Annotated in this window: 51 protein-coding genes, 1 tRNA gene, 5 pseudogenes and 2 riboswitches (1 of these 59 running past the window's edge); of the genes and pseudogenes, 27 read left to right on the plus strand and 30 right to left on the minus strand. The window is 41.6% G+C overall.

Features of this window, described 5'->3' with window-relative positions; translation table 11 throughout:
• Positions 1–318 precede the first annotated feature (318 nt).
• On the plus strand, positions 319–879 hold the full coding sequence (locus HWQ41_RS33590; protein ID WP_292772523.1) for a DUF4126 domain-containing protein: 561 nt from the start codon (positions 319–321) through the stop codon (positions 877–879).
• A 94-nt stretch (positions 880–973) separates the two neighbouring features.
• On the opposite strand, the gene hemH is transcribed toward HWQ41_RS33590, so the two are convergent.
• On the minus strand, positions 974–2140 hold the full coding sequence (hemH, locus tag HWQ41_RS33595) for a ferrochelatase (protein ID WP_292772525.1): 1167 nt from the start codon (positions 2138–2140) through the stop codon (positions 974–976).
• Between the two features lie 93 nt (positions 2141–2233).
• On the opposite strand from hemH, the gene HWQ41_RS33600 reads away from it, so the two are divergent.
• From HWQ41_RS33600 to HWQ41_RS33615, 4 genes are all read left to right on the plus strand, one after another.
• On the plus strand, positions 2234–2857 hold the full coding sequence (locus HWQ41_RS33600; protein ID WP_292772528.1) for a class I SAM-dependent methyltransferase: 624 nt from the start codon (positions 2234–2236) through the stop codon (positions 2855–2857).
• A gap of 103 nt (positions 2858–2960) precedes the next feature.
• Positions 2961–3479 (plus strand): DUF29 family protein, encoded by a 519-nt coding sequence (locus HWQ41_RS33605; protein ID WP_292772530.1) that lies wholly within the window; start codon positions 2961–2963, stop codon positions 3477–3479.
• 4 nt (positions 3480–3483) lie between these two features.
• Entirely contained in the window at positions 3484–4005 is a 522-nt protein-coding gene (locus HWQ41_RS33610) for a DUF29 family protein (protein ID WP_292772532.1), read from the plus strand.
• A 4-nt stretch (positions 4006–4009) separates the two neighbouring features.
• Entirely contained in the window at positions 4010–4531 is a 522-nt protein-coding gene (locus HWQ41_RS33615) for a DUF29 family protein (RefSeq protein WP_292772534.1), read from the plus strand.
• 257 nt (positions 4532–4788) lie between these two features.
• Here the strand turns inward: HWQ41_RS33615 and HWQ41_RS33620 are convergent, their stop codons facing one another.
• Positions 4789–5622, minus strand: a complete 834-nt coding sequence (locus HWQ41_RS33620) for a hypothetical protein (protein ID WP_292772536.1) — start codon at positions 5620–5622, stop codon at positions 4789–4791.
• A gap of 656 nt (positions 5623–6278) precedes the next feature.
• Here HWQ41_RS33620 and HWQ41_RS33625 point away from each other — a divergent pair.
• Positions 6279–7109, plus strand: coding sequence for a dienelactone hydrolase family protein (locus HWQ41_RS33625; protein WP_292772651.1), 831 nt, complete (start codon positions 6279–6281; stop codon positions 7107–7109).
• Positions 7110–7176: 67 nt separating this feature from the next.
• On the opposite strand, the gene HWQ41_RS33630 is transcribed toward HWQ41_RS33625, so the two are convergent.
• A complete protein-coding gene (locus HWQ41_RS33630; protein WP_292772538.1) occupies positions 7177–10293 on the minus strand; it encodes an MFS transporter in 3117 nt (1038 codons plus the stop codon).
• Between the two features lie 491 nt (positions 10294–10784).
• On the opposite strand from HWQ41_RS33630, the pseudogene HWQ41_RS33635 reads away from it, so the two are divergent.
• Positions 10785–10970: pseudogene (locus HWQ41_RS33635) on the plus strand (chlorophyll a/b-binding protein).
• A gap of 59 nt (positions 10971–11029) precedes the next feature.
• The gene (locus tag HWQ41_RS33640) at positions 11030–11242 is read left to right on the plus strand and encodes a high light inducible protein (RefSeq protein WP_292772540.1); all 213 of its coding nucleotides are present in this window, start codon (positions 11030–11032) and stop codon (positions 11240–11242) included.
• A 437-nt stretch (positions 11243–11679) separates the two neighbouring features.
• Here HWQ41_RS33640 and HWQ41_RS33645 read toward each other — a convergent pair whose 3' ends face one another.
• From HWQ41_RS33645 to HWQ41_RS33660, 4 genes and pseudogenes are all read right to left on the minus strand, one after another.
• Entirely contained in the window at positions 11680–12300 is a 621-nt protein-coding gene (locus tag HWQ41_RS33645) for a universal stress protein (RefSeq protein ID WP_292772653.1), read from the minus strand.
• Positions 12301–12478: 178 nt separating this feature from the next.
• A riboswitch (cyclic di-AMP (ydaO/yuaA leader) is annotated at positions 12479–12654 on the minus strand.
• Between the two features lie 38 nt (positions 12655–12692).
• Positions 12693–13553 (minus strand): ABC transporter ATP-binding protein, encoded by an 861-nt coding sequence (locus tag HWQ41_RS33650; RefSeq protein ID WP_292772655.1) that lies wholly within the window; start codon positions 13551–13553, stop codon positions 12693–12695.
• A 292-nt stretch (positions 13554–13845) separates the two neighbouring features.
• Positions 13846–14004: pseudogene (locus HWQ41_RS33655) on the minus strand (twin-arginine translocation pathway signal protein); the annotation flags it as partial.
• 99 nt (positions 14005–14103) lie between these two features.
• Positions 14104–14416, minus strand: a pseudogene (locus HWQ41_RS33660) (hypothetical protein).
• A gap of 97 nt (positions 14417–14513) precedes the next feature.
• Positions 14514–14715, minus strand: a riboswitch (cyclic di-AMP (ydaO/yuaA leader).
• Positions 14716–15143: 428 nt separating this feature from the next.
• Here HWQ41_RS33660 and HWQ41_RS33665 point away from each other — a divergent pair.
• Entirely contained in the window at positions 15144–16334 is a 1191-nt protein-coding gene (locus HWQ41_RS33665; protein ID WP_292772542.1) for a HAMP domain-containing sensor histidine kinase, read from the plus strand.
• A 31-nt stretch (positions 16335–16365) separates the two neighbouring features.
• Here the strand turns inward: HWQ41_RS33665 and HWQ41_RS33670 are convergent, their stop codons facing one another.
• The 6 genes from HWQ41_RS33670 to HWQ41_RS33690 all read right to left on the minus strand — a co-directional run bounded on the left by HWQ41_RS33670 (position 16366) and on the right by HWQ41_RS33690 (position 20210).
• Complete coding sequence (locus HWQ41_RS33670; RefSeq protein ID WP_292772544.1) at positions 16366–16701, minus strand: XisI protein; 336 nt, start codon at positions 16699–16701, stop codon at positions 16366–16368.
• Entirely contained in the window at positions 16689–17105 is a 417-nt protein-coding gene (locus HWQ41_RS33675) for a XisH family protein (RefSeq protein ID WP_292772546.1), read from the minus strand. The genes HWQ41_RS33670 and HWQ41_RS33675 overlap by 13 nt, the downstream gene beginning before the upstream one ends.
• Positions 17106–17189: 84 nt before the next feature.
• A complete protein-coding gene (gene rnc, locus HWQ41_RS33680) occupies positions 17190–17885 on the minus strand; it encodes a ribonuclease III (protein WP_292772548.1) in 696 nt (231 codons plus the stop codon).
• A 96-nt stretch (positions 17886–17981) separates the two neighbouring features.
• Positions 17982–18116 carry an HNH endonuclease signature motif containing protein gene (locus HWQ41_RS34430; protein ID WP_366931737.1) on the minus strand — a complete coding sequence of 45 codons (135 nt, stop codon included), beginning with the start codon at positions 18114–18116 and terminating at the stop codon, positions 17982–17984.
• A 696-nt stretch (positions 18117–18812) separates the two neighbouring features.
• The gene (locus tag HWQ41_RS33685; RefSeq protein WP_292772550.1) at positions 18813–19421 is read right to left on the minus strand and encodes a hypothetical protein; all 609 of its coding nucleotides are present in this window, start codon (positions 19419–19421) and stop codon (positions 18813–18815) included.
• 207 nt (positions 19422–19628) lie between these two features.
• Positions 19629–20210 carry a Uma2 family endonuclease gene (locus HWQ41_RS33690; protein ID WP_292772552.1) on the minus strand — a complete coding sequence of 194 codons (582 nt, stop codon included), beginning with the start codon at positions 20208–20210 and terminating at the stop codon, positions 19629–19631.
• A gap of 103 nt (positions 20211–20313) precedes the next feature.
• On the opposite strand from HWQ41_RS33690, the gene bchD reads away from it, so the two are divergent.
• Entirely contained in the window at positions 20314–22344 is a 2031-nt protein-coding gene (gene bchD / locus HWQ41_RS33695) for a magnesium chelatase ATPase subunit D (RefSeq protein ID WP_292772554.1), read from the plus strand.
• 60 nt (positions 22345–22404) lie between these two features.
• Here the strand turns inward: bchD and HWQ41_RS33700 are convergent, their stop codons facing one another.
• Complete coding sequence (locus tag HWQ41_RS33700; protein ID WP_292772556.1) at positions 22405–23190, minus strand: RNA polymerase sigma factor SigF; 786 nt, start codon at positions 23188–23190, stop codon at positions 22405–22407.
• A 337-nt stretch (positions 23191–23527) separates the two neighbouring features.
• Here HWQ41_RS33700 and HWQ41_RS33705 point away from each other — a divergent pair, with 337 nt between their 5' ends.
• The 8 genes and pseudogenes from HWQ41_RS33705 to HWQ41_RS33740 all read left to right on the plus strand — a co-directional run bounded on the left by HWQ41_RS33705 (position 23528) and on the right by HWQ41_RS33740 (position 30416).
• Entirely contained in the window at positions 23528–24256 is a 729-nt protein-coding gene (locus HWQ41_RS33705) for a Bax inhibitor-1 family protein (protein ID WP_292772558.1), read from the plus strand.
• A gap of 131 nt (positions 24257–24387) precedes the next feature.
• Positions 24388–25543: pseudogene (locus tag HWQ41_RS33710) on the plus strand (PCRF domain-containing protein).
• A gap of 116 nt (positions 25544–25659) precedes the next feature.
• Positions 25660–26782 (plus strand): peptide chain release factor 2 gene (gene prfB / locus HWQ41_RS33715; RefSeq protein WP_292772560.1). Its coding sequence is split into 2 segments (ribosomal slippage): positions 25660–25731 and positions 25733–26782, totalling 1122 coding nucleotides; the frame shifts between segments, so codons are not numbered across the junction.
• 559 nt (positions 26783–27341) lie between these two features.
• Positions 27342–27497 (plus strand): DUF3285 domain-containing protein, encoded by a 156-nt coding sequence (locus HWQ41_RS33720; protein ID WP_104904774.1) that lies wholly within the window; start codon positions 27342–27344, stop codon positions 27495–27497.
• Between the two features lie 39 nt (positions 27498–27536).
• On the plus strand, positions 27537–28064 hold the full coding sequence (gene ybeY / locus HWQ41_RS33725; RefSeq protein ID WP_292772657.1) for an rRNA maturation RNase YbeY: 528 nt from the start codon (positions 27537–27539) through the stop codon (positions 28062–28064).
• Positions 28065–28217: 153 nt separating this feature from the next.
• Positions 28218–28673 (plus strand): diacylglycerol kinase family protein, encoded by a 456-nt coding sequence (locus HWQ41_RS33730; RefSeq protein ID WP_292772562.1) that lies wholly within the window; start codon positions 28218–28220, stop codon positions 28671–28673.
• A 372-nt stretch (positions 28674–29045) separates the two neighbouring features.
• Entirely contained in the window at positions 29046–29645 is a 600-nt protein-coding gene (locus HWQ41_RS33735) for an aminodeoxychorismate/anthranilate synthase component II (protein WP_292772564.1), read from the plus strand.
• 3 nt (positions 29646–29648) lie between these two features.
• A complete protein-coding gene (locus HWQ41_RS33740; protein WP_292772566.1) occupies positions 29649–30416 on the plus strand; it encodes an MBL fold metallo-hydrolase in 768 nt (255 codons plus the stop codon).
• A 61-nt stretch (positions 30417–30477) separates the two neighbouring features.
• Here HWQ41_RS33740 and HWQ41_RS33745 read toward each other — a convergent pair whose 3' ends face one another.
• The gene (locus HWQ41_RS33745) at positions 30478–31719 is read right to left on the minus strand and encodes a VCBS repeat-containing protein (protein WP_292772567.1); all 1242 of its coding nucleotides are present in this window, start codon (positions 31717–31719) and stop codon (positions 30478–30480) included.
• Between the two features lie 214 nt (positions 31720–31933).
• The gene (locus HWQ41_RS33750; protein WP_292772569.1) at positions 31934–32365 is read right to left on the minus strand and encodes an NUDIX domain-containing protein; all 432 of its coding nucleotides are present in this window, start codon (positions 32363–32365) and stop codon (positions 31934–31936) included.
• A 396-nt stretch (positions 32366–32761) separates the two neighbouring features.
• On the opposite strand from HWQ41_RS33750, the gene HWQ41_RS33755 reads away from it, so the two are divergent.
• Complete coding sequence (locus HWQ41_RS33755; protein ID WP_292772571.1) at positions 32762–34072, plus strand: aminopeptidase P N-terminal domain-containing protein; 1311 nt, start codon at positions 32762–32764, stop codon at positions 34070–34072.
• Positions 34073–34102: 30 nt separating this feature from the next.
• On the opposite strand, the gene HWQ41_RS33760 is transcribed toward HWQ41_RS33755, so the two are convergent.
• From HWQ41_RS33760 to HWQ41_RS33825, 14 genes and pseudogenes are all read right to left on the minus strand, one after another.
• Positions 34103–34714, minus strand: coding sequence for a hypothetical protein (locus tag HWQ41_RS33760; RefSeq protein ID WP_292772573.1), 612 nt, complete (start codon positions 34712–34714; stop codon positions 34103–34105).
• A gap of 264 nt (positions 34715–34978) precedes the next feature.
• Positions 34979–35524: a hypothetical protein gene (locus tag HWQ41_RS33765; RefSeq protein WP_292772575.1), complete on the minus strand. Its 546-nt coding sequence runs from the start codon at positions 35522–35524 to the stop codon at positions 34979–34981.
• A gap of 64 nt (positions 35525–35588) precedes the next feature.
• Positions 35589–36683, minus strand: a pseudogene (locus HWQ41_RS33770) (ADP-ribosylglycohydrolase family protein); the annotation flags it as partial.
• 15 nt (positions 36684–36698) lie between these two features.
• Positions 36699–36848, minus strand: coding sequence for a hypothetical protein (locus HWQ41_RS33775; protein ID WP_292772576.1), 150 nt, complete (start codon positions 36846–36848; stop codon positions 36699–36701).
• Positions 36849–36919: 71 nt separating this feature from the next.
• Positions 36920–39262 carry a site-2 protease family protein gene (locus tag HWQ41_RS33780; RefSeq protein WP_292772578.1) on the minus strand — a complete coding sequence of 781 codons (2343 nt, stop codon included), beginning with the start codon at positions 39260–39262 and terminating at the stop codon, positions 36920–36922.
• 131 nt (positions 39263–39393) lie between these two features.
• Positions 39394–41280, minus strand: coding sequence for an ATP-dependent zinc metalloprotease FtsH2 (ftsH2, locus tag HWQ41_RS33785; RefSeq protein ID WP_292772580.1), 1887 nt, complete (start codon positions 41278–41280; stop codon positions 39394–39396).
• A gap of 287 nt (positions 41281–41567) precedes the next feature.
• Entirely contained in the window at positions 41568–41726 is a 159-nt protein-coding gene (locus HWQ41_RS33790) for a hypothetical protein (RefSeq protein WP_292772582.1), read from the minus strand.
• A 10-nt stretch (positions 41727–41736) separates the two neighbouring features.
• Complete coding sequence (locus HWQ41_RS33795; RefSeq protein ID WP_292772584.1) at positions 41737–42231, minus strand: hypothetical protein; 495 nt, start codon at positions 42229–42231, stop codon at positions 41737–41739.
• 403 nt (positions 42232–42634) lie between these two features.
• Complete coding sequence (gene gltX / locus HWQ41_RS33800; protein ID WP_292772586.1) at positions 42635–44080, minus strand: glutamate--tRNA ligase; 1446 nt, start codon at positions 44078–44080, stop codon at positions 42635–42637.
• 228 nt (positions 44081–44308) lie between these two features.
• Positions 44309–44382 (minus strand) — tRNA-Asp (locus HWQ41_RS33805).
• Between the two features lie 101 nt (positions 44383–44483).
• Positions 44484–46010 (minus strand): serine/threonine-protein kinase, encoded by a 1527-nt coding sequence (locus HWQ41_RS33810; RefSeq protein WP_292772588.1) that lies wholly within the window; start codon positions 46008–46010, stop codon positions 44484–44486.
• Between the two features lie 101 nt (positions 46011–46111).
• On the minus strand, positions 46112–47734 hold the full coding sequence (locus tag HWQ41_RS33815) for a serine/threonine-protein kinase (RefSeq protein WP_292772590.1): 1623 nt from the start codon (positions 47732–47734) through the stop codon (positions 46112–46114).
• Between the two features lie 327 nt (positions 47735–48061).
• Positions 48062–49246 (minus strand): esterase-like activity of phytase family protein, encoded by a 1185-nt coding sequence (locus tag HWQ41_RS33820; protein ID WP_292772591.1) that lies wholly within the window; start codon positions 49244–49246, stop codon positions 48062–48064.
• 415 nt (positions 49247–49661) lie between these two features.
• Complete coding sequence (locus HWQ41_RS33825; RefSeq protein ID WP_292772593.1) at positions 49662–51122, minus strand: TM0106 family RecB-like putative nuclease; 1461 nt, start codon at positions 51120–51122, stop codon at positions 49662–49664.
• A 247-nt stretch (positions 51123–51369) separates the two neighbouring features.
• Between HWQ41_RS33825 and HWQ41_RS33830 the strand changes: the two genes are divergently transcribed.
• The 8 genes from HWQ41_RS33830 to HWQ41_RS33865 form a co-directional block, all read left to right on the plus strand.
• Positions 51370–52560: an aminotransferase class V-fold PLP-dependent enzyme gene (locus tag HWQ41_RS33830; protein ID WP_292772595.1), complete on the plus strand. Its 1191-nt coding sequence runs from the start codon at positions 51370–51372 to the stop codon at positions 52558–52560.
• A 326-nt stretch (positions 52561–52886) separates the two neighbouring features.
• The gene (locus HWQ41_RS33835; RefSeq protein WP_292772597.1) at positions 52887–53411 is read left to right on the plus strand and encodes an ATP-binding protein; all 525 of its coding nucleotides are present in this window, start codon (positions 52887–52889) and stop codon (positions 53409–53411) included.
• A gap of 14 nt (positions 53412–53425) precedes the next feature.
• Positions 53426–54508 (plus strand): glycosyl transferase, encoded by a 1083-nt coding sequence (locus tag HWQ41_RS33840; RefSeq protein WP_292772599.1) that lies wholly within the window; start codon positions 53426–53428, stop codon positions 54506–54508.
• Positions 54509–54565: 57 nt separating this feature from the next.
• Positions 54566–55054: a hypothetical protein gene (locus HWQ41_RS33845; RefSeq protein ID WP_292772601.1), complete on the plus strand. Its 489-nt coding sequence runs from the start codon at positions 54566–54568 to the stop codon at positions 55052–55054.
• Positions 55051–55275, plus strand: coding sequence for a hypothetical protein (locus HWQ41_RS33850; protein ID WP_292772603.1), 225 nt, complete (start codon positions 55051–55053; stop codon positions 55273–55275). The genes HWQ41_RS33845 and HWQ41_RS33850 overlap by 4 nt, the downstream gene beginning before the upstream one ends.
• Positions 55276–55500: 225 nt before the next feature.
• On the plus strand, positions 55501–55914 hold the full coding sequence (locus HWQ41_RS33855) for a secondary thiamine-phosphate synthase enzyme YjbQ (protein ID WP_292772605.1): 414 nt from the start codon (positions 55501–55503) through the stop codon (positions 55912–55914).
• Positions 55915–56210: 296 nt separating this feature from the next.
• The gene (locus tag HWQ41_RS33860) at positions 56211–56960 is read left to right on the plus strand and encodes a hypothetical protein (protein ID WP_292772607.1); all 750 of its coding nucleotides are present in this window, start codon (positions 56211–56213) and stop codon (positions 56958–56960) included.
• Between the two features lie 89 nt (positions 56961–57049).
• A protein-coding gene (locus HWQ41_RS33865; protein WP_292772609.1) for a Nif3-like dinuclear metal center hexameric protein crosses the window boundary here: on the plus strand, positions 57050–57671 show its 5' portion. It continues 188 nt past the right edge of the window; 622 of the gene's 810 nt are visible here — the first part of the coding sequence; its start codon is at positions 57050–57052; the stop codon falls past the right edge of the window.

The raw sequence follows: 57671 nt of genomic DNA on the forward strand, positions 1-57671 counted from the left end.
GCTATATATCAATACTGCGTAGGTTTTGCCTAAAAAATAAAAATGTGTAGGTTGGGTAACGCATTGCCTCAACCCAACCTACGAATATTCTTAACCGAGCAGTATTGGGACTCATATTTGATTTTTGAAATAGACGTAGGGTGCGTTACGCTTGCTAACGCACCCTACATATACTTAGATTTTTTCAAAAATCAAATCGGATTGCTATATTTAGTATCCCATTGCTGAAGACTGTCAGTTTGGTGCTGGAATTTTTGCCAGAACTGGGTAGTATAAATAACAAATATCTACTTATTTATTAGTGCTTCGAGTGCCTTGATGATTGAAATCCTAGCCACACTTTCAGCCTCTGCCGCAGCAGGAATGAGAATAGGGATACCTTTGCTAATTATTGGACTATTGCAGGGTAGTAACTTGTGGTCACAAGTTCCAATTTTATCTCACATTTCTCCACCAATATTATTAGGCTGCCTCACCAGTTGGTCATTAATTGAGTTATTCGGCTCAAAAAAGCTATGGGGGCAAAGATCGCTCCAACTAGTTCAGTTATTCATGTCTCCCATCGCGGGCGCAATTATGGGGTTAGCAGTAGCTAACGCAACAGCAACGCCAAACTGGTTGATTGCCTTAATTGGGGGTTTGTTAGCTTTGGTACTCCAGCTAGTCCAAGTTGGTTGGTTCTATCGATTACGTGGCTTACCATTGTGGGCAGTCTTTCTTCAAGATACCTTATGCGTTGCTCTAGTACTTTTTGCCTTTGGCGCTCCCTGGCAAGGAGGATTAATTGCTTTAATTCTGCTCTGGTTTGCAGTTCGTAGCGCGAAGCAGTGGTATGACTGGTATTGGCAGAAAAGTAAGAAGTTAGGAGTGAGAAGTTAGGAATGAAAATAGAAGTTAAGACTGAAGAGTTAGGGAGAAAAATTTAAAACTCCTAACTCCTAACTCCTAACTCCTAACTCCTAACTCTTTTCATTTACTGCAAAAGTCCAATCATATGTAGCAGACCGTGACCGGTAATCAGCTCGATGATTAAGGCAATGATCCCCAGCATGGCAATCCGACCATTCCATACTTCAGCGCTAGTAGTCAGACCCCATTCCCAACGCTCTTGGGGGTACATTTTCACCCTTTTTTTCATTTGGGCAGCTTGCGAAAGCTTGAAACTGGGGTTTTTCAGCGCATCAATCACTAGGTCTGCCAGTGCATTAATAAATACCGGATGGCTATTGGGAGCAGGAACGCGACGGAAGTTGTGAATTCCTGATTCTTCTGCTACTTCCCGATACTCAATATCAATTTCTTGTAGTGTCTCAATATGCTCTGAGACAAAACTAATAGGCACGACAACCAAATCTTTCACGCCTTCTGCACCTAGTTCTTTGAGGGCATCCTCAGTATAGGGTTGGAGCCATTCTACTGGGCCAACGCGACTTTGGTAAGCTAAGGTGTGGGCATTGGGCCGATTGAGGGTCTGCATAATCAAGGCAGTACATTCTTCAATTTCTTGCTGATAGGGGTCGCCAGCCTCTTCAACATAGCTTTTGGGAACGCCGTGAGCGCTGAAGAATATATGAACCTCATCTGGATTAGGAAACTGTTCAAGTTCTTGGGCTACGAGTTCCGCCATTGCTTGAAGGTAGCCTGGTTGTTTGTACCAAGAAGGAATGACGGTGTAATCAATGGGTTGAAGTTTTGGATCTTCTTGCCAAAGCTTTTCTAAAAGCCGGAAGCTAGAACCACTGGTACTGATCGAAAACTGGGGATATAGTGGTAAGATTACCAGGTGTTCTATATTATCTTGGGTGATCTGTGCGATCGCCTCTTCTGTATACGGATGCCAATAACGCATTCCCACGTAAATTTTAGCTTCTTGTCCCAAATAGCCCAACTGTTTTTTTAAAGCTTCCCCTTGCGCTTCTGTGATCTGCCGCAGTGGGGAACCACCACCGATTTGCTTATAATTTGCTTGAGATGTTCTGGTTCGCCGCGTGGCAATAAACCAGGCTAGGGGCTTTTGCAACCAGCGAAACGGTAGGCGAATAATTTCCGGATCGGAAAATAGGTTATACAAAAACGGCCCGACATCCTCTAGCTTATCGGGGCCACCGAGATTGAGTAATAAGACGCCTACACGACCCATAGCAGTTACTTTCCCCCAATCTTTTCAGATTTTTTACTAATGTTAACAATATATCTTTATTAAATATAAAGCTTAATAGCAAGGAAATATGCAATGGCAACAATTTTAAGGGATTGGAGTTACCGCTATCAGTGGCTGTATGATGGCATCTCTCGTTTAGCAGCCTTAAGTGTAGGTGGTGAAGCCCGTTTTCGGCAACTTGCTTTGCAAGACTTAACAATTGACTCAGATACTCAAGTCTTAGATTTGTGTTGTGGCAGTGGTCAAACAACGCAATTTTTGGTAAAATTTTCACAAAATGTAACAGGATTGGACGCTTCACCCAAGTCTTTGCAACGGGCGCGGCTAAATGTACCATTAGCTTCCTATGTGGAAGCTTTTGCCGAGGAGATGCCATTTGCAGATAATCTGTTTGATGTGGTGCATACCAGCGTCGCACTACACGAGATGCAGCCTCAGCAATTACGAAAAATTATTAATGAAGTTTATCGGGTGTTGAAGCCAGGAGGGGTATTTACGCTGGTGGATTTTCATGCTCCTACGAATCCGATATTTTGGCCTGGGGTATCACTGTTTTTGTTGTTGTTTGAGACGGAAACAGCTTGGCAATTGTTGAAAACTGATTTGGCTAAGTTGTTAACTGAGACTGGGTTTGAAGTGGGTGAGCCAACTTTATATGCTGGTGGTAGTCTGCAAGTGATACAGGCGAAGAAGTAAAAAATATTGCTTTATTAATGGCAGGTAAAATACTCTGCTATTAATAAAGTATAGATGATTATTATATTGAAATAAGCATGATGAAATTTTGAGGTTAATAGAAATGACACAGGAATTAATAGACCTCAGAACTTGTATCCAGGAGGGAAGATACGCAGATGCCTTGGCAATTGTAGATGAATTAGAGGGAATGAGTAAACAAGCTATTCTGCGGAATATCCAAGCTTATTTAAGGATTCTGCTGATTCATTTGATTAAGAACCAACTAGAGCAGCGATTAACAAATTCTTGGGTTGCTTCTATTCGTAATTCCCTTATAGAAATTAAGAAACTCAATCTCAAAGACAATAAAAAATCCTCTTATATCAATTTAACCGAATGGGATACCTATATTGAAGATGAAATAGAAGTAGCAGTGCGTGATGCCAGCGTGGAAGTTTTGAATGGAATGTACAATGAATTTCAATTGGCTGAAATGGTGGATAAAAACCAGATAATTCAGACTGCTTTGAAGTTTTTGGCACTAACCTATTCTTATTCAGCTAAGGAGTTACCCGCAGTTGTAGCTGAAAATTTAATTCAGTTATCCGGTGGAGAAGATTGGAAAGCAGGTAGGCGGTGAAAAAATGACGCAAGAACTAATAGACCTCAAAAACAGTATTTTGGAAGGACGTTATGCAGATGCCTTGGCAATTGTAGATGAATTAGAGGGAATGAGTAAAAAGGCTATTCTGCGTCAGATTAAATCGTTTTTAAGAATTTTACTGATTCATTTGATCAAGAATCAACTAGAACAGAGATTAACAAATTCTTGGGCTGCTTCTATTCGCAACGCTATCCGCGAAATTAAAGAAGTAAATCTTAAAGACAATGAAAAATCTTATTATGTCAATTTAAATGAATGGCAAAACTTCATAGAAGAGGAAGTTATTGAAGATGCGATCGCAGATGCCAGCGATGAAGTAATGAATGGAGCATATAATCAATTTCAACTGACTGAAATGGTAGATAGAAAGCAGATAATTCAGACTGCTTTGAAGTTTTTGGCACTAACTTATTCTTATTCAGCTAAGGAGTTACCCGCAGTTATAGCTGAAACTTTAACTCAGTTATCCGGTGGAGAAGATTGGAAAGCAGGTAGGCGGTGAAAAAATGACGCAAGAACTAATAGACCTCAAAAACAGTATTTTGGAAGGACGTTATGCAGATGCCTTGGCAATTGTAGATGAATTAGAAGGCATGAGTAAACAAGCTATTCTGCGTAGTATCCAAGCTTATTTAAGGATTCTGCTGATTCATTTGATTAAGAACCAAGTAGAACAGCGATTAACAAATTCTTGGGCGGCTTCTATTCGTAATTCAATCCGAGAAATTAAAAAACTGAATATCAAAGATAATAAAAAATCTTATTATATCAATTTGAATGAATGGGAAAACTTTATAGAAGAGGAAGTTATTGAAGATGCGATCGCAGATGCGAGTGAGGAAGTGATGAACGCCAAATTTACTCGCTCTCAATTGTCGGCGATGCTAGATAAAAAACAGATTTTAACTATAGCCACTAGTTTACTGGCTTTAACATATACTTATTCGCCAAAGGAATTACCAGCGATTATGGATGATTATCTCATTCAGTTAGCTGGTGGTGAAGATTGGATAAATCGGGAAAAATAAGGCGATCGCTCTTTGTTCGGCAATGATACCAAGTGTTAAATTAAGATTAGCACCGTCAACTCTTGAAGGAAATACAAATGACAATCAATGGGAGCATTTAAAATATAGCAATCCTATCTGAGTTGTGAAAATTAATTTGTTTAACGAACCGTAAAGGACACAAAGGGCGCGAAGTCGAGAAAGAAAAGATTTCATAAATGATTTAGGATTGCTATATCAAGTTTAATCAACGGGAGTGAGAGCATTAAAAAATCAAGTTATTCGTTTTGTTCTAGCTCTAGCTCTTGCAGTTGATTTTGTTGCTCTAGAGGACTTAAATCAAGTAACGCCCAACCATTGCTAGGAGTAAAAGCTATATTTATTAAAAAGTACCCTGCGTTCTGATTGTTCACGATTGTACTAGCAGCAATTTGTGAAATATTGTTATAACTATAAGCACTATTGCCAGAGGCATTTGTACCGAAAATTACCCACCCTCCATTTGGAGCGAACGCAACAGTGGTGATAGAATCGTTTTTTTGATATATAGTCTTTATTTCATTAACAACATCTTGTGGAAAATTGGTACTCCAATTAGCAGTATTACCACCGTTAGAGATAATTACCCACTCTCCATTAGGTGTAAAGGCAACAGTGTTGATAGTTGAGTTGTTTTGATTTAGAGTCCTGATTTCATTAGCAGCATCTTGTGGAAAATTGGTACTCAAATAATAACCATTACCGTCATTGATAATTACCCACTCTCCACTAGGCGTAAAGGCAATAGTGTTGATAGTTAAGCTTTGTTGATTTAGAGTGGAAAGGTCGTTAATAAACTCTTGTGGAAGACCAGTTGAAGTATTATAACCATTGCTACCATTGAGAATTACCCACCCTCCATTGGGAGCGAATGCAATAGTTCTAGGATTTATATCTTGATTAGCTAGAGTCTGAAGTTCGTTAGCTGCTTCGATGGGAATACCAATATAGTTACTATCAGCCAAAGCCCGTGAAGAACTAAAAATGATCGGAGATAAAATCCCTATTGATGCACCTACAACAAAGCTAGTGATAGCTTTGTTAAATTTCCCTGGTAAAAGAATATTAGACATAGTGAAAATTTCGATTTTGCTATTTTAAAAATACAATTTCACTTGAAGTTTGTCAATTACCTAAAATAAAATATTTAGACAGGTTAACGAGAGATTAAATAATTCGTAATGACGCTCGCGGACTCGCTACCGCTACGCTAACGTAATTCGTAATTAAGTTTTGTAACGGGTATTTAGACCTCAGGGGTATTTCATTTTCATCTAGCCCGCCTCAGAATGAATTATGAGTCTAATAGCGAAAGTCGTCTAAAGACGACTGAGAAAAGGTTAAAGTCCGTTAAAACTGACTTTAGTTATTATCCCGGAACTTCAGTTCTGGACGGTTTATGTCTAGAAGAAAATAGCCCTGTTTAAACCCCGCCACAAAACTTGCCACTTGTTAGTTGCAGGGGACTTCAAACCACGGAACTCGTTAACAAGTTGGTTACTTCAAGCATTCCCAGATTCTCTTTTATAATTTGATATCTAAAGAGGATGTTTGAAAAGTCTAATTTATTAGGACTTACGCAAAATTACACAGTGTAGGGGCAATTCATGAATTGCCCCTACCTGAAAATCACAGTTTCGGCTATTGTTTTGGTAAACCGTAGTATTCGCATTATCATTACTGTACGGTTAACCAACAATAAAACTTTCGCCAATTCGAGGTAGAGATGATGCAAGAAGTAACTCGCCGCAAATTTATTGCAACAGCCACCCTAGCGACGGGTTTTGCCCTCGCAGTACAACCCATTTCTGCTGGAGTCATCACCACCGATGCTAAGGGGTTGGTAGCTGGTGCGGTGAAAATTCCTGTTAAAGATGGCGAAATTCCTGCCTATAGAGCAGCACCTGCGACTGGTGAAAATTTCCCCATCGTCCTGGTGATCCAAGAAATATTTGGAGTACACGAGCATATTCAGGATATCACTCGGCGCTTTGCCCAGTTGGGGTATTTAGCGATCGCACCCGAATTATTCATCCGTCAAGGCGATGTCTCGAAATTAAGCAGCATGGACGAAATTCGCCCAATTGTCGCTAAAGTGCCAGATGCCCAAGTGCTATCCGATCTCGATGCTACGGTACACTGGGCGGTGAAATCAGCTAAAGGTAATGCCGATAAATTGGCGATTACAGGTTTCTGCTGGGGCGGGCGCATTACCTGGTTATACGCAGCACATAATCCCAAGGTGAAGGCTGGTGTGGCTTGGTACGGGCGACTTGTGGGCGATGCTACCGAACTTCAGCCCCAGAATCCCATCAATATTGCATCAAAACTGACAGTCCCTATTCTCGGACTCTACGGCGGCAAAGATACGGGTATTCCCCTCAATACAGTAGAGCAGATGCGCGATCGCCTCAAGGAAAGCAGCAGCAAATCTGAAATCATCGTCTATCCCGATGCACCCCACGCATTTTTTGCCGATTATCGTCCTTCCTACCGCGAGAAAGAAGCTAAGGAAGGTTGGAAACGTCTTTTGGTATGGTTTAAGGAGCATGGCGTGTAAATCTGCGGAACAAAAAAAAGCCTCCCATACCAGGAGGCTTAAAAGTTAGCGGAGAAAACTTGTTAAACTACGGCCTTGCAGCGAGCGCTCCTCCTAATGCAGAGAAAACCGCAGAGACGGATGCTGTAGCAAACAGCCACCACGCGGCTGTAGCTGCGGCTTTGCGGGTTTCTTCTGCTTGCCGCTGTGCCTGATGTTTCACCTCTTCTAGGCGGCGTTGGGCTTCGCGCTGTATGCGTTCTGCACGTTGCAATACTGTGTTGCGTGCCCGTTCAATTTGGTCGATGATCCCGTTGGCATCTTCTTCGGAGATGTCCTCACGAGAACTCATAATTGCCACTAGGGTATCACGATCAAAAGAAGATAGGCGATCGCGCAGGGCATCAAACCCGGACTGGGGATCTTCAAAAAATGTGCGAACATCGCGCTTGATACTATCATAGTTAAGTTCCGGGCGATCCAAGGAGTTGAGATAGTTACGGATGCGGCCGAAAACCCCGTCAATTGCATCTTGAATCCCTCGTTGGATGTTCCGCACTTGTTCTACAAATTGATCCCTTACGGATACCATATTATCGGCAATCCGCGCCGCTTCTTCATCGGAAATATCTTCCCGAATTTTCAGCAGGGCGATGATCGTAGAACGGTCAAAATGGGAAAGGCGATCGCTAAAAGTTTCTACTCCAACTCGCGGATCGTGCAACAATAATTGCAAGTCGCGCTTGATACCTTCTGGGTTGAGTTCTTCTTTGCCGGTTTGCCGCAGATACTCTTCCAGATAACCTTTGAATGTTTCCACTCTTTGCTGTGTGCGGCTAGCTAGGCGACGAGGCGCACGCACAAAGTTGCGAATCGAATTTTGCGTGGAATCAATGATTTCATTGACTTGTTCTTCACTCAAGTCTTGGCGTTGACTGAGCAACTTCACCAGTGTATCCCGGTCTACCTGCGATAACCGACGGCGCAGTGCTACGGCTCCCTCCTGGGGATTTTCAAACAATCTGGTCAAATCTCGCCCAATACCTTCGGGATTCAGTTCTTGTTTACCAGTATTCCGCAGATAATCTGCGATCGTGGTAGTAACGGAGTCGTATTGCTCTTTGGCTTTATCCACTACAGCTTGGGGTGTGTGGCGGATATTATGCCACGATTCCTCAGCAGCATTGATGATTTGATTAACTTGATCTTCACTCAAATCTTGCCGTTGACTCAACAGCTGTACCAAGGTATCGCGGTCAAAGCGAGACAACCGCGCCCGAATTGAGGTAATTCCAGCTTGGGGATCTTCCAGTAGCTTTTTGAACTCGGCGCGGATGGCATCAGGATTCAGTTCTGCTTTCCCGGTATTACGCAGATATGATTCTACATTCAGCCACAGGGTTTCTGCTTGATATTGTGCCTGTTCTGCTAGTCCTTTGGATTCTACCAAGACGCGATCGCGTTGTTTTTCCAACTCGTCGAGAATGCTGTCTACTTCATATAGCTGTACATCATTACGTTGCAGCAATATCTGCCGCATCTCCTGACGTTCCAGGTGCGCCAGTCGCAATGTCAGGGTTTCATCATCTACCTCTGAGTCTTGCAACAGTGGTTTGAAATTGCCCTCAATGCCTTCGGCTGTCAAATCTGCTTTCGGGGTAACGAGCAGATAACTTTCCACTGCACGTTGCAAGTCTTGTACTATCTCTCTTTCTTCGATAGCTGTCACTGTCACTAGCACATCTTTGCGGACAGCTTCTAGCTGATCTGCAATGCGGTGAATTTGGGCTTGGGTAAGTAATCCTCGCTGTTGCAGAATATTGATGAAATCGTTGCGGGATAGTCGGTCTAGTTCCCTGCGGACTATTCCAGGGTCAGCTGCTGGGTCGTAGATGACATCACGAAATTCCTGAGCAATTTGTTCTGGACTCAGTTGCCAAGCATAAGTGTTGTACAGGTAGTTTTCGACATCAGCCCGAATTGGGTTATAGGGTTGTGATGGTGTTGGTAGCCCTAGCTTATCTGCTTGTTCTGTGACTTTATCTTTGGCAGTGCTCAGGCTACGCAAGATTTTTTCCACATCCAAATCAGACAAGTCTGTGCGTCCCAAAACAATGCCGGTTAAGGCAGATAGTCCTTGCTGGAGTGTACTTTGAATTGGCCCACTACCTGCCTTTTGGTCAGATTCTTTGGAACCACGCTTTTCTGCTACTAACCGATCCAGTTTGGCGTTGAGTTCATCTGTCTTGTTTTGTCCTGCTGGGAGTGATTTCAGATAATCCATTAACTCGCCCAGACGGTCTTCTGTGGGTGGTTGCTGACTTACCACTTGCTGCCAAACTTTATACAACGTATCAGCAATGCGGCTAACGTCTTTTTTGGAAAGGTCGGTGCGACTGCTGACTAACTCGATAAACTTTTCGCGGTCGATGTTGCGGATATCTGAAGTCCCCGCGATCGCTTTTAATTGCGGGTCGTTGAGTAAATTTTCAAAGTCACTCCGAATTTTCGACACATCTAGCTCTGGAGGACGTATCTTTTCTAAGTAATCCTCTATGTTCTCCCGGATACTCACCGGGTCGATGGCGCTCCCTAGTTCCCGACCGATAGCGGCGGCGGCGGCTTCAGCCGTCGCTACAACTTGGTTATTGATAGCTTTTGCGCCCAGTGCGGCGGTGGCTGTCCCCATAATCGCCTGAAACCCGGAGGTTGCTGTATTGACGACTGAGCCAATTAAGGAACCTACGGTGGTAGAACTTACCCAAACGAGGAGCAAAAAGTAAGCACCCCAAATCACCAAGCCGAGAATCGCTCCCAATGTTGGATCTAAGATTACAAGGCTCAATTTTACCGCGAGGAAAGAGGCGATTAAAAGAGCGATCGTCACAGTGACTAATGTCCAAATCCCCACTGCTGTGCCGATTTTGCGAATGCTGCCGCCCAAACTTCCGACTTCCCCACTATCTGAATTCGAGTCAGATGAGTGCCCCAGGTAGGAAATACCGGCTGCAAGGGAGAGATTAGTTAGAACTAATTGGAAAGCAAAGGCTAGAATCACGCCGGAGATTAAAGCCACAAAAAAGCGCGGCCCGGAAGTGAGAACCGATGCCTGTGCTGGCGTGACGTTTGAGGTATCTACTGGAACCTGTGCCATCCACAATAGTGGTTTGTAGAGTCCCACGATCATTTCCGTACTTTGGAACATTCGTATTTCCTTCTTCTAAGTTTAAATTTAGGGAATTAAGAATTTCTTGAGAAACAACTCTTAGTATGTATTTATGTCTGTACCTATGGCAATACCTAACTCTATTTAGCTCAGAATCCGGGAATTTAGCTGTTTAAAGCATCTCTCCAAAGATTGAAAAGTGTATCCAGCGGAAGATATAGCTTTTATTCCCTATCGGTGGAAATCTTAATCAAATTGCCACCTACTATTAATTATGTACAGCTAATTTTTAATTTTTAATTGCTTATTTTTAGCGATTTATTCTGTTTAAATTATAGTTTTCACCCAAATACTTTACATTTATTTACATATCTCTTTTTGCTAACCCTCTCAAGGTGGATTTGTCTAGAACAATACGTTTCTGATAATCGTCCAGAAGAAGTGCCTATAGTTTGTGCCCACAGGCAGAAAGCAATCTCGTTATAAAAAGCTACATTAAAGTTAACAAACGAATCGTTGAGGACAAGAAAATGGCAACTCGTTCTTCCAAAGATTTGCCACTAATTGCAACAGAATACAATGGCAAAGCTCGCAATTAATTTCTGTTTGGCTCGACTCCTCAAGCCGAAATCTGGAACGGTCGTTTTGCAATGATTGCTTTCCTTGCGTATTTACTTTGGGATTTAGCTGGTTATAGTGTTCTACGTGACGTTTGACATCTGATTGGCTATTAGAAATTAAACACTTAAAATGCTACTGGATTTTGGAGAAAAAAATGGGAACTAAAGAAACTCGTTCTTCTACTGATTTACCACCTGTTGCACTTGAATACAACGGTGTAGATCGCAATGCATTTTTGTTTGGTTGGACTCCTCAAGCCGAAATTTGGAATGGTCGCTTGGCAGCTATTGGCTTTCTTGCCTATCTGCTTTGGGATTTGGCTGGTTATAGTGTTCTGCGTGACGTTTTACATCTGATTGGCTACTAGAAATTAAACACCTAAAAAGCTACTGGGTTTTGGAGGGAAAAATCGCAACTAGAGAAACTCGCTCTACTAACAATTTATCGTAAATCAAAGGGTTTAAGACCCCTAGCTCTACAGGTAGCGCGGAGTCGGAGCCACTCCGCCTCGGCGAAGTTTCAGTCGGGGTTTAAATCCCCGTCTGAAAATGTCTTTGATGCAAGAATTTTGAATTTTTAAAACTCCTAGCTAATCTCGGTTTTGGTAGGCGGAACCAAAATCGAGAACTTTTTCCTAGATAGGATCGCCAATAAATGTCATGATGCTGAGGATAGCTTCCCAGTTTTTTACACTCTACTTACCGAAGTTTAATTAGTTGCATAGTAGCGAAAAAAGCCACCTAATTTTAGGTGACTTATCTATGATTAAAATTTGATAAAAATTACTGAAATTCTGAACAGCGATTATTCATCAATACAACTAGGAATGCCCAAAACAGCACAGGGGAAATTAGAACCTAGAGCCTCAATCATCGGATGATTAACAGAGTTGCAACCCAGAAACAGAATATCGGCAGCTTCTGATTCAACAACTTTCTTAAGTTCTGTGGAAATGCAGCCAAACCGCAAATGAGATTTGAACGAACCCTGCCATTCTTCAGCTAAACTTCTGGCTTGCCAAAGAATTATATCTGCTTGTTGCAGAGGAGTTACCACTGTCTGCAATTTGGGTTGAGTTAATACCAGTGTGACAGACTTTGATACTTGACTGACTTGACATTCCAATGAAGTCTGTTGTTCTGGAAAGTTCAAGACGTTTAGGTGCTGACTGCTTTGATTGTCTTCTACCACATAAACGGCTTGAACTGTGACTTGTGCATTAGTGGCTAAACGCGTTTGATGGGCAATCCAAAAGGCAATATCTAGTGCCGTATGACTGTTAGGAGATGCGTCATAGGCAACAATTAAGTTAACTGCTTTTGAGCTTTGAGGTTTTTTAGAAAAAGGTTTTTTTGGTTCTGGCAGCAGTACCATTTGTTCAATTAAGTCATTTCGACCTGTGGCACTTTGCAGACGTGCTAACATTGGCTTGATTTGCACAGCTTTACTTCTCCCAATGAAATGAATTAACAATGAGAAGCAGGGGGACAAATTTTAGATTTTAGATTTTGGATTTTAGATTGAGTGACGATAAGCAAAATCTCAAATCTGAAATAAGTCAAGGAAACCCCAATAATAACTGTATTACAGCCAAAGTCTTGGGGGTTCCTTCCATTGCCTACGGAGTTAGCTGACGGGCTAAGACTGGAAGGTGTCTCTCTCTTAAGAGTGCTGAGTTAAAGATTAATAATTCCTAACTCCTGACTCTTAACTCCTCACTTTCAATGAGATACGCCCCACAAAATGGTTCCTCCGCTCCAAATTCAGCTTTCATGAATTTGAATTAGGCTACCCACTAAAAAAAATGATAATCTAATTTACTCGTCTTGGGTAAAATATCGATCAAGGAAATTTAGGGCGTGGTTGCGGAGTTCAAAATATTCTTTTGAGTTTCGCATGGCGGCGCGAGCCTCTTTCAGAGGAGCTTCGCTAACGCGTGGACGCTCAAAAGGAATTTTTAATATCTCCCCGATACTAGCAGCCGGGCCATTGGTCATCAATACGATGCGATCGGACATATAAATTGCTTCATCTACATCGTGGGTAATCATCATCACTGCTTGCCGATTATTTTCCCAAATATCTAATACCTGCCGCTGCAATTTGCCACGAGTTAGTGCATCTAGTGCCCCAAAAGGTTCATCCATCAGCAACATTTTGGGACGAATTGCTAAGGCTCTGGCAATACCTACTCGTTGTTTCATACCTCCAGAAATTTCATCGGGATATTTGTCAGCCGCCGCCGTCAAGTTTACCATTGCCAAGTGTTGATTTACAATGCTAATTTTCTCAGCCCTATTAGCATTTTTTAGCACTTCATCCACGGCTAAACGGATATTTTCTCGCACGGTTAACCAAGGTAACAGCGAATAGTTCTGAAATACCATCATCCTTTCGGCTCCTGGCTGACGAATTTCTTGTCCATCTAGCCTGACTGAGCCGGAAGTTGCTTTTTCTAAACCAGCTACTATCTTTAGTAGAGTTGATTTACCACAACCGGAGTGACCGATTACAGAAATATATTCATCTTCACCAATCGTCAGATTAACCCCATCTAAAACGACAAAATTATCTTTATCAGGTGTCGGATAAGACTTGACTAAATTTTCAATTTCTAAAAATCCAGGGCGGGGCAGAACTTCTGTCTGGGTATTAATAGGTAATGAGGTATATTCCATCATCAAAGGCTCCGAAAATAATTTATTCAATCAATTTTGGATTTTAGGTCGCACCTTTAGTGCGCTTCCAGCGCAACTTGGATTTTAGATTGACTCTGACCAAAAAGATGCTGGGTTGCTGAGGATTTTAGATTTATTCCACCCAACAGGGGCAGGGCATAAACCAAAGAACCACAATCCAAAATCTCAAATCTAAAATCTAAAATTGGCAGGGATTTAAGACATGAAAAACTTAGTGGGAGCGTTAGCCCTGATGGCAAAACTATTCAGATAGCCCACAGGATCACTGGGGGTCTTGGGATCTAATTACTGGTTGAACAGCTAAGGCTTCTTCAGTCAATCCTTTAGCTGATCTATCTCCCGAAATAGCACAGGAGGACAGCGCTATTCCCGTTGTGGTTGCTTCTATTCCTTTGATAAAGTCTCGTCGAGTCCAGTTATTATCACCCATTCTTGTAGCTCCATTGGTGATTAATTTGGTTGTGAGATAGGCTAACGCCAAGGCGCAAATTTCAAGAGCGTCTTAGGGTCTTGATGCGAAAAAATTTAATCAGTTAGAAGCTGTAGGGCGGCGAGTTACTAATTCTTGGATTTTGCCCACGCCGTAATCTAGGATTAACCCAGTTAAGCCAATTATCAACACAGCTAAAAAGACTGAACTCAGGTTTAAGCGACTCCATGCTATCCCCTTCTGGTGGGGTGGGCATCAATTCATGGTTGGCAAGTGCAACAATCCACCACAGCACAATTATTTCCAAGAACCCTAATACAGGTAGAATGAAGACATCTCTAAGGATGGCAGGTTTTGCCTTTTGCCAAGCGGCTTGTGCTGCGATCGCAGCCAAATTTAGTTGAAATATCATTTACGACCTCAACAGATTTAAGTGCAGGTACAAAAATTTTGAGCAGTACCAGCCTTGGACACCGATGAGATCGAAACATTAGAATAATGCCGTCTCTTCAGTCTCCTCTCAATGCCTACGAAGTTAGCTGACGGGCTAGGGCTGAAAGATGCCCTTCTAAAGAAAGTTATGAGTTATGAGTTGAGTATTAATAACTTCTAACTCTCAACTTCTCACTTTCTCTGAGATACGCCCCACAATTTGGTTCCTCCGCTCCAACATCACGTACTGTGATGTGATGGATTAGGCTGACTTACTCTAATGGATACTAGTTATCAAGAATATAACATCAATGCTCAGTAAAAGCCAACTGTATTATGATAAATGTTGTTTATTTCAATACCAAAATCAAATGTATCTCCTTGCTTTTCGGTAATTAACAAAATTTATAATTTTTTTATAATTTTAGTTGTGTTGTGAGTGAACTCATTGCACAGATAGCTAAACAACAATAGTTGAATCAATCATCAAGCTTTTTACCTGCTTGATTAACATTTTTTAATAAAAACTATATTATACTTTGCAAGTTTTATATACGGGTAGTTAATCCAGCAAACAAAAGAACATATAAAATCTATTTCTTTTGGTAGGTTAATTAAATCGCTAATTTTGGTAAAAAACCGCTGCACTCGCTAAACTATTTGCATATGGAAGTTTACCCATCTATCTCCTAGCTGAATTTAACATAATGGATTTTAGTCAAGTACTGGCTGAAAAAAAGGACACCATCCTTGATAAATGGATTGTAGCAGTTCGCAAGGATAGACGGATTGAAAGTGCTGATGACCTATCTTACACAGCGGTGAAAGATCATATCCCCGATGTTTTGAAAGCTATGGTGACAGTGCTTTCAAAATCCCAGGATAATGATATTCAGTCGATAGTTGTTGCCAGTTTCGAGCATGGAGCTATTCGAGCTGAACAAGGCTTTGATCCAGCAGAAATTGCCAGAGAATATCATCTGCTGCGAACAGTAATATTTGATGCTCTACAAGCAGATTTATTGAGTGGAACCCCGGCAGAGATAATTCGTTCCATGCGTTTGATAGACGCAATTGTAGATGAAGCGAACGCTCGGTGTTTCAAGAGTTATGTTGAGGAGCGGTTGCGAGAATTACAGCAGTTGCAGTCATCACTAACTCTCCATAATGAAGAACTCACACGCTTAATTAATGCTAATCAAGAGTATATTTCCCAACTAGCCCACGAATTGAAACATCCTCTAACTTCTATTATTGGTTACTCGGATTTGTTTTTACGCCAACAACGACGAAAGACTGAGGTGAAAGACACTTCTGCCAATTTAGAACACATTGAGCGCGTGCTACGCAATGGTAGACAATTACTGCACCTGATTAACAATGTATTAGAACTTTCGCGGTATGACGCAGGGCAAATAAAACTCCAACTAGCGCCTACCGATATGCGTGAATTAATTAATAATGTATGTGAAATGTTGGAACCTTTAGCAGCTGGGAAAAATTTAAAAATCGTAGTAGATTGCGATCGCGCTCCCAAAGAATTAATCACAGATTCTTTGAAATTCCAACAGATTGTCACAAATCTTATTAGTAATGCGATTCGCTATACAGAGTCGGGGACTATTATTATAATGTGTCAGATATTGGAGAACCAGAGATGGGCGATCGCAGTTTCTGACACTGGAATTGGCATTGCACCAGAAAACCAAGCCCAGATATTTGAACCCTACTTTCGCGTGAGTTCTAGCGATCGTTCCTATCTTCCTGATAGTACTGGATTGGGGTTAGCGATCGTCTCGCGGTTAGTGAAACTACTACAAGGTCAAATTAACCTAATCTCTGAGGTCGGTGTTGGTTCTACTTTCACCGTAATTTTGCCTTTAGAAGTGAAGATTTGAGAAAGTTTATAGTCTAGTATTATTTTAAAATTCATGAAACAGCATATCCCGTATGTTGCCTGACATTTTGCGGGTGAAATCCTAAGACAATTTTCTCTTTGGGAATTCCTGCTGCTACTAATTCGTAGGTAACACCATCTTCTGTGTCATCTCGTTGCACCCAGATTTTACCATCAATAATGTCAATATGAACTAAGCAACCGTGAATTCGCTTGACACCATCCCAGCCTAAAGTTATCAGCAAATAGCTGTCATTTTCACTATCAAAGATTGTTTTACATTCAATAGCTGCGTAGGAATAAGGAATTTGTGTGTAGGGTAGTAATACCTCTTTGATCATGCGTTGATAATTATCTAAGGTATCCATTGGATAATCTTCTCTGTTTCTGGATTAAAAACGACTAACTTTAGATTTTCAGTTTCTATTAAAAGTGTACCAATTGGTTCTTCAAATAAAGCTGTAAATACGCTGTCGCGCACTGCCAAATATAATGTTCTTTCTGGCTCCAAGCGATGGATAACAGCACGATACATGATAAATCCTCCAATGGCATCTTTGAGGTCTGCCATTTCTGAGGGACTCACAAAACTTTTGATTTCTACAGCTATTTTTTTAGCCCCTTGTTCTGCGGCTAAGAGTTGTTTAGCTCCTAAATCTACATACATATCTTTTTGACCCCACTTTAAATGTAGAGGGTCATCTGTAATTATCCAGCCTTCTTGAATTAAGGCATTTTTAACAGCATTATGATAAATATCTCTTGCAGGCATATCAAAGTATATTCATTAAAACAAATCTCCTTGCACTAGTTCTGATTTGGTTTCTGCGCTAAGGCGTGAGATAAAAAATCATCTCTACAACAAACCTTTCTTTTTCAACTTAGCTAGCGCATCTTCAGCAGCATCTTTTTCAGCCTCTTTTTTATTACGTCCCTGACCTTCGCCGTAAATTTTTTCATCTACCCAAACTTTTGCGATGAATTGTGGCGCGTGAGAAGGGCCACTTTGCTCTGTGACATATTTAGGGGGAGTTGGGGTAATGTTGCGTTGCACCCATTCCTGAAAGCGATTTTTTGAGTCTACATTAGAGCGAGACACAACAATATTCTCAGGTACAGAATTAAACAAAGGTTCTACAATTTTGCGAACTTCCTCAATATCTGACTTGTTATCATCTGACTTGTTATCCAGATAATAAGCACCAATCACAGCTTCAAATGTACTGCTAAGTAAATTAGGATTTTGGTAGCCTCCATCTCGTATTGCACCTTGTCCTAGACGCATCCGAAAATCTAAACCTACTTCAATAGCAAATTTTGCTAATTGCTTCTCATCTACCAGCGCAGAACGCCGCCGAGTTAATTCATCTTCTCCCTTTTCTGCGTGTTTTTCATAGAGATATTTACCACTTAAGAAATTTAGAATAGCATCACCAAGAAACTCTAGGCGTTCGTTATGTTCCCCTTCTCCAGGATGTTCGTTGACATAAGAACGGTGGGTAAGTGCTTGTCGTAAAAGTTTTTCATTTTTGAAAATCAAAATTTTGTGCATTTTACTTTTTTCCAATTTGTAATTTTAATGGGATGAAATGGGTGGGCATCCTTGCCCACACCACAAAAGGTAAGCCTAAAAAAACAAAAGTATTATCTAGAAATAGTTAATACTTTTTGAACTAGGTGGATAAAGACTATTTCCACGAGAATTATTGCATGAAAAACAAGAAAATCGTAGGTTTTCTAACGAGTCAGATCCACCACGACTCTTTGGTAAAAGGTGATCAATTGTTAGATATTATGTTAGTAAATTCTGTCTACACCACCAACATTCAGAACCATATAAATCAAGAAGTTGTTGCTTTTTGTTGCGTTTCTGTCTAGTATTCATTTCCTCTAGTTTCCTTTTGCTTGTTATTTGTAACAGCATCGGAACATCAGGTATCTAGCATTAAGGTAGCGTTATGTAACAGAAATCCCAATTAGAAATCTCTACAATAACACCTACACTCAGTACAGTCCCCAACTCTACAAGCTGGTTGTACTAAATGTATGTTAGAAGTCGCACATCTGAAAGTTAATCAATTCTATCTGAGGGTGTAATAGAGTAGGGAGTAATTAATGAATTCAGTATTTAGCTAACAAACTAAACTTTGATTTAATTAGTTAACCAGATACTTAACTCATCAGTTACTCAACTGCTCTACTACAACCTCACTTAGAAGTTAACAACTACCACAAATGCGACCACCGACATTAGCTTTAGCTTTTTGGATGATGACTCTTTTGATCCATTGCACATAAATAAATCTAACAGATGATAGTAGTAATGTCAAGGGCATACTGGTTATTTTTTATTAAGTAACTTGAGAAGACTGACTTTTTTGGCAGAAATACTTTGCCACAGATCCCCGACTTCTCAAAGAAGTCGGGGATCTTGTTTCTCGTGAATGATTTAGGATTGCTATTATAGTTAATAAATAATTTACAGTTTACTTTGCGCGATCGCACTATACAAAATACCTAAAATTTTCTTAATATCCTTAATATAATACTCACTCAAATCAATCGAAACTACATTGCCTTCAAGTTTGAGAAATTGCCAAATCGTACCGATAGTAACAGTACCATATATAGCTTTGATTTGATTTCTACTTCTCTCGTTAAATAACTGAGCAGCTACCATTTCGGCAATACATTGCGCTAAACCAGACCTCAAATTTTCATTTTTACTTTCTACTAAGACAATCACCGGACTACGTACAAGCAACTGTTCGGAAGAAAGACTCAAAATAAAATCACAAAAGCCATTTAATCCTCGTTGGCTATCAACAGTAAAATCCACTCCCGAAAACAAACTTATTTCATAATTAAATTTGCGTCTAATTTCTAACAAAATTGGACTTATTATCATTTCACTACGAGCTTTTTCCGAACTTATCGCTACTGCTAAATCAACATTTTCCCTGAGAATAGTAGATAATAAATCACTACAGTCTTGCTCCTGTATATTTGCAAATAGTCCTGATGACTCGTGGATAACTAACCCAAAAGAATCAATAACTTCAAGAAGTTTGAAATCACTATAAGCCATAAAACTTACTCCTTAGTCTTAGAATATGTTTGAAAAACCCTGGCGACTGGAAGTCACGGCTACACGAGACTTTACCCACCTCCGTGGGTTAATAAACCGTAATTTTGTATTAGTCCACCTCCGTGGACTTCTCTGCGAGACGCACTCGCGTTCGTTTGTGTAGCTGCGAATTCCATTCGCCCAATACTTTACTTTACAAACGTCTTCTTATGACTTTGAAGGAAACACCCTAACTAAATCAAGAGATAAATCAGGAGAATAGGGAAAAATTATTACCTGATTTGACAAGAAAATTCGCTTATTTAAATAACCATATTTACCTTGACAATCCTGATATGGTTCACTATAACCTTCCAAATAGTTATCGAATAAATTGAATATCCAATAATCAGCAATACCTGCTTTAGCATAGAGAGGAATTTTCACATCTTGGTCATAATCCAAAGAAGAATCTGAAACCTCCATTACCAATAACACATCAGCAGGTTGAGGATGACCAGAAAAATAATTATCATCTCGATTTTGAAGAATAGCAAAATCCGGTTCAGGTTCGCTATTCGGTGGCAAAGCAATCGGAGCTTGAGATTGCAAAGTTGCCCGTTCACCTACAAGTTTTGGAAGTTCCCGCAACAAGTTTCGCAAACAAGTTTCATGGGCTGTACCTTTGGATGCCATTTCAATAATTTCCCCGTTGATTAATTCAATGTGGTCATCTTCATGGAAAAAGCCCAATTCAGTAAGCCTGTGGTATTCATCCAGTGTGAAGCGTTTAGTCTGAGCAATACTCATAAATCTTCCTCCCAAGGGAAATACGATCGCGTAACCGCCCCTATATTCTAAATGTGTCAGAAATTGGTATGCTAAAGGCCAAGACTCGCTATGAAAGCAAACAATGCCTGCGCCTACCATCAACTCCACGATCACTGCTTTTCCCTTGACAGCCGTAGTCGGTCAAGAAGCAATTAAATTAGCCTTGCTGTTAGCCGCAGTTGATCCTGGTTTGGGGGGAGTGGCGATCGCAGGTCGTCGCGGTACGGCAAAATCTGTGATGGCTCGTGCTATCCACGCTCTACTACCACCGATTGAAGTTGTCAAAGGCTCAATCAGTAATTGTGACCCCAACCACCCAGAAGAATGGGATGATCAACTATTGGCGGAGTACGCAGATAAAGATATTCAAGATGTTCCCGTCGAAATTATCCCCGCGCCTTTTTTGCAAATTCCTCTAGGTATCACTGAAGACCGACTCCTCGGTTCTGTGGATGTTGAAAAGTCGGTAAAAGAAGGTGATACCATTTTTCAGCCCGGTTTACTCGCTACAGCTAACCGAGGTGTACTGTACGTAGATGAAATTAATTTATTAGATGACCAAATATCAAATCAGCTTCTAACAGTATTATCTGACGGACGCAACCAGATTGAACGGGAAGGGATTAGTTTTCAGCATCCGTGTAAATCCCTATTTATTGCCACCTACAATCCAGAAGAAGGCGGATTACGGGAGCATTTGCTAGATAGAATTGCGATCGCCCTCTCTGCTGATGGTGTACTCGGCTTAGATCAAAGAGTAGCAGCAGTTGAAGTTGCGATCGCCTATTCTAAATCTCCCCAAGACTTTCTCCAGCAGTACAACGAAGACTTAGACGCGCTCAAAACCCAAATCATCTTGGCGCGGGAATGGTTGAAAGAAGTAATCATCACCCATGAACAAATTGCCTATTTAGTGGATGAGGCGATTCGCGGCGGAGTTCAGGGACATCGCGCCGAGTTATTCGCCACGCGGGTTGCCAAGGCGGCGGCGGCTTTGGAGGGACGAACAACAGTCAATGCCGAAGATTTGCGCCGTGCTGTGGAATTGGTGATTGTACCACGCGCCACAATTGTGCAGACACCACCACCAGAACAATCACCGCCACCGCCTCCACCCCCACCACAAAATCAAGAAGAACCCCAGGACGAATCAGAAGAGGAAGAACAAGAACAGGAAGAACAGGAAGAAAATCAAGAGCAAGAACCCCCCAGCATCCCGGAAGAATTCATTTTTGATCCAGAAGGGGTAATTCTTGATGACAGCGTGCTTTACTTTACTCAAATGGCGAAGCGGCAAGGTAAATCTGGTAGTCGCAGTATCATCTTTTCCGATGACAGGGGACGCTACATTAAGCCAATGTTGCCCAAGGGGAAAGCGCGACGCATTGCAGTAGATGCCACCTTGAGAGCAGCGGCTCCTTATCAAAAAGCCCGAAGAGAAAGACACCCAGACAGAAAAGTTATTGTCGAACAGGCTGATATTCGCTCGAAACGCCTGGTACGTAAAGCAGGGGCGTTGGTAGTATTTGTGGTAGATGCTTCTGGCTCAATGGCCCTGAACCGAATGCAATCGGCTAAAGGTGCGGTGATGCAACTGTTGACAGAAGCTTATCAAAACCGCGACCAAATAGCATTAATTCCCTTCCGGGGAGAACGGGCAGAGGTACTATTGCCTCCAACACGTTCTATTGCCTTGGCGCGTAACCGCTTGGAAAGGTTGCCCTGTGGTGGGGGTTCGCCCTTAGCGCATGGTTTAACCCAAGCTGTGCGCGTCGGCTTAAATGCCCAGATGAGCGGAGATATTGGGCAAGTTGTCCTTGTCGCAATCACCGATGGGCGGGGTAATATTCCCTTAGCGCGTTCTTTAGGTGAAGAACTAGAACCAGGAGAAAAGCCAGATATCAAAGGAGAACTATTAGAAATTGCTGCCAGAATCCGGGCTTTAGGGATGCAACTATTGGTAATTGATACGGAAAGTAAATTTGTGTCCACGGGTTTTGCTAAAGAATTATCGCAAACAGCAGGCGGTAAATATTATCATTTGCCGAAAGCGACAGATCAAGCTATTGCTGCTATGACCAAAGGTGCGATCGCTGATTTAAAATCTCGATAATTAGTTATTAGTCATTTGTCAGTTTCTTTTCTACTAAGCACTGACCATTGACTAATGACATCAAGATCCAGTGGGCATTACCTGTGGTTGTAAATAGTAAATCAAATCTTGAATTCCCTTTTGCAGATACCGCGTTACCGTCATTGGACTAGTGCCAATATTTTTAGCAGCATCCTTGCGAGAAAGTTCCTTCAAAAATACCATTTCAACTGCCATACGGGGCTTGTCTTCTAACATATTTATTGCGCCTTGGAGTTGTTGGCGTTCTTCTTCTTGTTGCAGAAGAACATGAGAACGAGGACAAGGAAGTGCCTCACCCAAGGTTATTTGGCAATCAACATAGTTAACTGCGGTCGCATCTAAACTCAAAGGCATACGGTTTTGAGCAGCTAACTTGGTTTCTTGCCATTCTTGCAGAGATACCCGAAGTTGGTTAGCAATTTCAGCATCCTTGGGCGGCCTACCTAAAGACATTGATAAGTCCTTGCGAATCTTTTGTCCTTCATTGTACAGTTCTTGCCAACGACGGGGAATTTTTAATAGAGTACTGCGATCGCGCAAAAAGTGCAGCATCTCACCGCGAATATATGGCACAGCAAAGGAACTAAAAGCATATCCTTGGCTAGGGTCGAAGCGCTCAATTGCCCTAATTAAACCAAAATAACCGATTTGTTCTAAATCTTCATAAGGTTCATTACATTGATGGCTGAATTTATGAGCCATTTTCCGCACTAAGCCAGTATGTAACTGTACAAGTTTATTACGAAGTTTAATGGAAGGATTCTGGTGGTACAAGTGTAATAATTCTATACCATCAATTCGTAAAGAGGACTCACTTGTTGCCATATACATTCCTTTGTTGTAACTCTTATTCCTGAGAAAATGGAGCTGCGTATATTTTCTTCTAAGCTGTCATTATTTTCCTTAGTCAAGCCAGAATAAGCCATCGTCGTTTCACTGAACTTATGAGGGGTCGGACTCCACAATTCAGTATTTTTACGCATGATTTTGCTCACCTCTCTGTTGCAGGTTATTTTTGATTTTTAGATAAAAATTTCAACATTTGATCATCTTTTTTGTTTAGTTGTCTTCTAACTTGCGTAACCCTTTCCTGGTTTCTCGCCCTAAATCTTGGTAAGAATAGGAATAAGCAGAACGTTTTCCTAAAAAACAGTTTTTCAATATGAGCAATACCAGTAATTTTCGTGAAGCTATCCGTGAGGCTAAATCTCACGCCCTCGTTGGCCCAAACGTGATTGCCAACGCCCTCCCCTATGTTGGTGGCGGATTGGTGCTAACGGCATTAGGAACCTACGGCGGTTTGGGAGTTATCCGTACCAACCCCGGAATATTCTTTCCCACCTTCATTGGTGCGGTGATTTTGGAGTTAATTTTGTTCTTTGTTGCCCAAAATGTTGCCCAAAAAGGTAACAAGGGACTTGCACTACCCCTGTTGGCAACCTACAGCCTCTTGTCTGGATATACTCTCAGTGGCTTGATATTTGTCGCTTTGAGATCCCAAGGTGTTGGCATTCAAGGCATTGGGTTGGCTGCCCTTGGTTGTGGCGTTACCTTTATTTTCGCCCGTCAAATTGGTTCAAATCTCTCTGAACAAGACGGGATGGCTTTGACGAAAACCATTAATCTCGGCGTCATTGCCTTGGTGGTTGTGTGTCTAGCCCAATTCGGGTTTGCCATGTTTGGTGTTTACACGCCAAATTGGTTAGAAATCGCTATCTCCGGTTTGGGGGTGTTTCTATTTGTTGGGGTTTCTGTTGTCGATTTCTACATCTTGCCCCGCACTTACAGCGATGACCAATATCTGCCTGCTGCTTTGTCGATGTACCTCACTTACATCAACTTGTTCGTCTTTATCTTGCGGTTGCTAATTTCCATAAATGGCCGCAATTAATTGTCTGTAGGTACTAAGAAAAGTAAAGTTTTATAAAGTAAAAACCGTGGTTGAATTTTTAGCAACCACGGTTTTTTCATCGTTTTAATAGTAGAATGTGTAGATAAGTTCAGCCTCAAGTGAGCAAAACTATGCTAGAACTCTTAAATATCAAGTGCGAAGTAGAAAGGTTGTCTAATATCTTGACCAAGGCTGAAGGCTGTCTTTGACCTCCGAGAACTGAGTGCAAGAATCGAGGACTTGAATCAATTCATTTCTCAACCTACTTTCTGGCATAATTCTGTCATTTTCTATCAGAAACTTGAAGAAATTGAATCACTCAAGGCTCAAAAGAAACAATATCAGCGATCGCACTTCATTCTAGAAGATATCAAGGCTGCACTAGAGCTACTAGAATTATCTGCTGATCAGGAATTGTTGCAAGAGGCGCAAACCAATCTTATTCACCTCCAGCAAGAACTTGAAATAGTAGAAATACAACAATTACTGTCTGACCCCCACGACCAAAAGGGGGCATTCTTGACAATTACGGCTGAGGTTGGAAGTATAGATGCTCAGTCTTGGGCAGCTATGTTATTGCAGCTATACTATCGTTGGGCAGTAAATCATCATCATAAAGTATATCTAGTGCAAGAGTCAGCAGGTGATTTAGGAGGGTTCAAACATGCAATCCTAGAAATTACAGGGCGTTATGCTTATGGCTGACTCAAATCGGAACAAGGAACTCATGCAAGAATAGAGCGAATTTCTTCTGTTCATGGCAATGGCAGGCGGCATACTTGCCTAGCTAGTGTAGAAGTCAGCCCGATTTTAGATGAGTCTGTTGATTTTGAGATTCCAAAGAAGGATTTAGAGATTACTTTGCCGCGCCCACAGAGGAATGTCAACCGCCCAGAAATATGGGTGCGGGTGTTTCACATTCCTACCGGGATTAGTGTATTTTGCGACCAACAGCGTAGTCAGATGCAAAACAAAGAGAAAGCCTTAGCTATTCTCAAGAGTAAACTGTTTGCGATGCCTACGGCTGGCTACGCCTACGCACTAGCCCAAGGTGTCCAACAAGTTGACGAAATTCAACCTCAGCAGATAAAATATCTATCTAAGAAGCTCATCCGTGAATATATCTTGCATCCTTACACCAAGGTGAAAGATTTACGTACCAATGTAGAAACAACTGTTGCGACAGAAGTATTAGACGGTAAGATTGATTTGTTTATCAAAGCCTATCTGCAACAGCTAAATCTTACTACTTCAGTGGGTAAAGAAACGCTTGATAATTTCAAGTAACTTTTGTAACTAGTGCAGAGAGAATTTGCCCAACTACAGCTAAAATCAAGAAACATAAGTAGAATAAAGAGCAATTTTCCAATCCAAAGCGCTCTATCTATCATTCAGCAAGCATTATGGATGTCCTAGAACTTAAACGCGAAATCGAAACGTTGTCTGGCCGCCTGGGTAAAACCCAGGACTATCTTTGACGTACCTGCACTGACAGCCAAAATTCAAGACCTCGAAAAAATATCCGCTCAACCAGAATTTTGGGATGACCAAACCCAAGCCCAAGAAACGCTACAAGAACTCAACGACCTGAAAGCCCACCTCCAGCAATACGATCGCTGGCACGCCAATCTCGAAGATACTAGGGCAGTTGTTGAGTTGTTGGAGTTAGAAACTGATGAGGCACTACTCCAAGAAGCCGAATCTACCATCACTAAACTGAATCGTGACCTGGATCAGTGGGAGTTACAACAGTTACTTTCTGGCCCCTATGATGCAGAAGGTGCTGTACTGACGATTAGTGCTGGTGCTGGTGGCACAGATGCTCAAGACTGGGCATTTATGCTGATGCGGATGTACACCCGTTGGGGCGAAGCTCACGGCTATAAGGTAACTTTAGCTGAAGAGTCGGAGGGTGATGAAGCCGGAATTAAATCGGCAACCTTAGAAATTACTGGTCGCTATGCCTATGGTTATTTGCGATCGGAGATGGGTACACATCGCTTAGTGCGGATTTCACCTTTTAATGCTAACGGCAAGCGACAAACCAGTTTTGCCGGGGTGGAAGTGATGCCACAGATAGATAACTCTGTGAAGTTGGATATTCCAGATAAGGATTTGGAAATCACCACAACTCGCTCTGGTGGTAAAGGTGGGCAGAATGTCAACAAAGTAGAAACGGCGGTGCGGATTGTTCACCTTCCCACCGGTCTTGCCGTTCGTTGTACAGAAGAGCGATCGCAACTGCAAAATAAAGAAAAAGCCCTAAATCGCCTCAAAGCAAAGCTGTTGGTCATCGCCAAGGAGCAACGTGCCCAAGAAATTGCCGAAATTCGTGGCGATATGGTGGAAGCTTCCTGGGGAAACCAAATCCGTAACTATGTGTTTCACCCTTACCAGATGGTGAAAGATTTACGTACAAATACAGAAACAACGGCGATTGGCGATGTGATGAACGGCGAATTTGATACATTCATCCAAGCTTATCTGCGTCAAGAAAATAAACTAGTAGAAAACACTCCGGCATAATTGGGAATTAGCAATCGGTACTAGGTAATTTTTTTACTATTAGGGACTGACAACAAATAAATTATCCAATCTTGTAGGGTGGGCCGAAAAGCCATTGGTGTCAAGTTAAGCCAAAACCCTTTTAAAACCTCGTTTCCAGCCTCTGGCTGGAAATGCACCTCATCGCGGCTCTGCCGCAAGTCTTGAGGCGGAGCCTCGCATTAGGCATTCCCAGTCGGAGACTCTTAACGAGACAAACGAGACAATCTTTAAAAGCTTGTTCTAGACTGGCTTTCACCTTAACTTGACACCTATGGCATCTTGCCCGCCTTTGGCTACGGGCCCTGGTGTCGCCCACCCCACAATAAGTAGTTAAGTATTTTTTTATTTGTCAGTCCCTTATTTAGTACCTTTAATTTATTTTCTCGTATTTAAAATTAGGGCGTAGGCGTAGCCCGTCGTAGACATCGCATAGCACCCCAGTGCCTTTTCAAAGAAATCCCTTAGCAATATACAGGCGATCGCAATTCTATCCCAGACCAACTGTTACAGTTATAAAAGAGTCTGTGGACAAATAACTATGAGCAACTCTCCTTCAACAGAACCTCAACCTAGCTACGTAAAACTTGCCATGCGAAACATGGTGCGGAAGGGTGGAACTTCCCTGAAACATTTTGCGTTGACTGCCGTAGGGCTTTTAGCTCTCCTTGTTGGTCTTGCTTACCTAACTCACTAACGACAAACCGTAAACCTCAGACTAGGAGACTATGTGCCCCTGAGAGTTGAACTATATGTGGAGGAGTATTTTTACGAGTTGTCCACGACAACATCTGTAAAGATTGGGGACACTCATGCCCGAATTACTCCTGAAACTTGGGAAAATTGGTTTAATCGCTGGTTGGAAATACTTCACCCTCATATTCCGCCAGCGCCAAGTTATGAAATCGGGCTGCGTTTGACAGATGACTCGCAAATTCAAGAACTGAATGCCCAGTATCGTGAACAAAATAAGCCCACAGACGTTTTAGCCTTTGCTGCTTTAGAGGTGGATTTTCCTCAAAGCGAAGAAATGCTTGCCTCTATACCATTATATTTAGGTGATATTATTGTGTCTGTAGATACAGCACAGCGTCAAGCTCAACAGCAGGAACATAGCTTACCAACTGAGCTAGCCTGGTTAGCTGCTCACGGTTTATTGCACCTGTTGGGCTGGGATCATCCTGATGAAGAAAGTTTGGGGCGAATGTTAGAACAGCAAGTGAAATTGCTGAACGCAATAGGTATTGCTATTGACATGGAATAGTAGTAGTTCATGTATCCCTTAGTGTTAATTTTGGCTAATACTTTTATAATACTTCTGTGGAAAATTGCCTAAAGATTGCCTCAAAGTTAATTCCGCCATTAAGATCGGCGAATATTCCCACTGTAGCAACTCTGTTCTTGTGTTTTTAAGTCTATGTCCCAAAAAATTTCTCCATCACCAACGCCCACCTCGTTACAAACACTGGTGACCAACGAACGGGAATTCTCCTGGAAGGTTGCTTCTAATTTATTTGTTAGTTTTAAATATGCCTGGGCTGGAATCAGCTATAGTTTTCAAACTCAACGGAATTTTCGCATCCACGTAAGTGTTTGCGCTTTAGCGATCGCTTTAAGCGTTTTTTTGCATCTGCAAGCGGTGGAAATAGCGGTAATTGGCATAACTAGTGGTTTAGTTTTGGCACTAGAGCTACTAAATACCGCGATCGAGTCCCTTGTGGACTTAACCGTTAAGCAGACATACCATGATTTGGCAAAAATTGCTAAAGATTGTGCGGCTGGTGCAGTCCTAGTCTCTGCTTTGGTAGCGGTGCTGGTAGCTGGTACGCTATTGCTCCCTCCTCTGGTAAGGTTAATTATATCGGCTTTGTAGATGTGATTTGCGTCACCGAACAGCCCAACCCAGGCATCGCCAAGTGACTCGGTAAGAGGATCACACTCTGTCCGATCCCTTTTGGAGAACACATTATTAGCAATTCCAAATTTAAGTAATGCGATGTCTACGACGGGCGTAGCTGCGGTGCCAAGCATCCTGGCTAAAGGGTTACAGTTATTAGAGCAGAAAGCCCACTCCTTCTAAGTGTGGGGACTTGATAATATTTAGGAAGTGGCTGGTCGTAGAGTAGCCGCTTTATATCTACGCATCCACGTTAGCGTTATTTTTATACCTAGCGAACAAATAGCATCAGATATTTGTCTATGCTTTTTGCAGATGATGAGTGGTAAAAACCAGGAGTGATGAGCTTTGATTATAGTTATCGACAATTACGACAGTTTTACATATAATTTAGTGCAATATCTGGGAGAATTAGCAGCAGAATTCCCAGTGGCAGATGATATTAAAGTTTTTCGTAACGACAAGATATCCATAGATGAGATTCGGGCATTAAAGCCGGAAGCCGTGGTTATTTCTCCTGGGCCTGGTCGCCCGGAAGATGCTGGCATTTCTTTAGAATTGATTGAACAGCTAGGCCAAGAGTTACCAATCTTGGGTGTCTGTTTGGGACATCAAAGCATTGGTCAAGTGTTCGGTGGTAAAATAATTCCTGCTCCAGAGTTGATGCATGGCAAAACCTCTCAGGTGTCTCACAGTGGGGTGGGGGTGTTCCGGGGATTAGAAAATCCTCTAACCGCCACCAGATATCATAGTTTGGTGATCGAACGTGAGACTTGCCCAGATGTGTTAGAAATCACCGCTTGGGTTGAAGATAACACCATTATGGGAGTCCGACACCGGAACTATCCTCACATTCAGGGCGTCCAGTTTCACCCAGAGAGTGTCCTGACATCTTCAGGAAAACAGTTATTGCGAAATTTTCTGGAACAGTTACAGTCGAGAGCATAATTAATGAAACGACGACAGTTGATGGGCTATGCTGGGGCGGGGTTGGTAACAGCTTTAGTTACTAACTTGGGTTCTGAATCTCAAGCTGACGCACAATCTAGCGGTTTATCAGTTCAGTGGTTGGGTCATACTTGCTTTCTTTTCACTGGTGGCGGTGCGAAAATTCTCGTCAATCCATTTCGGGCGATCGGCTGTACTGCTGGGTATCGTCCACCAAAAGTTGCAGCAGATTTAGTACTGATTAGCAGCCAACTGCTGGATGAAGGTGCTGTGGACGTACTACCGGGAAATCCAAAACTCATCTATGAACCCGGAGTTTATGAGTTCAAAGGCATTAAGTTCCAAGGAATTGCCATAGACCACGATCGCAAAGGTGGTAGGCAGTTTGGCTCAAATACCGCTTGGAGTTGGAAGCAAGGCGGAATTAATATCCTACATTTAGGGGGAGCTGCTGCACCCATTTCCATTGAGCAAAAAATCCTGATGGGACGTCCCGATGTGGCATTTATTCCTGTAGGAGGCAGTTCAAAAGCCTACAATGCTGAGGAAGCAAAGCAGGCGGTTCAAGTGTTAAATCCCAAGTTGGTGATTCCGACCCATTACCGGACACAGGCGGCTGATGCTGCTAAGTGCGATCTTTCGCCACTGGATGATTTTCTGACCTTGATGAAAGGTACGACAGTGCGGCGTAGCAATGGAGATAGTATTTCCATTAGCCCTAAAGATTTGCCGGAAAATAGTGTGATTCAGGTTTTGAGTTACAAGTTTTGAAGAGCAGGGGGAGCAGGGGAAGAATTCCTAACTCTTGACTCCTGACTTCTGAATTCTGATTTTAGAACGTATACCACTCTGGGGTAAGCTTATCGGCATCGCTGATCGGATTCGGAGTGGCTGTTGTCCCATCTATAGTCCAAATGGTGTCTGCACCTCCTGTCTGATCGCGCCAGTAGATGTCGGTCTTACCGTCGCCGTTGAAGTCGCCAAGGGATGGTGTCAAAGCTGCGTTATTAGTGGGTAGGAAAGCTTGAGTAGCAACTGTTGTACCATCCATCAACCAAGCGGTGTTCTCGCCAGTGGTGCTATTGTGCCAGAAGATGTCGGTCTTACCATCGCCGTTGAAATCGCCAATTTTAGAAGTCCAGGCTGGGTCAAGCGTCCCTAGAGCGCCCTCTGTGACTAAGATACCATTCATCGTCCAAACTTTGTTTTCACCTGTTTGAGCGTTTCTCCAGAGAATGTCAGTCTTATAGTCGCCGTTGAAATCACCAAAGGTAGGAGTCCAGGCAGCATCCTGTGATTGCAGCGCCAATTCAGTCTTTTGTGTGCCATCCATAAACCAGGCGGTGTCAGCACCGGTTGTCGGATTGCGCCAGAAAATGTCGCTCTTACCATTACCGTCAAAATCAACAATGCTAGGAGTTAGCGCTGGGTCTGTTTTATCTAAAACAGTTGCACTGAGAACTGTAGTGCCATCCATCTCCCAAATAGCGTTCTCACCAGTTGTAGCATTATGCCAGAAGATATCAGTTTTGCGATCGCCATTGAAATCGCCAATCTCAGGAGTCCAAGCTGGGTCAACGCTGGTTAAAGATGCCATACTAGCAACTTTTGTGCCATCCATTAGTACAATGCTATTGGCACCGGTTGTTTTATTGCGTAATAAGAAGTCGGTTTTGCCATCACCATTGAAGTCAGCAATTTTGTAATCATAGGCAGTTAGGTCGAATTTACCTAGAGAACCCTGTTCCAAAACTTTTGCTCCATCCATTAACCGAATGATAATCTCACCGGTTGTAGAATCGACCCAAACTTTATCCGTTTTGCCATCACCGTTAAAGTCAGGAGTAATCGCCGCACTAGTTATATAAGGATTAGGATTGGGATTTGCTGACGTTTTGATAGGCTGAGTCAACGGTTGGCTTTCTAGTGCTTGGGAGGAACTCTTATTCAAAAACCCCGAATCAAAATTTAAATTCTCAAAAGAAGATGTCAAGATTTGTGATTTTGCAAAAGAGTCTGATGCCCATCCAGATGTATTCAAAGTTAAGGGTGAGGAATTTGTATTTACAGACATGGGGTATTTTTATGATTGGTTGTCATATTTTTTTAACTTTTTTTGATAGTCTCTTTCTGTAACTAAATAACATTTACCAGGGTTTCAAGATTTCTTTATAACTATTTTTTATTTATTAATGTCATTCTTTAAAGATAAACATCTGTTTGTTTTAAACGATTACTATGAAATTTTCAAGTTCTATACAAGCAATTACAAAATATTTTGCTGTATTCTAGATTATTTTTATCTTGTGAACAAGCTTAGATAAAAAATAACCTTGACCACCAGCTAGACCTAAATCTGAGCCATCCAACCTAACCCAATAAAAATCAAAAGCTATAGAGTTTTTGCTAGTACTTGAATGCATTTCCCAATACCGCCAAGTAGATGGTGTAGGCTCAGTCAATTCGAGGTGATAAACGTAACGTTCTTGAATTTCGTCACGATAGGGAGCCATGTTGTATTCATAAATACCCAATAATTCAACACCAGATTCTTCATAAATTTCTCGCAGTACAGCTTCAGATGGCTCCTCACTTTCTTCAACTGTACCAGCAGGTACTTGCACGCCGGCTTCAGGAAACTCAGTATGTGTAAACACCATTAATTCATCTTTATTGGTCACGTAGGCTATCACTTTTTTTGTTGTGGTTTGAGTGGACATATTTTTTCCGGTGTATTGTTGAATTTCTGAACTAATCAGGACTTACGCAAAATAATGAAAAAACGAACCGCAAAGGACGCAAAGGACACAAAGGAATAAGAGTTTCAGACAGTTATTGCGTAAGTCCTACTAATAAAACTTATCAATGTTTAAAAACTTATTTCATTTCATAAATATCCTAAATCATTCGAGAAGAGCAAGATTTCCGAGTTATTTAAAAAGTAGGGAATCTGAGCCTTTCGAGATAATTGATTATTCTCCAAGGATTTATAGCTTGAGTTGAAACAAATATTGGTTAGAATAATTTAGATTAGCAACTATTAAGAGGCATGATCTGTGCATCCTCTAGTTGTAAAAAGTGTAAAATAACACAATATTTTCATAAATACATCAGCTATGCAAGCAGAATATCGGCAGCGTCGCGATCAGTTAATGGCAAAAATTGGTGATGGCACAGCCATTTTTCGCAGTGCGCCAATGGCAGTGATGCACAACGATGTCGAGTATGTTTATCGCCAAGACAGTGATTTTTTCTACCTGACTGGTTTTAACGAACCACAGGCAGTAGCAGTGTTAGCGCCGCATCATTCAGAACATCGGTTTGTGCTGTTTGTCCAACCGAAGGATCGCGAAAAGGAAGTATGGACTGGTTATCTCTCTGGGGTAGATGCAGCCAAGGAAATTTATGGTGCTGATGAAGCATACCCGATTAGCGAGTTAGATGAAAAGTTACCGCAGTATTTGGAGAAAGCCAGCCGCATTTACTATCACTTAGGACGCGATCGCGCTTTTAATGACCAAATCTTGGGACATTACCAAAGTTTGCTGCGGACTTATCCTAAGCGCGGTACAGGGCCGATCGCTATTGAAGATACTGGGACTGTCCTCAACAGCATGAGACTAATTAAAAGTGAAGCTGAATTGGAATTAATGCGTCAAGCAGTTGCGATCGCAACTGAAGCACACAATTACGCGCAAGAAATCGCTGCGCCCGGACGTTATGAGTATGAAATACAAGCGGAGATGGAACGCATCTTTCGAGTGCGAGGTGGGTTAGGCCCCGCTTATCCTTCGATTGTGGCTTCCGGTGTGAATGCTTGCGTACTGCACTACATTGAGAATAATCGTCAAATGCAGGATGGAGAATTACTGCTAATTGATGCCGGTTGTGCTTACGGTTATTACAACTCGGATATTACCCGGACATTTCCTGTTGGGGGTAAATTTACGCCAGAACAAAAGACGCTGTATGAGATTGTTTTGGAGGCACAAAAACAAGCGATCGCTCAAGTAAAACCAGGTAATCCCTTCAAATTAGTTCATGATACAGCAGTGCGCGTCCTCACGGAGGGTTTAGTCGAACTTGGCATTCTCAAAGGTGAAATTGATAAGTTAATTGAAGAAGAAAAATACAAACCATATTATATGCACCGCACCAGTCATTGGTTAGGTTTGGATGTCCATGATGTGGGAGTTTACCAGCACGGTGAAGATAAACCGCAGATTTTGCAACCAGGTCAAATTTTGACAGTGGAACCGGGACTATATATTGTGCCAGATACTAAACTAGCAGAAGACCAACCAGAGACTGATCCTCGATGGATTGGCATTGGTATTCGGATTGAGGATGATGTGTTAGTTACACCTGGGGGAAATGAGGTGTTAACTGCGGGAGTTCCCAAAGCAGTGGATGAACTGGAACGATAAAAAATGGGGATGGTACACACCATCCCCAAACTAAAATTGTGGACATGCCATCAAAGTCATTGCCAGAATTCCTAAGATTTTATCTATTTCTTTAATAAAGTAATCATTCTTATCGATAAAGATGGTATTGTCACAAAGTTTGAGAAATTTCCAATCTGTTCCTGTTGTGACTACACCATAAATTTCATTGATAATATTTCCTTGTTGTTGGTTAAACAATTGAGATGCAATCATTGTCGCAATGCATTGTCCTAAACCAGATTTGATACTTTCATTTTTAGCTTCTACAATAATCACCACAGGGCTAGTAATATCATATTGTTCTGGTGAACAACTGAGAAGAAAATCACAGCGTCCTTCTAAGCCTTTAGAAGCATCTACATTAAATTCTGAACCAGAAAATATACTAATTTGGTATTTAAAGAAGCGTTTAACTTCAATTAAAACAGGCATAATAATTAGTTCGGAACGAGCTTTTTCTGTATTTATTGCTGTCACCAAAGGTAGATGCTCAGAGAAAATCAAATTTAGATATTCACTAGGAGAAACTGCCTGTACATCCCCAAATAAATCTTGATTTTCAACAAAGATTAATTTAAAGTCGGTTTTTACTTTGCTAAGATTAAAGGCGCTGTACGGCATTGTATCATCTTGGGAGTAAAGTGCAATCCGATTCAGTTAAGGCTTAACTCTTTGTCAAAGTCAATTTTTTTAACGAACCGCAAAGGACGCAAAGAACGCAAAGGAAGAGAAGGAAGAGAAGGAAGAGAAGGAAGAGAAGGAAGAGAAGGAAGAGAAGGAAGAAATGCTTAACTGAACTGTACTGGAGTAAAATGCAGCGATGCCTACGACGGCAAGCTACGCAAGTTGCGGAAGCTCAGGAAATGAGTCTGATGATATTTCAGATCAAGAACAGCCCTCAACAAATTCAACTTCCGGCAATTTACCTGACCGAAACTGAGTAACACGTTTACCGTCAGTCTCGAATACCACACGATAGTTCTGGTTAGTACGGTCTTTCGGGATAAATGTCAAGTAGTGTCCGCCTTGGACGTATTTATGAGGTGTAACTTGAATTTGTCCTGGGTAGAGAGACTTGATTTGCGCTTCGGTGTCGCCAATTTTTGCACCTTTGAGGGTAGTAATCTGGGTATTCTGCCGCACATCTACTCTAGAAATGCGACCTTTTGTAACCATAAACAAAAGATTTTTGGGTTCGTTTTCTGGCTTAAGGTAGTAGCAACTGTTATTCGGCGAATCGCCAATTAGCTTAGTACCAGCAGCTTTTGCCGCTTGGGAAACAGTCATCCCAACTCTTACTTGTCCGATACCATTGATGAACAATTTCGATTGATTTGTCAGTTTTGCCTGTGCTACAACTGCGCCGACAGTTAGAGAAGAAACTGCCAAAGTTAAGGAAGCAAGAGTCAATAATTTAGCTTTACTATTCATAAATTGTGCGAATAAATGTGGCTAGATTATTCTATACAGTACCTGTGTTGTCAATTTCGGATTTTCAAGTTGTTGATTGGCGAAATTCTGATATTACTTCGATCAAACCAACGATATTGCGGTTGAACTCAGGTAAATCTTCCGCAGGTATCCAATATTCCTGATGTATAGAACCGCCTACAGTTTTTACGGAGTAGCGACTTAAAAACTCTGCACGCACCTGAAAACGTGTCACATAGCCGATGTATCCTGTGTCAGTACTTGCCGCATTCCAGTTACGGGCAATTTCTGCGGCGTATTCTTCGTTAAGTACTGGGTAAAAAATAGGCTGTTCAGGTAGTCGAGGAGGAAATTCGCGATCGCCACTTTCCTTAATCAAAGCCAGTTCTTTTGGCCCAGTGGGACGGAAGAGGGTGATTGTTTCTCTATCACCCTTGGGCAAAGGTTCTCGTGCTTGCAGCCATGCCGTGGGAATACCTGACACACCTGTAGATATTGCCACAATACCACCCGCGATCGCACATGTAGTATCTCTATCTCCCAAGCCACTTACAGTTAACCACAGTGCTTCTTCGTAGTTATCGAGGTGCTGGGCAGCACACCAAAGTGCAAAGGGGACTGTATCTTGTGCTGAGATATGAGTGCCATTTCCCAGTAGAGTAGCTGCTGATTGCACTGGTGTACTCTCCGACAAATCATAAGCAAGGCGGATTTTTGAACTTACCTCACTTTCTGGAACATAAGGTAAGACAAGGTTAAGAAACTCTTGCTTACTGGGTATATAACCTTGTAATCTCGCCGCCCAAGCAGCAGCAACTGCTACGGCAATTGCACCGGCGATCGCTTCTGGATGGGTGTGAGTGACTTCGGCACTAGAACGAGCTTGACTGACAACTAAATCCAGATCCTCAGCGAAGAACGCCCCAATGGGTGCAACCCGCATCGCCGCTCCATTACCATAGGAACCCTGTCCGCCAAACAGACTATTCGCCACCTGCTGCCAGGGTTCGCCATCCCGTATTCGCGTTAGCAGCCCGTGCATTGCTGCACCATAACCCCGTTCGCGATCGTATTTTTTGGCAAAGCTTTGTGCCAGATAATCTTGGTTAATTTCCCCATATTCTTGAAGAATTGTCACAATCGAAAGCGCCATTTGGGTGTCGTCGGTATAATTTCAAGGTGATGCTGGGATGGCACGCGCGACAATCAGATTTTCTGCCACATCTGGATGGAGAAAAAATCGCTCTCCAAAAGCATCGCCCACCGATAAACCCTCAAGGGAGTGTTGAGCGCGAATTAGGCGAAGATCGTTAGTTGTTGACATAAGTTATTAATAAATAATGCCTAATACCCCATTTCTATTTGTAATATCAAAGTCTGTTGTGTTGGTTTTTATCAACTATTTTCTTGCTCATCCATAGCTTTAAAAAGAGTATTTCCAGTTTGTTCATCTGCGTAGGTGTAGCCCGTCGTAGACATCGCTCCTTGATTATCTCCCAAATGACGACGAATTTGGCTACGCAATATATATGCTTCTGCTTCTTTAGGATTTAGCTGAATTACATAGTTAGCATCTGCGTAGGCGTAGCCCGTCGTAGACATCGCACCTTTGTAATCTTGGAGTTTTTGACGAGTATATCCACGAGAGATATAAGCGTAGGTATCTTTGGCATTCAATTTAATAATTTCGTTGTAATCAGCGATCGCTCCTTTATAGTCTTCCAGATGATTAAGAACTTGCGCTCGCTGGTAATAGACACCACTGACATTTTTGGGGTTAAGGCGCAAAATCTCGTTATAATCTTGAATCGCGCCTTTATAATCTTTTAATCTATTACGAAAGTTGGCACGAGTCATAAGAGATTCAAAATCGTGAGGTTTTAAGCGCACAATTTGGTCATAATCTGCTAGTGCGCCTTTATAGTCATGCAGTCCCAAACGCGCCCGCGATCGCTTGATATAAGCATTAACATCATTGGGATTTGTACGTAAAGCAGCAGTTGTAAGCTCAATTTGTTGTTGTCTATTTTTTCTGATCTGCTCAAGTCTTTGCTGAGGATTTTTAGAATAGTTAGTTAATAAACTTACCCAACTAGGAGTAATAGCTTGCAGAGTGCCTACCATTCCACCTAACAAGGTTACACAGTATATAACTAATAGAAAAACTCTAGTTTTCCATTTACTACGGGATTCGTACTGCTGTTGAATCAATCCCTTTACTAAGGCGTATCTTTTACTGAAAGGCAAGTTTCCATATCCGAATTGCTTCAGATACTTGAATATGAAATGCAGAAGATTATCCTGATCTATGGGTGGATTTAGTCGCAGTTCTTTTTGAAATTTCTGATTAATTTTAGCGGTGCGAAAGCTATTAGGGATGCCCATAGCTATCAACATCGCAAATAACAACATCATTGGTCTATCTTTTCCTAGAAATCCTAAGATAATCACACCAAAGACTTTAAATAAAACACCAATGTAAGGGAAACGAGAAAACAGCAGTAAATCAGCAATTTGTCCTCCATCTAGAGGATAAATCGGGAGGAGATTGAACAAATTTAGAAATATCAGCGTCCAACTTGTTTCTCGTACCCAATCACGATAAGCACTGCCGAAAGGTGCAAGGATCGCCAACCCAATCCCCAGAATTAACCCTGGTAATGGTCCTGCTAAAGATATCCAAAACTTTTGGGTGAGTGTGGCGTCATCTTTACGGGCAGTTGCTAAAGCGCCTAAAAACGGTACGAATAAAACAGAGGTGTCACGATAGCCAAACAGTTTCATCGCCAATAAATGTCCGCCTTCATGGAAAAATAGTACAGCGATGAAAATCACCACACTTTGTGGAGTAAGAAAGCTTGTATAACTGGCGATAAACAACCCTAGACTACCCAACAAAAGCCAAGTGCGAAATTTTTTACCCACCAGACCAGTTTGGGTATACTGCATTTGTTTAAATCCCTCTACTTCCAGTTCTATAGGGATTTCTTGTAAAATGCTGGAATCAGTTTTGGCTTGTTGTCTGCGTTGTTTGATGATATTTGCTGCTTTCTTGCTACCCTGCATCATCGGGTTAAGCGATCGCAGGACTGTTAACCAATGTATCTGAAATAACTCTGTTCCCTTGATTGGTGATATTTTCCCCGTCTTGGCTAAGTTACTAACATAGCCACTCATCTGTATCTGTAGTGCTTGAGTAAAAGACTCTGGTGATAAACCACAAGGTATTTTGCTGGTAGTTAATTGTTTGAGATGATCTTGATGAGTCTGCCATTGTACTGATACTTCGCTGGTATAAACATCCTGAACAATAGTGTTGGGAAACTCACCTATAAGTCCATGCTGTTTACCGTTGACAGTCAGCAATAAAGTTTTATCCTTAAAAAAGGTATAAAACTCTATATCGAATAAATTGACAGGTTCGACTAAACGACGAGTAACTACTGTGGCATAGCTTTTGAGTGCTTTGTTATATAAAAGAAGTTCCCAATTTGTTTGCTCATAGGCTTTGGTGATTGGTTGATATTGCAAATAGCTGCATGGAAGAAAGCCGAATTGCTCTAGTTCTTTAATGGGAGTTTGAAATAAATCTTTTAAATAGACAGGAACTGTATCAGCCTTTGTAATCTGGTACTTGGGATATTGAATCTGAGATTTACAAAGTAGTAAAAAGAGAATGAGATAGCGAATAACAATCACTAGAACGTAAATTGCGATCGGGTAGATTAGGTATTGCATAGCAATATCAAATTTTTAACTATGCTTAGTATTCCCTGAAACTAAATAAAATAGCTTAGTATTGCAAAATACCTAAAATAAATGGGTATAGCCTTTTGACCATACCCATTTCAGTAATTTTAGAACAGTGGTTACAGCTGCGGTACGTACTGCTGCTTCTCAGGAACTTCAGCGTACTCAGCCAGAATCTGGCGGAATTCTTCGCCGTCAATGGTTTCTTTTTCGATGAGCAGATCGACTAAGCGATCGGTGACAGTGCGATGATCGCGGATAAGCTTCTTAGCAGTGTCGTAGCACTGTTCAACAATTTCCCTAACTTGTCCATCAATGCGCGAGGCAATGGATTCGGAATACTCAGATCGGGTTGTCCAGTCACGACCCAAAAAGACTTCTCCCTGTTGGCTTTCTAAGGAAAGTGGGCCTAAGTTTGACATCCCGAACCGCGTCACCATTTGGCGTGCCATTCCCGACAACTGTTGTAAGTCTCCACCTGCACCAGTGGTAACTTCCGCAGCCCCAAAAATCACTTCTTCGGCAGCGCGACCACCCAAAGCACCAGTAATTCGAGCTTTTAACTGAGAACGAGAAATTAATCCCTGTTCTTCGTTGGGTGTAAACCAAGTCAAACCCTGTGCTTGTCCTCTTGGGATCAGCGTAACTTTCTGCACTGGGTCATGGTCTTTTAACAAAGTCCCAACTAAGGCGTGTCCAATTTCGTGGTAGGCAATTAAGCGCTTGCTCTTACTATCCACCAAAGGAGTACCTTCCATCCCTGCAACTACCCGATCCACCGCATCATCAATTTCGCGGAGGGTGATCGCTTCTTTGCGTCTTCTAGCAGTGAGAATTGCCGCTTCGTTGAGTAAGTTGGCTAAATCAGCACCAGTGAATCCGGGAGTGCGGCGAGCGATCGCATCCAAAGATACGCTAGTGTCTAGTTTCTTATTCCGCGCATGGACTTGCAAGATTTCCAAGCGCCCTTTGATATCGGGTGGATCGACTGTTACTTGTCGGTCAAAGCGACCCGGACGCAACAAGGCTGAGTCTAGTACGTCGGGACGGTTGGTAGCAGCAATAATAATGATGCCTGTATTACCTTCAAACCCGTCCATTTCGGTGAGCAATTGGTTGAGGGTTTGCTCTCTCTCATCATTACCGCCACCGATACCAGCACCCCGTTGGCGTCCTACAGCGTCGATTTCATCAATGAAGATGATACAAGGGGCGTTGTCTTTAGCTTTCTTGAACAAATCGCGGACGCGGGATGCACCCACACCAACGAACATTTCCACGAATTCCGAACCAGAAATACTGAAGAAAGGTACGCCTGCTTCCCCAGCGATCGCTTTTGCTAGTAAAGTTTTACCAGTTCCAGGAGGCCCAACTAACAGCACTCCCTTGGGAATCCGTGCGCCTACTGCGGTAAATCTTTCTGGCTGCTTGAGGAAGGTAACAACTTCTTGCAATTCTTCCTTAGCTTCTTCGATTCCGGCTACGTCGTCAAATTTCACCCCAGTTTTTGCCTCCATTTGGAAGCGGGCGCGGGATTTGCCGAAGTTCATCGCTTGACCTGGCCCGCCGGGGAGGTTGCTAGAACGCCGGAACAAAAAGAACAGCCCGGTAATCAATAAAACTGGAAAGACGAGATTGCCCAACAATCCCCAAATTGCGCCATCATTCCGCACGGGGTGAGCATCAAAACTAATGGCTTTTTCTTTGAGCTTGGTGATTACCTCAGGAGCGTTAACAGGCAAATCCACCCGCCATCTTTGGACACGATTTTCGATGTCTGGATCGCGGGCTTCTATAATTGCAGTCCTACCGCCTTCGTACAGATCCACGCTGGTGACGCGATCGCCGTCCAAGTATTCTAGAAAGCGACCATAGTTCATGCGGGTATTGGCTGTATTCTTACTCATGTCGGCAGGAGCGCCTGCAAAGGCCCCTTGCCAGAAGAAAAAGCCAATTACCAAAGCCGGCAATGTCCAGAGTACTAGGACTTTCCAGGAGAATTTCATGTTAATTTGCCTCTAGATGCCTATACAACTCATCAGCTTTAGCAACCGAATGTTGATCACTCTGTCACTTTCAGCTGTGAAACGGATGTTTATAAATCCATTTTGTTTAATTTGATCTCTTATATGCACTCCCATAGAGCGATCGGCGCATTATGGCGATGCCAACAAGAATCTTAATCAAAGTTAACTTAATTTTAATACAATATCGCACGAGAAAAGGGAGCGCAACGGGATGCAAAGACACGGAGAATTTCTCCAGAATGCTCCTCGTGTCCTTCAAGCCCTTCTCAATCATCATTCTGAGGGAGTGGGGGAGATGAGGGAGCAGGGGAAGCAAGCGGAGATAAGGGAGAAGAACCAATACACCATGCCCCATGCCCCATGCTCCATGCTCCATGCCCCATGCCCAATGCCCAATGCTCAATGCCCAATGCCCAATGCCCCATGCCCCATGCCCTATTTAACTTCTGTAATTTGTAGAGTGTAAGGAAGATACTTGCCTTTTTCGTAGGAACCAACCCAAATTTGGTAACTTCCAGCCAGCCATTCACCAACAATGCCGGCATTTTTGCCATCAAAATCGTCATTGCACCAAGTACCACCGGGCCCCTTGATAATCATCGTGGTGTCTTCAGGACTTTGCACTTGCAACTTCAAATAATCAAATTTACTTGTTAATGCTAATGTGTGGTCTGGTGTTTCATCAACAAATCCAGTACAAGGCCCAGTGGCTGTTTCGCTCCTTCCGGCTACTTGGCTCCCAGATATTGAACCACCACTCATCCCGCGAACTGTTAGGGGGTCTGGCGAAAACCGGGGGTCAATGGTGACATCTCCAAATATCGTTGGCGCTTCCTGAGCATCAGTCACAGCATTAACTGTCGATATGATGAACAGCGTAACTATCATGAACGATAATCTCATCCCTCTATTGAGCGCTTTTTTCGGCATTGTAATTACGTTCGCTTCTAAGTGTTTTTGAAGACATGAATTTTACACACCAAGTTCCCAACGTGAGGAGAATTGACTACCTATTTTAGATTTGAAATTGGGGATAATTCATTAGTAATTAGTGAATGATTTCTTGTTGCTATAGTTGCTCTACCTTATGGATAGGGGCGCACATTTGTGCGCCCCTAAAATCTAAAATATTTCTAAAATCTGGAATTTACTTCTCCCACTGCTAAAAGCAGATGGGATTCTTGAGACCTAGAACGGTGTGGGCTGAGTCAAACAGCCTCTACCCACTTGTACTAAAGTACTCGTGCTTACTTGAAAACAATGCTGTTAAGTGTTTTATCAACGTGGCATTTGACTATTAGATATAGTCTTGTTTTCTTAATTATGGTAATCGCTAATTAGCTTCTGTTAATGCCCGACTCAAGCGCGACTTATCTAAACCAATCTGATTTAGTAGTAACCAAGATTGGATCAGGTCGGGGCCATGAACATCTCCAGTTAAAGCTGCTCTGAGCGATCGCATTACTAAGCCTTTTTTGACTTTTTGCTCTTTCACCACTTGTTTAATAATTTCCTGGGCGATGGCTTCGGACAGTTGCGGCTGATTTTCCAAAGCTGTGACAATCCCCTCAAGGACAGCAGCAGAACCTTCTTGCTTAAGTTGTGTACTGGCTTCCTCGCTAAATTCAACTGTGTCGCTAAAAAACAGTTGGCTTTGAGCTACTGCATCTACCAGGCGAGTCAAACTCTGGCTAATTAAAGTTACTAGCTGTTCTAACCAGGGGCGTTCTCTTCCACCATCAAATTTATACCCAGCCCCTTGCCAATAGGGTATGACTAAATCTGTGAGTTTATCTACTGGCGTATTGTGGATATACTGACTGTTCAACCAATCCAGCTTCTTCCAGTCAAATTTTGCACCTGCTTTATTTACACGCTCAAAACCAAATTCTTTCGCTGCTGTTTCTAAGGTAAATATTTCTTGCGTCGAGTCTGGTGGCGACCAACCCAGCAATGTCATGTAATTCACCAAGCCTTCAGCAGTAAAGCCCATTTTATGAAAGTCAGAAATGGAAGTGACACCATCTCGCTTTGAAAGCTTGCGTCCTTCCATGTTCAAAATCAGCGGTGTGTGGGAAAACTCTGGGATTTTTGCACCCATTGCTTCATACAGTAAAATTTGCTTGGCGGTGTTGGCGATGTGGTCTTCTCCCCGAATGACATGGGTGATTTGCATATCGATGTCATCCACCACAACGACAAAGTTGTATAAAGGTTGACCGCTACCCTCTTCTGAAGCGCGGGCGATGACCATATCACCACCTAAATCGCTACCTTGCCAAGACATCTTTCCCCTTACTAAGTCATTCCAGACAATTTCCCGCCCATCTTCGATTTGGAAGCGAATCACAGAGGAGCGACCTTCGGCTTCAAATGCGGCGCGTTGTTCTGGCGTGAGGTGACGGTGACGGTTGTCATACCGAGGTGCTTCGCCTCTAGCTTTTTGGGCTTCTCGGAGCGCCTCAAGTTCTTCGGAAGTGGTGTAACAGCGATAGGCTAATCCTTGATCTAGCAGTTTTTGTACTGCATCTTTATAAAGATCCAGGCGTTGGGATTGAAAAAATGGCCCTTCATCCCAATTCAGTCCTAGCCAGCGCAGTCCTTCAAGAATATTGTCAGTGTATTCGGGACGCGATCGCTCTAAGTCTGTGTCTTCTATTCGCAGTATAAATTTCCCGCCGTGGTGGCGGGCAAATAACCAGTTAAATACAGCCGTTCTAGCTGTACCAATATGTAAATTTCCGGTTGGACTCGGCGCAATTCGGACTCTGACAGTCACAGTTAATTCTCTCTTTCGCAAAGCTTGATAAATGTAGCTTATATTTAAACCCTGAATCCTGAGTCAAAGAAATGGAGACTGAGAAGCCGCCTCATAACCAATGCCCAATTTCTATATTACTCAGGACTCAGCAATAAGTTGGAAAGGCAGTTTCCGCCGTTAGCGTCACGCAAAGCGAGTCTGCGAGCGTCTCTGAACGACTGGGACTCACTACTCATAAATTTAGAACGGGACTGACGGGGCTCGAACCCGCAACTTCCGCCGTGACAGGGCGGTGCTCTAACCAATTGAACTACAGTCCCTTGTTTGGCAACTTTGCTATTATCACTATTTATTTTCTACTTGTCAAGTGTTTTGGAGTTGGGAATTATTTTACCCGTCTCCCTAGCGTGAGAATTTTTCGTTAAATAGAGCCTGATAATACAACCAGTGGCTCTGATTCCAGATGCTGCAATATCCGGGATTGCATTTGTTTATACTGCTGCTTTAATAGCTGCTTGCTCAACTGGGGTTGAGAAGCAGGTGGTAGACTCTGACTCTGTTGCACCCAGGTTTTCAACATTTGCCGCTGAGTTGGCTCGATGCGGCTGCTGAGAACGTTGGTGCAAGAATGTGGTGTTTCCAGAGTAAAGAGAATCAAAGGATAGCGTTCATTTTCAGCCAGGAAACTTACCATCCTAAGATTTTGGGGATTTTGCATATCTAAGTAGCACGGTAGCCACTTAGGAGCCAATTGTCGATTGTAGAGTACAGTCACCCACAACAGCATTGGGTGAGGGGATGTCATGAAGATAAACTGGTTGTAACGAGTAGAAAGGGCATAGTTTTTGATTTCTTGTTTAGGCAACATCAACCATAGCGCTGTCATAGATCCTTGTGCGGTGTCTAGAAGCTGGGGAAAAACAATTTCTTGAATTGGTTTATTTTGAGGCCATAAAACTTGCCGACAGCTTTGTTCTACTATGATTGGTAATCCAGAATACAAGGGAGGGCTAAGGATGGAACTAGGAGCTAAAATTGTCGGTAAACTGGCAGCATGGCACTGTTCCAAACTGTTTAATACTTGCAAAATTTGAGCGATATTTTGTGGGCGATCGCTTGCTTTTTTAGCCAGACAAGCCATGATTAAATTATTTAGCTTCTGAGGTAATTTAAGAGTGGGTTTAACATCTGCGATCGCTTTTGGTTGTTCAAAGTGATGTGCTTTATACCAAGCACCAAAATAATCAGTTTCTGGTTGCCAAGGTTTTTTGCCTGTGAGCATCTCAAACATCATCACACCCAGGCTATAAATATCAGAGCGACTATCTAATTTTTCCCCATCTAGCTGTTCTGGAGAACAATAGGGTAAAGTGCCATTAAATCCCCTACTTGTACTAGCTGTTGATACATAATTTAAAAACCTAGCAATACCAAAATCGAGAATTTTAACTAACTGGCCCAATATCGGATCGGGAATAACTAATATATTGGCAGGCTTGATATCTCTATGAACCAACGGACAAATTTTGCCATCAATGTTAATACCTTGATGGGCGCACTGTAAGCCCAAACAAATTTGGCGAGAGAGAGTCAAAAACATGGGCAGGGGCAACGGAATTAAATCCTTTAAACTCTTGCCGCTTAGATATTCCATAACGTAGTATGGTTTTCCTTTCTCATTTACACCATAATCATACGCCCGCACTATATGTACGCTCTTTTGACTCAAAGCTGCACTCATTAAAGCTTCACGAGCAAAGTCTTGTTGCATCTTGGTATCGACAACAGTCTGAGTCAAAAACTTGATAGCAACTGGTATACCTCCTAACAAAATATCATTTGCTAAAAAAACTTCACCCATGCCACCGCTGCCAATTAATTGCTTGAGTTGATAACGATTGGCAAGCAAGCCCGTACTACTTAGAGATGTAAATGGGCTTTGATTCACTTTGATCACCTTTGCTGCTGAGTCTATTTAAAGTTAGCAATACACACATAAGAATATTATTAGGTAATGGCGGCAAGGATTTTGATTTTGATGGCGGACTTTCAATGACGTGATAAAAGTTTAAAAAAAATCTCCAAAAATTTAGCCATCCAAATTTTTAAACCTTCTTTATCAGTTTTTTGATCTGCGGCTAACTTTCCTAATATGTCTAATTTAAGTTTTTCATACTCTGTTTTTAGAATGTTTTTGGCTTGATTAGGCAAAGTTATTTCATTTGACTGTTGACTCATATCTAAGTAGTCTACAAGTTGCTGGCGCTGGTTAGCCGTGAGGCTTAAAGTCGTTACATAAGAGCAACGGCTTGGATCTTCTAGGGCAAAAAGTAGTAGATGATAGTAGCCTACTTCTGCTAAACTACGCACTATCTTCTGCCCTTTATTATCTTTTAAATCCAAAAAATAAGGTAGCCACTTCGTCAGGGAAGGCTGGGCATTGTATAGGATTGTAACCCATAATAGCATCGGGTATACATTCATTTGACTAATAAATTCAGTGCCATGTATTTTGCCCAAAAAGTTTGTAATCTCTTGTTTGGGCAACATTGCCCAAAAAGTTGGTATGGGTCTTTGGGTAGTATGTAGTAAATGGGGAAAACCAATTCGCGCAATTGGTTTATTTTTAGGCCAATGTTTCTGCCAACACTCTTGTTCTGATAATAATGTTGCAGGTACTAATTGGATGGGGATTGAGAGGTGAATAATTTCACTGCTATTGGTAGAACTAACTTTATTAACCTGAATATTAACCTTTTCTAAATCTTCTAATATTTGGTTGATATTTTGAGGGCGATCGCTTACTTCTTTAGCTAAACAACTCATCAACATTTTTTCTAATATCTGTGGTATTTTGACTTGCGGATTCACTTGCTCAACTGTAGGTGGCATTTGAAAGCGATGCGCTTGATACCAAGTACCAAAGGAGTTACTTTTTGTCTGAAATGGATGCTTTCCTGACAGCATCTCAAACATTAGTACTCCCAAACTATAAATGTCAGAGCGGATATCTAGCAATTTGCGCCCTTCCATATGTTCTGGAGAACAGTAAGGCAAACTGCCAATAAAAGAATCTGTCAGGGTCATCCCACTTCGCTCTGTTAGAAATTTGGCAATACCAAAATCTAGGATTTTAACAATTTCTCCTTGTTTACTATCTTCACTAATGAATATATTTTCTGGTTTAATATCCCGATGAACAATGGGATAAATCTCTCCTTTGAGGCTGATACCTTGGTGGGCACATTGTAAGCCTAAACAAATTTGATTACAAATCTCCAAAAACTTCGATATTGTTAAGGGCTGAATTTTGAGAATTTGTTTGAGATTTTTTCCTTGGAGGTATTCCATTACATAAAAGGGAGTTTTATCTTCAGTAACTCCGTAACTTAAAATGCGAACAATATGTTTACTTTTGCGACCCAATTGAGCGCCAATAAAAATCTCTCTGGCAAAGCGTTGGGACATTTGCTGGTTTGCCAAACTGAGTGATAAGATTTTAATTGCGATCAGCATACCACCCTTAGCAGTATCTTCTGCTAAATAAACTCTACCCATCCCCCCTTTGCCAATCAAATCTCTGATTAAATAGCGATTGTTTAAAAATTGCCCAATGTAATCGTCTAACTCTGCTTTTTGCCCTACCATATTCTCAATTTTATTTTTTGGCATAAAAATCATTTATCAAAAATATTGTTGGCAAAATACTTTAATAAGTCTAGCTAATTATTAAATTTAAATCTAAAAGATATCATAGTGTTGGAGAAAATTAATTATATGTTGTAATCATAGTTAATCTATCTAGAAAATTTCCTAAACATTCTATAACATATTTATTAAAGAATACGGTTGAGAAATTACACGTAAACTACAAATAGGCTAGAAAAAGTTGCCTAGTAGATTCCGTGAATACACAGGAATAAGCTTCAAACAAGTAAATAGCAGTAAAGGCGCGATGTCTACGACGGGCGTAGCTGCGGCACCTTGATCTCTGTACAGCTAATGGTTGAGATTCGGGATTAAACTGCGTAATAATCTGATTAGTGTTGTTTCAATTTTAATTTTAAAGGCTAATATCTGGGTGCGTTGCAGGGAGTTGAAATTGTTGTCACTGATGAGAATTAATGATTGCTGTCCATCGGGTAGTTTAGGGCCAAGAGTTAAGCCTTCAATGTTGTCTAGCAGTACATCTAGGGTTCTCAAATCTAACAGCAGTTTTTTCTGAACTGGTTTAATATTCTGGGAGTCAACTGCTAAAAGGCTATCTATCTTATGAATATCATCAGCCCCTTCTAAAGAAACCTGAAACAGGGAAATAGCAAATCCTAAACCAGTAAAAGACCGTTCTAAACTTAGGAAGTGTCCTTGATTATCGAGAGCAAGTAAATCAGGTAATCCACTAGCGAATTTGCCAATAAGATCCAAAAATGGTTTAACTGGTTCAGTTTGGTAAATAAATTCCTTTTCTGGCTGGTTGTTGAGCAAGTTGGATTGCAAAATCCGACAAGGACTACCGATGTTAGGTTTAGCTGCGACACCATCTTGAATTAGAGCATTTTCAGTGGCTGTGAATATATGCTTTTTATCGGGTGTGATGGTGAGGCTTTCAAAAGCCAAATTGTTACGGATACCTTTTTGACTACTTTTATCTGGCAAAAATTTGTTTGGTATGGGAAGCGTTGCAATTTCTCTGCCAGAAGATAGCGAGAACTCTTTAATAAAAGGATTAATTAATTTTCCAGCATCGCCTTCAGAAGAAATAAATACAGTTGCTTTATTAGTTAAGGCAATACCTTCTGTATCAGTTTCACCAGGGCGAAATGTTTGACCATTTTCATTTAATAATGTGGTAACACTGACAGGAATAACTCCACCTTTTTGTAGGGAACCTTTGCTCAAGTCTATTTTCAGGGTGTAGAAACGGGCGGCAGCTTTTTGTCCACGGTCATCGGAAATAGCATAATAAAGGTTGCTTTTTGGATCATAGGTAATTCCAGACAAACCTCCAACTTCAGTTTTTTTAAAGATTAAACCTTTCGGTAAAGTGGCTTCACCAATAAACTCTATGCTACTGATTTCAATAGCATTTGACAGTAAGTTTGTGAATAATAAAATGATGATTATAATCGGGATAAATAAGTAAATAATTTGCGGGAATGCGAAGATTTTTTTAATTAGCTGCATAGATTTTTTTGTTAAATCAACACGCGATGGGGAGGCACAACTATATTTAACTTGCATAATTAAGGCGCTCATGTTGCCATTGGTGTCAACTTAACGTGAAAGCCAGTCTAGAACAAGTTTTTAGAGATTGTCTCGTTCCCAGTCAGAGACTGGGAATGCCTAATCTGAGGCTCCGCCTCTCGACTTGCGGCAGAGCCGCAATGAGCAAGCATTTCCAGCCTCTGGCTGGAAACGAGGTTTGAAAAGGGTTTTGGCTTAAGTTGACACCAATGGCTTTTCGGCCCAACCCACAAGAGTTTAATTTAATTCGATTATGCAATTTAGATTTTTTTCAGCTTCCAAGCCTGAAAACTCTTATGAAATCAGGTTTTCTTAATTTTGAATTGTTAAAAACTTTTAGAAAATGTGAAATGACTTAAGCTAGTCGCAAACCATATTCGTCCTGAAAAAAGTTTACAAGCCAGTCTTTGACTCTGCGGGTAGCGCGGCAATCATCTTCGTTGTAGCTTTGGATAATTTCTAGTAAGGTGCGATCGCCTGTTTCTAGCCACTGATCATACCAGTAAATACACTTGGCACCACTAGCTTCTTTTTCCCGCCACTCAAATCCTAACCAACGAGCGATCGCTTTGAGGGCATAGCTTTCTACAGGCAATGCTACACTTTGGGTTAATTGTTCATACACATCCACAAATCGACTCAGTACAGGACGTACTGAGGCGTAGGGAGTGTTGTAAAGCTTTGCCAACCGTTTGACTGTATCAAACTCGTAGACACAAAAATGGTAAATTGGCGCTTCGGGATATTGCCAAACCAAATCCAAAAATTGCTGCCAAACTAATTCTTCGCCTTCTGGTTTATCTGCTAAAAATGAATAAAACTGTTCTGTATTGGCAAGTCTATCAACGACCAAAACTCCCAAAAGATAATTTAAATTTAAGTCTGGTTGTGCCTCAATATCAAAGTAAAGCTCTATGGGTGCTGTGAATGTAATATCTTTTATTGGTAGTGGATAGGGTAAAATAAGCGGTCGTTTTTCCAGTGCAGATTGAGCTTGCACTACTAGCTTGGGCGCTACTTCACTGTCAAAACCAAGTAGGTTTTCTAAGGTGCTGGGACTGGTGTTAGCGAGAGATTCCAGTGTGGTGATGGCTAAGGCTTGCAGTTCAGTGTAGCGAATGGGTGTTACACCTGGTAACAATGAGAGATGTTTTTCAGATTGAGCGATCGCATAACATTGACTATACCAATGGCAAAGATTGCACTTTTGCCGAGCAATAAACACCTCTGGCGGATTCGGTAACTCTAAAACTTGAATAAACTCCTCCAGAATCTGCTGCATCCGTGGTATCCATTTGAACAGATCCACCGCATAATTTGTATTTTTGGTTCGTAATATCAGCGAAGCTGTTTCAGGCGGAACTCCCTGTACTATTGCCAATACTTGGACATGAAATGCAGCGACAACTTGATATTCTTGCTTAGGGCGCTTACCCAATTCGATACTAGCCGGGACATAGATCCAATCTCCAAAATGGGATTGTCCTGGCCGTTTCACAAGTAAATCTGGACGACTCAGTAGGGTGTATGCTTCAGAATAAGGTGCTGACAGTACTCCTTTATATATGTACTCAACCCCACGCTGCATCAATTCTAAAGTTGCCTTCTCTCCCCTTTCCCAGTTTCCGTATGAATAATCTGGTTGGTGATAAGTCACCTGTGCCAAAGCACTCAGCTGATGAGCGATTTTGTCCTGTTGCAGTTTTCGTAGCAACTCATTGGGAGCATCGCGCTGACTTTTGTCACCGTGGATATCTAGAAAAGGCCGGCGTTTACAGCGTTGGTATTGCAGTAGGGATTCAGCATTAATTAGCATCCTTTTAAGTTAACAAGAATTAGCACACTCTGGGAGTAACTTAGACAATTAATTAGGACTTACGCAAAACTACACATGGTAGGGGCAATTCATGTAGACGCAGGCTTCCCGCAGGGTATTGCCCCTAAGAAGAAAATCAGGTTTCGGCTATTGTTTGCGTAAGTCCTGTTAATAATGGAGTCAGAGAGGGGGAGATGAGGGAGATGAGAAACTAATGCTAATCTAAAATCTAAAATCTAAAATTGTTATGACCAGTACTTCTGTTGCACAAACCAGGTTACATAGCCATCGAGAGCAATTTCCCGCTTTAGCAAATAAGGCTTATTTCAATTATGGGGGACAAGGGCCGATGCCCCAAAGGGCAATGGATGCTATCACCCAAACTCAAGCTCATGTTCAGCACATAGGCCCCTTTGGCTATGAGGCGTATCGCTGGATAGCGCCCCAGACTCAAGCTGTAAGAGAAGCGATCGCTTCAGAGTTACATACACCAGCTGAAACAATTTCCCTGACAGATAATGTCACAGTTGGCTGTAATATCGCCATGTGGGGCATTGAGTGGCAAGCTGGCGACCATATGCTGCTCTCAGACTGCGAACACCCAGGCGTGATTGCCACAGCCCAGGAAATCGCGCGGAGATTCGCTGTAGAAGTTACTACCTGTCCTCTCAAGGCGACTTTAAATGAGGGCGACCCCGTAAAAGTTATTGTCCAGCACTTGCGCCCTAATACCCGCCTAGTGATATTGAGTCATGTTTTCTGGAATACTGGTCAAGTTTTACCTCTTGATAAAATTGCCGAAGTATGCAGAAATAATCATTCTTTACTATTGATAGATGCTGCCCAATCTGCTGGTTTGTTGCCTTTAAATTTAACTGAATTGGGAGTAGATTTTTATGCTTTCACTGGTCACAAATGGTTATGTGGCCCTGCGGGTGCTGGTGGTTTGTATGTTCGACCAGAAGCACGAGAAAACCTGAAACCTACGTTTATTGGCTTCAATGGCATTGTTGTAAATAGTCAATCTCAGCCTGTGGGTTGGCTTCCAGATGGGCGACGATACGAAGTGTCTACATTAGCTTATCCTTTGTATGTTGGGTTAAAGGAGGCGATCGCAATTCATCAGCAATGGGGAACGTCACAGGAACGTTACGAGCAAATTTGCCAGAATAGTGAGTACCTCTGGCGACAATTGACGGCGTTATCCGATATTAAATGTCTACGAACTTCCCCACCCGAAAGCGGTTTAGTCTCCTTCCAACTTGCAAATAATCAGCCCCAAGCTCATTTGAAGTTGGTGCAATTTTTAGAGTCACAAAGGATATTAACTCGGACAATTGCCGATCCTAGCTGTATACGTGCCAGCATCCATTACTTTACTTTAGAATCGGAAATCGACCAATTGGTTGAGGCGATTCAAAGTTTTTGCAAAATGTAGGATAAGTAGCAATACGCTTGGGTTAAGGCTAAAACTCTTTGTAAAAGTCATTTTTTTTAACGAACCGCAAAGGGCGCAAAGGACGCAAAGAAGAGAAGGAAGAGAAGGAAGAAATGCTTAACTGAACTGTATTGGGATAAGTAGGAAGGCACAATTAAATATAAGATAAAACCTCACCCTCAATCCCTCTCCTTGGTAAGGAGAGGGAAGCCGGAGGCAGAGTGAGGTTTTATATTTAATTTGACCCACTTACTTAACTGCGAATTCTATTCGCCAAGGCTAGTAAATTAGACTTTACTTTACTTTACTTTACTTTACTGAACTAAATGAAAACCCTTTATTTACTTTGTGGCTTGGCATTTTCCGGTAAAAGTACCTTAGCTAAAGCAATAGTCAATTATCTAAACTGTGCATTTATAAGTTTGGATGATATCAATAAAGAGCGAGGGCTTGGTTTTGGTGGAGATGGTATTCCTGTTGAAGAGTGGGAAAATACTCACCAGATCGCAATTGGTATTTTGGACAATTTAATGCAGCTACAACAAGATATTATTCTTGATGATACAAACTGTTTTCATTGGTTGCGTGACAGATTTAGAGAGGTCGCCAAACGACATAATTATGAAACCAAAGTAATTTACCTCGATGTTCCGCTAGAGGAAATTTACATAAGAATGGAAATGAATGAACAAACTAAAAAACGTCAAGGAATCAAGAAGGAGATTTTTGCAGAACTAATACAAAATTTTCAGCCTCCTGAAATAGATGAAAATATTTTGCTATTCAAGAATGAATACACCATCAAAGACTGGCTAGAAACTCAATTACATTCTACATTTAATAATTTATAATTTTTAACTTCAAAATGGAACGCCCAATCTTATACTTAGCCATAACTAACCACGGCTTTGGTCATGCTACCCGCACGGCTTCTGTAGCTGCGACAATTCAAAAATTATGTCCAGAAGTTCTGCTAATTCTAGCGACTACTGCCCCACGCTGGTTGCTAGAGTGCTATATAGAAGGCGATTTTATCTATCGTCCGCGTCCATTTGATTTGGGTGTGGTGCAAACGGATAGTTTGACAATGGATAAAGTTGCGACTTTAGAAAAGTTGCTCGATATTAAGAAGCATCAAAATTCGCTGATTGCTTCAGAAGTCAATTTTATTCGCCAAAATCGCGTTAATCTCATCTTGGCAGATATTCCCTTCCTCGCTCCTGGGTTTGCCAAAGCTGCAAACATTCCCTGCTGGATGATGAGTAACTTTGGCTGGGACTTTATCTACCGAAATTGGGGAGGCGAATTTACCACAATTGCTGATTGGATTAGTGATTGGTACTCAAAGTGCGATCGCCTGTTTCGTCTCCCCTTCCACGAACCAATGCAAGATTTTAACAATATCACAGATGTCGGCTTAACAGGCGGTTCTCCCCGTTACTCTGCTGATAATTTACGCTCTCTTTGGGGAATAACTGCACCAATGGAAAAAACTATTTTGTTGACCTTTGGCGGCTTAGGTTTGCAGCAAATCCCCTATGAAAACCTCCGGCGATTTCCAGATTGGCAATTTATCGTCTTTGATCAATCTGCGCCTGATTTACCTAATTTAGTGAAAATTAATGACCATAAATACCGCCCTGTAGATTTTATGCCTATTTGTGGGCGAGTCGTTTCTAAACCCGGTTACAGTACTTTTGCTGAAGCCACAATACTAGGAGTACCTATTGTTACCATACCGCGTGATGATTTTGCTGAAGCAACTTTTATAATAGAAGGCATAACTAATTATAACCAGCATCAAATCATCACCCCATCTGAGTTTTTTCAAGGGACTTGGGATTTTCTTTATGAGTTACCCCAACCACCAAAGCAATCTCAACCAATTGCTAAGGATGGTAATGAAGCGATCGCTCATGCCGTTATTAACTATTTCCAGTCAAATTAAAGTTATTCCAAACAACATAAATTAATAATGGAAAATCCAACAATAGATAAATAAACGTTGGAATTAGCCGCTCAAGATGTGCGTCGAGTGATTGAAAGACAAAAGGAAGAACGGCAAATTTTAATCACCCAGATGAATATCCTATTTGTCACAAACACTGCGCTGCTAAGTTTTCTAACAATATCCAGACTGATTCCTATATTTAGTATCTTCAGTGCGTTAGAAATATTGTTATTTTTCATCAACTTTCTGTTACTCATCTGGGCTTTGTTACCACGTAAGTTTTTTATCAGCCCCAATCTAGAAGAAAACGAAGAAAAGAAAGAAAAGCTAGAATTTCCAGAGGATTATTTAACGTTTTCGGCTCAAGAATACCATTTACAGATGTTAGCTGACTTGAGAGAGACTTATAATAAGAACCAGAAGCAAGTAGATGATATTTCCCTAGCCTTGAAATATGCTACTGGTGTTACGGCTGGAATTACTGTGATTGCCTTGTTACATCAAGTAACAGTTTATTTCATTCCTGAATTACAAAAACTATGAATACCAACCAAAACGATACAACATATTCTAAAAAGAGTTTGGAACTGCCAGAGCCGAACCTAGATAACATTACAGCTTTGTCTCACAATCTGCCTAACACACCGATCATCCCTGATATCCTAAAAAATTCTGTAAATGCGGTGTTAAGCCTATTTAGGAGAAGACATACTCAGTCTAGCGATCAACCAACGGCAGAACAACAACCAAATCAAGCAGATTGAACGGGAGCATCTCACTTTTGTAAAAACACACCTGCCCTGGCGAATGGAATTCGCGGCTATACAGACAAAACCCACCTGCGTGGGTTTCAAATTCTTTGAGTCCGCGTAGGCGGACTTCGTTTGTGTAGCCGCGATTTCTAATCGCCTAGTATATTTGCAAAGGTGAGATGCTCCCGATTGAACTGCTAATATAGCTTTTACTGTCATCAATAATTACTGTTTTAAATGAGTCACTACCAAAAGTTACTAAAAATTTCCACCACGGGCAAATCTTTTTACAACATCACTGCGAAAATTGAAGCGGCAGTTGCAGAGTCGGGAGTTGAAACTGGTCTTTGTACTCTATTTTTGCGCCACACTTCAGCCAGTTTAGTCATCCAAGAAAATGCTGATCCCGATGTTCTTGTGGATTTAGCTAACTTTATGACGAAACTCGTGCCAGAATCGGAAAAATACATCCACGATGCAGAAGGCCCTGATGATATGCCGGCACACATTCGTACCGCACTCACCCACACTTCTGAACATATCCCCATTAATCGTGGTCATCTGGTACTGGGAACTTGGCAGGGAATTTATATTTGGGAACATCGCCAGCGCAGTCATGTAAGAGAATTAGTTGTTCACGTTTCTGGATAGAGATTTCTCAGGTTTCATTTATTCAAAGTGTAGCTTTGTAGAGTTTAAATACTCTGTTTATATTGCGTATTCTTTGGGTATAATATTGTAAACTGCGCGGTGATATGCATTAAATAAATTTCGCCGTGATCACTTGATAATGAAAATTATTGAGGCAAAATTAACCAGAGACACACTAAATAATTCGTGTCAAATTGTAAATTTAAAAGTTAAGTTTATTTGTGATTATTTAATCATCTATTTGTTCCGATATAAACTAATATTTAGTGTAAGCTGCCTGGGCTATTTCAATTACTATGAAGCAAAAACTGACACCAACTCATACTTTCCAATTTATTGATGAAATATTTGCCCAGCAGTCTGTAAACTTATTGTCACTTAATCCCCACAAGACATTAATTACCAGTTTTGCAGAATTGGGAAATTTGATTGTTGAACAAAACACCGATATTAAACTCCTCACAACCCTTCAGGAAACTATCGAATCCATAGTGTATACTCAGTTGCAAAATTTTCCAGAAAATATATTCTGGGATTTTGATTTTCTGGTAAGTAGTATGCTTAGGCAAGCTTTAATCGCAGATGAGGGCGCTATTACTTTTTTAAAAGTTTTTGGCGAAAAGATGGTTTCTCTGACAGAGATGTTCGGAAATAAAACAGAAATGCGCTTCCGTTACGTTCACGATTTTATGTATGGATTTGAGTGGGCAAGATGGGTACAAAAAGAGCCACAAAAACGCGCACATATAGAGCCTTTTAGTCTGGTTTTTTTGGATTATTTGCTCGTCAAAGGGAAGGAACTTTTACAACGTATTAGTCATGGTCAGATCACATCTTATAAACTATGTGATACCGGTTACCGCAATCCCTTCACATTTTCTCGTGAACCAGAAGATGAATACCGTCTGCTAACTTGTCTTGCTGAAGAACAACTTATCCCAGTGGCAGTGTGGAACTGGAATGCTAGCCCTGTATGGAACAAACCTTTCCAAGAAATGCGCCAGCAATTAGCATTAAAATTAAATATTCAACCACAGAGACACTGATAATAAATTCTAAACTCAAAAATGGAACCCTTTAAAAGGCAAGTATTGAGCTACTTGCTGCATACAAAATAATTGCCTGGAAATATAGTATGAAAATTGCTGATTTAATTACTTGGTTTGAAGCATGGGCAAATCCCGCTTGGTGTGAAAGCTGGGATAATTGTGGCTGGCAGATTGAACCAGGAGTTTTGCAGGAAAAAGCACGGGTTTTGGTGTGTTTGACACCGACTTTGGCAGTAATGCAAGAAGCGATCGCTCTTAATGCTAATCTGATATTTGCCCATCATCCCTTAATTTTTAATCCTCTCAAATCTTTACGCACTGGTGAAGCGATCGCCGAAATGGTACGGTTAGCCTTTACCCACAATATTGGTATTTATACTGCCCACACGAATTTCGACCAAGTGCAGGATGGTACTGCTGACGTTTTGGCTCAGATTTTAGAACTCAAAGAAGTTACTCCCATAGTACCTACACAAGCAGGATTAGGATATGGTCGTGTTGGTTTGCTAGAGCCGTTTCTGACATTACAGGAATTACTCGCGACAATTCAAACCCGACTTGCTACCCCTAATTTGATTTTTTCCCCAACTGCTGATTTACAACAAACAATTTCACGAGTTGCTGTTTTGGGTGGTTCGGGGGCTAGTTACATTTCAGCTGTCGCCAAAACTGGTGCGACAGCTTATCTGACTTCTGATTGTAAATTCC

It is taken from the genome of Nostoc sp. NOS(2021), assembly GCF_017115025.1.
Taxonomy (GTDB): domain Bacteria; phylum Cyanobacteriota; class Cyanobacteriia; order Cyanobacteriales; family Nostocaceae; genus Nostoc.

Bases quoted from the DNA above. Each gene is read 5' to 3' on its own strand.
- HWQ41_RS33590 (WP_292772523.1), top strand. From the start codon at position 319: ATGATTGAAATCCTAGCCACACTTTCAGCCTCTGCCGCAGCAGGAATG.
- hemH (WP_292772525.1), bottom strand. From the start codon at position 2,140: ATGGGTCGTGTAGGCGTCTTATTACTCAATCTCGGTGGCCCCGATAAG.
- HWQ41_RS33600 (WP_292772528.1), top strand. From the start codon at position 2,234: ATGGCAACAATTTTAAGGGATTGGAGTTACCGCTATCAGTGGCTGTAT.
- HWQ41_RS33605 (WP_292772530.1), top strand. From the start codon at position 2,961: ATGACACAGGAATTAATAGACCTCAGAACTTGTATCCAGGAGGGAAGA.
- HWQ41_RS33610 (WP_292772532.1), top strand. From the start codon at position 3,484: ATGACGCAAGAACTAATAGACCTCAAAAACAGTATTTTGGAAGGACGT.
- HWQ41_RS33615 (WP_292772534.1), top strand. From the start codon at position 4,010: ATGACGCAAGAACTAATAGACCTCAAAAACAGTATTTTGGAAGGACGT.
- HWQ41_RS33620 (WP_292772536.1), bottom strand. From the start codon at position 5,622: ATGTCTAATATTCTTTTACCAGGGAAATTTAACAAAGCTATCACTAGC.
- HWQ41_RS33625 (WP_292772651.1), top strand. From the start codon at position 6,279: ATGCAAGAAGTAACTCGCCGCAAATTTATTGCAACAGCCACCCTAGCG.
- HWQ41_RS33630 (WP_292772538.1), bottom strand. From the start codon at position 10,293: ATGTTCCAAAGTACGGAAATGATCGTGGGACTCTACAAACCACTATTG.
- HWQ41_RS33640 (WP_292772540.1), top strand. From the start codon at position 11,030: ATGGGAACTAAAGAAACTCGTTCTTCTACTGATTTACCACCTGTTGCA.
- HWQ41_RS33645 (WP_292772653.1), bottom strand. From the start codon at position 12,300: ATGTTAGCACGTCTGCAAAGTGCCACAGGTCGAAATGACTTAATTGAA.
- HWQ41_RS33650 (WP_292772655.1), bottom strand. From the start codon at position 13,553: ATGGAATATACCTCATTACCTATTAATACCCAGACAGAAGTTCTGCCC.
- HWQ41_RS33665 (WP_292772542.1), top strand. From the start codon at position 15,144: ATGGATTTTAGTCAAGTACTGGCTGAAAAAAAGGACACCATCCTTGAT.
- HWQ41_RS33670 (WP_292772544.1), bottom strand. From the start codon at position 16,701: ATGGATACCTTAGATAATTATCAACGCATGATCAAAGAGGTATTACTA.
- HWQ41_RS33675 (WP_292772546.1), bottom strand. From the start codon at position 17,105: ATGCCTGCAAGAGATATTTATCATAATGCTGTTAAAAATGCCTTAATT.
- rnc (WP_292772548.1), bottom strand. From the start codon at position 17,885: ATGCACAAAATTTTGATTTTCAAAAATGAAAAACTTTTACGACAAGCA.
- HWQ41_RS33685 (WP_292772550.1), bottom strand. From the start codon at position 19,421: ATGGCTTATAGTGATTTCAAACTTCTTGAAGTTATTGATTCTTTTGGG.
- HWQ41_RS33690 (WP_292772552.1), bottom strand. From the start codon at position 20,210: ATGAGTATTGCTCAGACTAAACGCTTCACACTGGATGAATACCACAGG.
- bchD (WP_292772554.1), top strand. From the start codon at position 20,314: ATGCCTGCGCCTACCATCAACTCCACGATCACTGCTTTTCCCTTGACA.
- HWQ41_RS33700 (WP_292772556.1), bottom strand. From the start codon at position 23,190: ATGGCAACAAGTGAGTCCTCTTTACGAATTGATGGTATAGAATTATTA.
- HWQ41_RS33705 (WP_292772558.1), top strand. From the start codon at position 23,528: ATGAGCAATACCAGTAATTTTCGTGAAGCTATCCGTGAGGCTAAATCT.
- HWQ41_RS33720 (WP_104904774.1), top strand. From the start codon at position 27,342: ATGAGCAACTCTCCTTCAACAGAACCTCAACCTAGCTACGTAAAACTT.
- HWQ41_RS33730 (WP_292772562.1), top strand. From the start codon at position 28,218: ATGTCCCAAAAAATTTCTCCATCACCAACGCCCACCTCGTTACAAACA.
- HWQ41_RS33740 (WP_292772566.1), top strand. From the start codon at position 29,649: ATGAAACGACGACAGTTGATGGGCTATGCTGGGGCGGGGTTGGTAACA.
- HWQ41_RS33745 (WP_292772567.1), bottom strand. From the start codon at position 31,719: ATGTCTGTAAATACAAATTCCTCACCCTTAACTTTGAATACATCTGGA.
- HWQ41_RS33750 (WP_292772569.1), bottom strand. From the start codon at position 32,365: ATGTCCACTCAAACCACAACAAAAAAAGTGATAGCCTACGTGACCAAT.
- HWQ41_RS33755 (WP_292772571.1), top strand. From the start codon at position 32,762: ATGCAAGCAGAATATCGGCAGCGTCGCGATCAGTTAATGGCAAAAATT.
- HWQ41_RS33760 (WP_292772573.1), bottom strand. From the start codon at position 34,714: ATGCCGTACAGCGCCTTTAATCTTAGCAAAGTAAAAACCGACTTTAAA.
- HWQ41_RS33765 (WP_292772575.1), bottom strand. From the start codon at position 35,524: ATGAATAGTAAAGCTAAATTATTGACTCTTGCTTCCTTAACTTTGGCA.
- HWQ41_RS33775 (WP_292772576.1), bottom strand. From the start codon at position 36,848: ATGTCAACAACTAACGATCTTCGCCTAATTCGCGCTCAACACTCCCTT.
- HWQ41_RS33780 (WP_292772578.1), bottom strand. From the start codon at position 39,262: ATGCAATACCTAATCTACCCGATCGCAATTTACGTTCTAGTGATTGTT.
- ftsH2 (WP_292772580.1), bottom strand. From the start codon at position 41,280: ATGAAATTCTCCTGGAAAGTCCTAGTACTCTGGACATTGCCGGCTTTG.
- HWQ41_RS33790 (WP_292772582.1), bottom strand. From the start codon at position 41,726: ATGGGGCATTGGGCATTGGGCATTGAGCATTGGGCATTGGGCATGGGG.
- HWQ41_RS33795 (WP_292772584.1), bottom strand. From the start codon at position 42,231: ATGCCGAAAAAAGCGCTCAATAGAGGGATGAGATTATCGTTCATGATA.
- HWQ41_RS33815 (WP_292772590.1), bottom strand. From the start codon at position 47,734: ATGCCAAAAAATAAAATTGAGAATATGGTAGGGCAAAAAGCAGAGTTA.
- HWQ41_RS33820 (WP_292772591.1), bottom strand. From the start codon at position 49,246: ATGCAGCTAATTAAAAAAATCTTCGCATTCCCGCAAATTATTTACTTA.
- HWQ41_RS33825 (WP_292772593.1), bottom strand. From the start codon at position 51,122: ATGCTAATTAATGCTGAATCCCTACTGCAATACCAACGCTGTAAACGC.
- HWQ41_RS33830 (WP_292772595.1), top strand. From the start codon at position 51,370: ATGACCAGTACTTCTGTTGCACAAACCAGGTTACATAGCCATCGAGAG.
- HWQ41_RS33835 (WP_292772597.1), top strand. From the start codon at position 52,887: ATGAAAACCCTTTATTTACTTTGTGGCTTGGCATTTTCCGGTAAAAGT.
- HWQ41_RS33840 (WP_292772599.1), top strand. From the start codon at position 53,426: ATGGAACGCCCAATCTTATACTTAGCCATAACTAACCACGGCTTTGGT.
- HWQ41_RS33850 (WP_292772603.1), top strand. From the start codon at position 55,051: ATGAATACCAACCAAAACGATACAACATATTCTAAAAAGAGTTTGGAA.
- HWQ41_RS33855 (WP_292772605.1), top strand. From the start codon at position 55,501: ATGAGTCACTACCAAAAGTTACTAAAAATTTCCACCACGGGCAAATCT.
- HWQ41_RS33860 (WP_292772607.1), top strand. From the start codon at position 56,211: ATGAAGCAAAAACTGACACCAACTCATACTTTCCAATTTATTGATGAA.